We start from the raw sequence: 57,671 nt of genomic DNA on the forward strand, positions 1-57,671 counted from the left end.
ACAATTAATCGAGTCTGCTGGCGGTCGGGCGGTTGCGGTGCAAGCTGATGTTGGTACTGAGGCGGGCATTCAAGCAATTTATGACACCGCAATCCAACATTTTGGTGAGATTCATGTTTGGGTTAATAATGCAGGATTTGAAATACAAGAAGCGACACATTTGGTAAGTTATGATGACTGGCAGCGGGTATTACATGTTGACATGGATGGTGTATTTCTAGGGTCAAAAATTGCAATTAATCATTTTTTGACGCACAAAATTCAAGGTAACATTATTAATATTTCGTCGATACATGATACGATTCCGTGGCCAACATACGCGTCTTATGCCACAGCGAAAGCAGGGGTGTTGATGTTTACCAAGACAACTGCTTTGGAGTATGCTGAACGTGGTATCCGAATTAATGCGATTTCGCCGGGTGCACTTGATACGCCAATCAATGCAGAGCGCTTTAAAAATCCTGCCGTCAAGCAAGAAACGACTAATATGATTCCGATGAAAAAAATTGGTGACCCGATTGACGTGGCTAACGCGGCCATGTGGTTAATTTCCAAAGAGGCAAGTTATATTACAGGAACGACACTTTACATTGATGGCGGGATTACCTTATATAATGAATTTCAAGGTGGTAAGGGTTAAAAAAAAGCCTTGTGATTGCTCACAAGACTGTACTCGTATCATTAACATGCTGCGCATCTCTTAAACCACGCAGGTTTTGATAGAATGAAGCATTGACTGCTAAGAAATAAGGTGTGGTAAAGATAGCCAAAATGCCACCAGTTAGGGCTGTCAAAATTGACCAACCGATCAAACTTAAACTAAGCAAGAAACGGTGTCCCTTATAACCATTCATCATCTCAGCTGATGCTTTTAAATATTGACGTGCTGTACGAATATCACGGTTGTTTTTGATATCATCACGGTAAATTAAGATTGCCTGTGAATAGCTAAATGACTTGATAATACCCGGAATAAAGAATAACAATGCCCAAAGCATTGAATAGATGGCACGAATATAGGCAATTTTATAAACTGTCCCATTGATTAGTGTTAAGCCACCAATGAAAGGCTTGACGGGTTTCTCGTCTTCTTCAGACCAAGTAAGGAAACCAACGGTCGAGCTCTCTGCAAACATTTCAATTAAGGCAATGAACAATGCTAAAATTGCAAAGACAATGATTAGGCTGATTAAAACAGCGACAATAATTGTGATAATGGTACCAGCATCAAATGCTACACTTTTACCAATACTGCCACTAGTTGATGTGACAGTATTGGCATTGCGTAACTGGTCTCTTGCAGTGGAAGCACTACTGCCAAATTCTAAAATAAATGGAATAAGTGCTAGCAAAAACGCTGCCCCAAAACTTTGCGTCACGCGCGACCAAGCTGCGTGTTTAATTTCTCGAATTGAATTCATATCAGTTCTCCCTCTGACGTAATATATTCAATTATAACATAGTCGAAAATAGTCACAAAAATACCACCAGCTAATTAAAGATTAAAAATTACTATTTAGAATGAAATTCTGGTATAATAAAAATATTCATTACGTTGATAAAGGCAATATTAGGCGTGTATCAGAAAGTTAGCGGTTGCTGTGAGCTAATCCGAAAATATTGTTGAGTTACACAACGTTTAGACAATGACGTCAGCCGCGATAAGGCAATATTAAGTGGTGAGTCCGATGACTTACAATTTAGGTGGTACCACGGTGAAAATCGTCCTATTCTATTAAGATTAGGGCGATTTTTGCTGTTAAAAATGATTTTAAAATAAGGAGATACTGATGAATTTTATTGAAGACTTGAAATGGCGTGGCGCCCTCAACCAAGTAACGGACGAAGCCGGTTTGTTAGAAGCAATGAGCAATGACAAGATTGGTGCTTATGTCGGAACTGACCCGACGGCACCATCACTACACTTGGGACATTTGATTCCATTTATGGTGCTAAAGCGTTTCCAAAATGCTGGTGGTAAAGCAGTTATCATCATTGGTGGTGGGACAGGTGCTATTGGTGATCCACGTCCGACAACTGAACGTAAATTGTTGTCACCAGAGCAACTCGCTGCTAATGAACAAGGCATTACAGCGCAAGTGACGAAGTTATTTGGTGCTGGTGACACACAAATTGTTAACAATAACGACTGGTTGGGTAAGCTGACACTGACGGACTTTTTGCGTGATTATGGTAAGTTATTCTCAATTAATGTCATGTTAAAAAAAGATGTCGTTGCTTCACGTTTGGAAACGGGTATTTCATTTACTGAATTTACCTACCAAATTTTGCAAGGGATTGATTTTCATGAATTGTGGCGTCGACACAACGTTCAATTACAAATTGGTGGTTCAGATCAGTGGGGCAATATCACGTCCGGGATTGATTTGATTCATGCAATTGAAGGTAACGAAGCAAAGGCGTTTGGTTTGACAATTCCTTTGATGACGGACGCCACTGGTAAGAAGTTTGGTAAGTCTGAAGGCAATGCCATTTGGTTAGATGCTGAAAAAACGTCACCTTATACGTTCTACCAGTTCTGGTACAACCAAAGTGACGCTGATGTTGTGAAATACCTCAAATACTTTACTTTCTTATCGGTTGATGAGATTAATGAACTTGAAAAAGCGTCACAAGAAAATCCGGGTGCGCGTGAAGCACAACGTCGCTTGGCGCAAGAAGTGACAAAATTTGTTCATGGACAAGCTGCTGTTGAAGAGGCAGAACGTTTGTCAGCAGCTTTGTTTAGTGGTGATGTTGCTGACTTGTCAGCTGATGAAATTGCGGATGCCTTTGGCGGTGTACCAAGTTTTGAGATTGAACAAGCTCCTAAAAATATCGTTGATTTTTTGGTTGATGGGCAGATTGAAAGCTCCAAACGTCAAGCCCGTGAAGATGTAACCAATGGTGCCATCAGAATTAATGGGGAACAGATCAAAGACCTTGAGGCAGTGATTGACCCTGCAAGTCATTATGACGGTCAATTTGTGTTAGTGCGTCGTGGTAAGAAAAAGTATTTCTTGGGTAAAGTACAATAACTTTTAGCATGGCCAACTTAACGGTCGTGCTTTTTTGAAAGGATAATTTCATGAAAATTTTAATGTATAACGCCGTAGCGGATGAGTTGCCATACGTTAAGAAGTGGTCTGAAAAAACGGGGCACGAAGTTGTCACAATCGACCAACCACTAAACGAAGAGACCGTTGATCGTGCTAGTGGTTTTGATGCAGTCTCAACACAACAAACGACATCAGTTAACCCACCAGTTTATGAGCGATTATCACAACTTAATATTAAACAAATCGCCTTGCGCCAAGTGGGTTATGATGTTTTTGATTTGCCCGCCGCCTTTGCCAATCATGTGCGCTTATCAAATGTTGCGGCCTACTCGCCACGTGCCATCGCTGAGTATACGTTAACGCAGTTATTTAATCTGATTCGTCATAATAAAAAATTCGATCGTGCTATGGCACAAGGGGATTACACTTGGGCAGCCGGTGGACAGGCGCGGGAAATTCATGACCTAACAGTAACAATTATTGGTGTGGGTCGCATTGGTACTGCTTTGGCAGAAATGTTGCACGCACTTGGCGCGCAAGTATTGGGAGTAGATCCCGTTTACCGCGCTCAAAATGAACCATTTGTAACGTATACGACATTAGATGAGGCGTTGCGTCGTGCCGATGTGATTAGCTTTCATACGCCATTAAATGATGAGACACGTGGATTGGCAGATCATGCATTTTTTGAAAAAGTACAGCCGGGTACCATCATGTTGAATTTTGCACGTGGTGAAATTGTTGATATGACAGCTTTGGAATCAGCACTAGCCAGCGGTCAATTAGCGGGCGCTGCCTTTGATGTGGCACCAAATGAAAATGACTTCATGGATCAAAAGCAAACAGTTGATGAATTACCAGAAAATATCCAACGGTTAGTAGCTTATGATAACTTTTTGTTGTCACCACATATCGCTTTTTACACGAATACGGCGATTAAAAATATGGTTGAAATGGCACTAAATGATGCAGTCATCATGGTGAATGGCGGTTTCACCGAAAATGAAATTTTGAGATGAGTTGTGTAAGCCAAAAAAGAGCGCAACTAGCATTATCGTTGATATTATGGGGTTTTCAAGCACAAACGCAACCTGTTGTTGCGCACGTTTGCATTGCTAGTTGCTGATTTGATGGCTTTAATTGCTAGTATTGGCCAGTGATTTGAATGATAATGACAGTATCAAATCAAGAGGAGAGCAGATACATGGAATTACAATTTCCAAATCAATTAAAAAGGTTCAGGACAGACAAAGGTTTGTCACAAGAAGATGTAGCCAAACAACTTTATATCTCGCGACAAGCAGTTTCACGTTGGGAATCAGGCGATGCGACACCTGATTTGCCGAATTTGATTAAATTAGCTGAAATATTCGATTGCTCACTCGATACATTGGTGTTGGGTATTACACCACAGACTGACAGTATTGAGGATAAAATTGATCATAGTGAATTTACTTTTGACCCACGGCGAGGGGAATATATTCGCAGGAGACGAGACGGAATGAATTTTTGGGAATTTATGTCGTCTTATTGGTGGGCATTGATTCCTATCATCGCTGTTTTGGGTGGTGTTTTACCAGATATTATTGACTCGATTAAATCTCTGTTTAATTGAATATTATAACTCTGAACTGCAACAACTAAAAAAGAGTAATTATTGGCTATCAATAATCACTCTTTTTTCTCGACGCTTAAAGTTTAATGTCGTTTTGTAAAAATGGTAGCTTAGCGCGTAGGAATGGGGTTACCCAGCGGTCCAAACCAATTTTTCCTGAGTTGTAACCACCAATTAACAGCAAAGCCCCAATGAAAATAAAGGTTGGGTTCACTGATACAACACCGGCGCCAAGGTATGAAAAATTCATAACGAGACCGAAGAAGGCAGCTGCTAAGGTTAGCGTACCAAACACCAATCCTAAGCCAACTAGCAATTCACCCCAAGCGACTAAAAATGAAAAGGCAGCTGTTGATTGACCATGATTGGTCGCAACGTTTAAGAACCAATCATACCAAGGAAAGGCAGTTGTTTTATCTGGGGTTAACACAGGGTTCTTAATGGCACCCATAATCAAACCAGATGCATCGAAACCACCTTTGGCTGTGATTTTTCCCCAGCCATCAAGTGTCCATTGATAGCCTAAGTAAACACGTAAAACCGTCAAAATTCCCATTGCAATTTTGGAATTGCGTAGCCATTGAATCATAATATTTTCTCCTAATATCTACAATTTCTATCCGTAATACCTATTACAATTAGTAAGTATACAGAGTGTCTTGTGAAATGTCAAACAATTTTTTTCAGCTTTAAAATTTCGTGATTATGGCGTAAAAATGTTTTAAATTGGCGCTATTTTGTTAGTCAAATGTGACTGAATCATGATTGAATTTTTCACAAAGTAGTCACAATAAGGTTAACTTTTTTCGATACACTTGAAGTAATGAACGTGAATGGGGATAGAATATATGGTAAAAAATCACGTAACCAATTTAGATGAAACTTTGATGGACGATCAAGCCCGTGGCAGTGCTGCTGAGGTTTTGGCAGATATGACAGAATCAGGACGCAGTTTAACTAAAGCAGCAACTGACGCTAAAAAGCAAATCGCTACGCGAGAGGGCTGGACTTGTACAGTGTTGCAGCCTGCTGAATTGCGACAATTTGCTGGTGGCCTATTACGTGGCATTGATGATTTTGCTATGCGACGTCAAGTTGCTGAAAATCCTGAATATTTAACACTTTATCATCAATTAATCACAGAGGTAAGTGCGCTTGGAGATAAAAATTCGGTTGATCAAGTTTCATCTCATTTAAAACAGTTGCGAACTTTGGTTGAACAGTTATCACTTTCTCAAAATGTGACGGCTACTCAGTTGCGTCGTGTCGCGGCTGATATTTTAGCTGCATTTGAACCGGCCAAGGGTGATCCATTGCTCGCAGCACAATATAATGCTTTAAGGGCTGGGTATACAACACCAAGAACACTTACTATGGATGAATGGCGTCAGTTGATTAAACAGTTTCATGATGTGCTGCCACAGTTTAAACAGGAAATGCGCGGTTATTTATTTGACGTTTTAGCTGAATTACACGAGCAAGTGGTTTATTATGATGCTGAAAGTTTGCCTGAAGTTGTGGAATTTTTCCAAGAAATCGATATGATGATCCATACAGCAGCTAGACCGTCAGACTTTATTGGTGTAATGGCGCGTTTTGATGATGTGGAAGGTGTCATCGCGACGATGATTACTCAAGATGCCTCTTTAGAGCGCATAAGAGAATTTACACATAATATTTTAGAATCACTAGACGCAGCAATGGCTGCGGGAATTGCATTGACAAGCGCTGGACAAGAAACACTAGCGATATGCAAAAATGACTTTGAACAAGAAGATTTGGATCGCGCGCAATACTGTAATCTCGTCAAGAGATTACAGAGTATTCGTTTGTCTTGATGCGTTAAAATAAAATTTTAGGTTGACAGTAAATGTAAAAGATGTTTTACTATAAGTGTAAAACATGTTTTACATTTTTGTTTTGTAGGGGACTAAGATGAAAAATTATATCAAAGATTTTAGATCGACCAATAAAATATCTCAGGCAGAGCTAGCAACCTTGACTGGCGTGACAAGGCAAACAATTAATGCCATCGAAAATAATAAGTACGATCCGTCACTCAAGCTTGCTTTTGATTTGGCTAATATTTTGCATACGTCGGTTGATGAATTGTTTGTTAATAATGTGGAGGAATAATAATATGAGTGATAGTAAGAAAATAGTCCGTTTTACGTTCTGGATGAACAAAATATGGCAAATAGGGTTTGTTTTGTTTTCTATTTTGATGATTAATAATATGCGCCAAATAGCCATGGTGACAATATTAGTGTCAGTTTTAGCATCCTTTTTTGAGATGATTTATGTCTCAAGAAAATATAATGTTCAAGTGTTCAACCAAAAAGATGAATTGTATTTTGCCAAGGATGAGCGAGATCGGGACATTGCACTTAAAGTGCATAGTGCGCTCATTAATACTTTTATTTTGCTAGTTATAGCATTATGGCTACTATTAAGCATCTTATGGGGTATGAATAGTTTGTCAATGTCACTATTGTTTTATGTTTTGAATGGCTGGGTGGCTTGCGCATTTATCATTCCGGATATTCAATACTATATATTGTGGCATAAATATGATCAGCAATAGCTTAGCCTAGCAGGAAAAAGCAACTAATTGATAACGAGCGTTTCGCCACTTCGCTATCAATTAGTTGCTTTTTATCGTTAAAAGTTATTTATTAGTGCTTTTATGATTAACCCACAGTAGCAAACCAGCACAAATAAAAGACCACCATGGGTTGCCCTTATTCCAAAGTAGGCAAATGATGCCGAATAAAAATGACATAATAGGCAGTATTAATGTATAAATAGAACCCATGTCACCAGCAATATATTTTTGCCATTTGTACTTTAGTCCCAGAGTGCTGTTCCTATCAAACTCTCCAATATTATCTAGTGTCATTGCGATAGCAATAAACACGAATAGAAATGGTATATAAAATATGCCTAAATGGACGATATCTAATACATTAGCAATAAACAACAAGAGTAAGATGAAAAAACAAAGCTGTAATTTCCAGTATATTTTTTTCATATTCACCGTTACATACTTTTTTTCTAAATCTTCGCGCATACCAGTATCTTACTTGAGTAAAGTATCTAAAGAAATCTGATAGTAATTGTTTAATTGAATTAAGCTAGAAATATCCGGATAAGTTTTTTCATTTTCCCAACTAGAAATAGTTTGCCTAGTGATATAAAGTTCATTAGCGACATCTCCTTGTGTTAAATTCATATCTGATCGTGCTTTTTTTAGCCGTTCACCAAACCGCATAACTCATCCTCCTATGTTTAGATATAGTCTGAATGTAAACTGTCAATAAGGCAAGCAATGATTCATTGCTTACCTTATTTCTGTTGTATGATACGCACTAATTTCTAGTCACTCTGGTGCTTAATTCTTGTAATGCGCGTACATCGTCTAAAGATAATTCTGACTTAGGAATATAAATTGCGCGCCGTTTCAGCATTAGCACGTATGGCACTTCCAACATTAGGTGAATGACAAAATAATTGTCAAACTCTAAAACGTACAGAAATTGCCATGATTGATTGACAGGAACGTTATCTTTGGGCCATTGAAAGCCGTTTTGGTGATAATCAGCAAATAAAAAAGTACCTTTTTTCAATAATCTGTATTGCCTTAATCGGAAAAGCGCTAAGCAAATCACAACGCCGTATAGCATCATTGATAACATTATTAAGCTGAATTTTAGTTGCCCATTGATTAACCAAAACATCATTAAAGTGGTGACTAGCACTGTTTCCATTAAAAAAATTAAGGCAATTTGATGCCATTTTTTCTTTAAAAAGGTGGCGTATGTTGGATTTACTCGTGGTAATTCCGAAATAAATTGCAAATACAAGCTTTCCAATTTGTCAGTCATTGAAGCGTCAACCAAAAAAATGGTGACTTTATCTTTGATAGAAGTTATTGGTAAGGATGTATAGAGGTTATCAATCATAAATGGTCTTGCTCCAATTAATCGTATTTATCAAATAGGTGTGAATAGTGTGCAAACTGATTATTAGCCGTTATTGTTGGCTTCAATTTTTTAGCACCAATGCGGGTCTTTGTGTTTGACTGTATATTTTCCGGTGTCGAGGTTAAAATCTTCATAGATTTTCGTGAGTATGCCCGAGCCGTAGCTTCGTTAATCGGGTGTTACTTAACACGACAAAAAATGGCAATCCAAATTGATGGTTTGTCATCATGCCATATTATTCAAGATTTTTTTCAACGGCAGAATAATATTGTTAGTTTTTATTAGAGACCACCAGTGGGGAGCCATGGGAAAAATAGAGTCATTAAAAAGTTCATACGATATACCTCTCTTCATGTGCTTTTTGCAAATAAACTGTATAAGTGTATGATATGCTTTAAGTAATAACGCACAACATTTTATGCAAAATCGGATAAAATTTATTGTGAGGGTGGGGATGAGTATGAATCAAGGACAATTGCTGAAAAAAATTAGAGTTTCTAGAAGATTGAGTCAACAGCAGTTGGCCCAAAATATTACATCACAAGCAGCATTATCGCGAATGGAGAAATCTGGCAATATTGATGCCAATGTTTTATTACGTTTTTTGGATAAACTTGATATTCATCCGACGGAATTTTTTATGTTGGCCAATCCTGATGGTTGGATTGATTCTCAGGACTATCAAAAAAAGTTGTATGCAGCTTATTATAATGAACAAAATAGTCAAACCCTAATCAATCAAGAGTTGCTTTTATATGACAAGACGAAAATTAAAAAGCACCAAATCAACGCATTACGCGTTCAAGCGGTCTATGCTAAAATTAATAATTTGCCGTTAGAAAATCGCGAAGAAATAACGTATGAGATTCAGAATTATTTATTTGGGTTTGAAACGTGGTTTTTAAATGACATTTTGATGTATCTTGATGTTTTGTTTTTGTTTGATGATACTTTTATTCGGAGCTACCATAACAGAATGATCCGCTCGTTAGATAAACTGCCTTTTAGCGCTGTGCAAAAGCATTATTTGCAAATAGCGTACGCCCATAATGCCACGGTTCTAGCATTTGACAGAAATAATATGCAGGATGCGCAATTGTACTTGCAAGCCTTTGAAAAATTTGTCTCCCTAGACACTAGAACCTTGACCGACACAATCTACTACTTAACCTACTCAAAACTTTTTAGTTTAAAACAAGGATTTGATCAACAAATATACGATGATATGCTTGATGATTTAGCGGTATTTAAACGATTTGGATATACGAAAGAATATCATGATATTCTTTATTTTATAGAAAGTATACTCAAGCCAAATAAGCCATAGGGAAGTAGATGATTAGTATTAAGGTGTCAGAATGAGAGAGGCGTAATTATGAAAAATTACAAAAAGAGATATATTATCATTGCTGGATTAATAATTGGCATATTAATTTTTATGGCATTGAAATCTTGGCAAGATACCATCAGTAGTCAGAAAATGGATCAAGAGATGAGCCAAAAGGTATCTCGTGAAAATGCGGCAATTCCTGGACCAAAAGGAACTAAGCGACCAAAAAATGTTCCAGAAACATCTGGTAAAAGTTTTGCTGCTTCTACGTCCGTTACAGCGTCTGAATTGGAAAATGATGCTAGCCGAAATGCTAGTCCAGTGTATTTAATGCAGGAAGATGGCGTTTGGATATTTCGAAACTTTGAGACTGGAAAAGATCATGTTTTGACTAAAGAGGAAATTCAAAAGTATGTAACTGATCAATGAATGATTGTTAATAAGATATTTTCCAATTGAAACTGTCACTCCTAAGAAAGTAATTATTGGATTATTTTTTGTTAAAAGAATCAATCGCTTTACTTTGGTCATGCACATTCTGATAAGTTCGCTTCTTTTAATGTGTGTTTTGCTTTTTACCTTGAAAAATACTATAAAGTTTTTCGCTTATAACTTAATACCATAGCAATGAATATGAGTGCAAGTGACCAGGAGAGTACACATCTATAAAGATTACTAACCACAGGATAGTTATAACATTGGTTAGTAATACATAAATAATATAAGACATAACAGGTATATCCTTTGCTGGAATTATTTCTCTTTTTTTATTACTAGTTGACTGTGATCGATATTTAAATATAAAAAAATTCACAAAAGTGTTATATTTAATTATATAAGGTGCATATTGTGTAGTTAGGCGGTTTAACGCTAAAGGAGAACACAAATGAAAGATCTAAAAACAGTAATGAAAAATCCACCTATTTTGTCAATTCCTGATAATCTGGTGTTGGTTTATGATCACTTTATTGAGTTGTGGGCGATGCAACTCAATGGGCAGTTTTACCCTGATAATGGTACGTTTTCAAAGATTTTTAATCGATTCATGAGTGCAACTATCACGACCGATAAAATAATAGTGAATGAAAAAAATAAAGAAAAGTTGTCAATTGATATAGCAGATGTGTCACAAGCTACTGTTTTAATTAAGAAGGTTAATTATCAAAATTTTATGGCTGGTGGCGCTAATGAAGGACCGATGTATTTAACCTTGCTGATCATTGAAGACAAAAGTGGTCATAATTATTATTTCAATTTTATGAGTGCATTAGGTGCTTGGCAACTTGTCACGAATCCACCGAAAAACCTAAAAGTGGTGGATCCTCTAAACATTAAACGACTACCGTCATTTAAAAACGAGTATGAGATTGTTGCTGCAATCAATGATCTAGGATTTGCAAAATTTATTGCAGGAACAGGATATGAGTTTTTGGATTTGAAACCTTCAGAGGTGATAAAACAAAAGGATTAAGTACTTTGCATATAAAAAACTCGTGATATTAATATCACGAGTTTTTTATGAGAACGATATTATAGTCAACGATGTACTGACTAATTTGATAATAAAACTGCTCCACCTGGATTCGAACCAGGGACCTGCGCATTAACAGTGCGTTATTCTACCGCTGAACTATGGAGCAATTAGTTGAATAATCAACTATTAAAGTATATCAAGATTAAAAATATTTGTCAACGTTTATTATTTTGAAAGAGAATTTTTAATAATATCCAAACCGATTAACAATTGTTCAGTTGGAATGGTCAAGGGAGGTAGGAGCCGAAGTGTGTTGTGACCGGCACTGAGGGCCAAAACATGTTGTTGCTGTAAATCAGATACAACTTTTGCGACAGGTACATTTAATGAGATTCCTGCCATCATGCCCAAGCCACGGACATCATTTACAGTCTCTAATTGAGAAAAAGTAGCCAAATTCTTCCATAAAATGGCAATTTTATCAGAAATAGTCGGTAAAATTGTGTCGAGCTCATCAAGTGTGGCACTGGCAGCAGCCATGACCAAAGGGTTACCACCAAAAGTTGATCCGTGTGTGCCATAGCTTAAGGCAGGAGCGAACTGGTTTTTGGCAAGCATCGCACCCACTGGTAGTCCGTTAGCTAAAGCTTTAGCACTTGTCACAATATCTGGTGTAAACCCAAATTGTTCATACGCAAATTTAGTTCCAGTGCGCCCAATACCTGTTTGAACCTCATCCACAATGATCAACGTGTGGTGTTCGTGTGCCAGAGCAACAAGGTCATTGACAAAATTTGAATCGGCAGGAACAACGCCACCTTCACCTTGCACTAGTTCTAACATAATGGCAGCCACATCATCATTTAACAACGCCTTAACGCTTTCAATTTGATTGAATTCAGCGTACAAAAAACCGTCCAACATGGGTAAACCTTGATGAATGCTGTCTTGACCAGTTGCTGACATGGCTGCATAAGTCCGACCATGAAACGAATTATTAAACGATATAATGTTTGGGCGCTTGGTGACCAAACGGGCTAATTTGATGGCTGCTTCATTGGCTTCAGCACCAGAATTTGCAAAATAAACAGTATACTCTGAACCGCCGAGTTTATTGGCGACAGTTTCTTGTAGTGGATTATCATAAAGATTAGGTAAATGCCAAAAAAGATCTGCTTGCGTTTTTAAAGCATTAACAACAGTTGGGTTATTAGCACCAACATTATAGACACCAATACCGCTGGATAGGTCAATATAGTCGGCGCCAGTTTGATCAGTCCAAGTTGCATTGGACATTTTGGCAAATGTAATCGGTGCGCGTTTGTAATTTGGGAAAAGGGTCATTGAGATGCCTCACATTGAAATGGTTGTGCCATGACTGGCGATTGTATTAGTTATATGAACCGCGTTAACTCCGTTTTTAACGGCAGAAAAAGCGCTGTTGACTTTTGGTAACATGCCACCATGAATGACAGATTCAGTCTGTAATTCAATAGCACGTTGTGGTGTGAGTTGCTGCAAAATGTTGCCGTGGACTTCAATGCCAGACACATCAGTTAACAAATAAAGTTCATCAGACTTTAAAAACTTTGCAACCGTAGTTGCGGCGCTATCAGCATTGACATTGAGCCACTGGCCTTGATTAGTGATGGCTAGTGGTGCAATGATTGGAATTAAGTTTTGCTGCCAAAGCGATTGAATTAGTTGGGTATTAACTTGATCAATTTGTCCTACCAGACCAAAAACTTCCTGATTGATATAATGACCAGTCAAAAGTTGATTGCTCTCGGCATTGAGACCAATGGCGCTCAAACCATGATGACGGAATGCTTCAACTAAATCTGGCTGAACTTGTCCTAATAATGCCATCTTCGTGATAGCGAGTCCAGTTGGTGTTGTTTGACGAATACCATCAATTTTGACAACAGGTTCGTTAAGTTGGGTCATCAGGGTTGAAATACTGTCGCCGCCACCATGAACGATTGTGATGTTGTAATTATTTTTTTGCCAATGCTTAATCGTTTCAAAAAAAGCAGGTGTGAGTTGGCTGGCAGCGTTACCGCCGATCTTAATCAGAATATTTTTCATAGTTTTTTTCGTCCATGTGTGATGACTTGGTGGGTTAGGTGGTGTATAAGGCGTTTATTTTGACGTAACCGTATGTGAGGTCACTGCCCCAAGCTTGACCTGTGGCAGTGCCGTCATGTAAATCAATGGCAATATCAATGTCGTGTTGTGCTAATTGCTCGCTCATTTGTTGCGCGTCAAAGTCAATAGGAGCGCCGGCCGACATTACGGTGATGTCATTTAAAGCAATGTCGATGCTATCGGGATTGATGTTAACACCGCTAGCACCAATTGCTGCGATGATACGTCCCCAGTTAGGATCTTGACCAAACATAGCTGTTTTGACGAGGGACGAGCCAACGATTTTTTTGGCAACCATGCGTGCGCCAAGACCATCCTGTGCGTGGTTGACGGTGACTGTTAGCAGTTTGGTTGCACCTTCGCCGTCGTTAGCAATGGCAATCGCCAGTGCCGTAGTGACAGTGTTAAGCATAATCTTGAACTGGGAAAAATCATCATTTTCTGTTGTGATAGGTGGATTTTGAGCGCCGCCATTAGCCATCACAAGGACTGTATCATTAGTTGATGTATCACCATCAATGGTAATTTGGTTAAAACTAGTTTCGACGTCAGCTGATAACGCAGTTTGTAGAAGAGAAGGCGTAATACTGACATCTGTTGTGATAAATCCAAGCATTGTTGCCATATTGGGGTGGATCATGCCAGAGCCTTTGGCTACACCGCTCATAGTCACTTGATGCCCTGCAATTTCTGATTGAATTGTGATGGTTTTTTTGACCGTATCAGTGGTTTTAATTGCTTCGGCAAAGCTATCTGCATCACCGTCAATATTGAGTTTTGCAATGCCGGCGGTGACAGTGTCGATAGGCAGTGGCTGACCAATCACGCCCGTTGACGAAACAGCTACTAATTCTGGTGAAATATTGAGTTGCGTAGCAGTAACGGCTTGCATCGTTTTGGCGTGAGTCAAGCCAATGGCGCCAGTTACGGCATTAGCGTTGCCAGAATTAACAACGATGGCTTGTATTTGACCGTTTTGGATCACGGTTTTGTCAAGCTGAACCGGTGCGGCTTGCACTTGATTGGTTGTGAAAACACCAGCCACACTAGCAGGTACATCACTATAGATCCAACCAAGATCCTTTGATTTATGTTTGAGTCCAACATGCTGACCGTCAGCATGAAAACCTTTTGGTGTGGCAATATTGCCATCAGTGATGGTGTGAATTTGTGAGAGAAGTTTTGTCATAGGTAGTCCTTAAGCATATTGTGCAATGAGATTTAGACCGGTTGATTCGGGAAAACCGAAAAAGTGATTAGCATTTTGAATTGCTTGACCGGCAGCGCCTTTAATCATGTTGTCAATGACGCTAACAATAGTGAGAAATTGTGTCTCTGGGTTGTAAGTTAACCCGATATCCGCGAAATTAGTGCCAACAACTTGCTTGATATTTGGTAATTCATTGCTAGGCATGACACGTACAAACGTTTTGTCAGCGTACGTTTTTTGAAATAGTTCTTGTAGTTGCTGCGGTGTTCGAGGTTCTTTTAATTTGACATAAGCACTGACGAAAATACCGCGATTAATTGGCAATAATGATGTTGTGAACTGGATATGAGCAATATCTGGCTGCCAAATATGTAACTGCTGGGTGATTTCGGGAATGTGTTGATGTGAATTTGGTTTATACATTGTGAAATTATCGCTGACATTGACAAAATGGCTGGCAGTGGTTAGTGATTTGCCAGCCCCAGACAAACCACTTTTGGCATCAATCACGATACTATTTTGATCGAGTAAATGATGTTGAGCTAGTGGCGCTAGTGCTAGCAGTGTCGCTGTTGCATAACAACCCGGGTTGGCAATGTAGCTTGGCGTTTCGTCATCATAAAAATCAGCTAAACTGTACTGACTTTTTGCTAACAATGCTGGTTCTGCAGGCGTTTTGTGATACCATTTTTGATAATCATCAGCAGTGAGACGGAAATCACCAGACAAATCAATCACTGGAAAGTTAGCAAGAATAAAGGGCTCCGCGAGATCCTTACTGATACCACTGGATGTCGCAAAAAAAACAATGTCGGTTTTTTGCATAATATGCAAGGCGTCAAACGCTTCAGGTGACAAATTATACATTCCAGAAAAATGTGGGAATTGTTCACTGATGTCATGACCATCCGGTTGTGTGTTGGTAATGTTAACAACGTCAATAAATGGATGAGAATAAAGAAGACGCAGCAATTCAAGTCCGGCGTATCCTGTAACGCCGACAATTGTCGCTTTGATTTTTTGTATTGTCACTGCAAATCTCCTATCTCATTTAATGATTAAATATTAAATTAAAATGAATTTTAATTCAATAAATATGCATAAAGGAGATGAATAAGCGCTGAATTATTGCATAAAAAAACACTTCCGAAGAAGTGTTAAGCGCGAGCGGGTAAATCAAGAATTGCAGTTGCAAGCACGTGGTTTTGACTTTTGTTACGCAGTTCATTCAGAAAGAATCCGTCTTGTAAATCTAATTTGGTGTCTAAGGCAAACACAGTTAGCGTATATTGGTGTGTTTTGTCGGGTGGCATTGGGCCAATATAAGCTTGGTTGATATCAGGATTAGCTGTTTCACCCATTTTTTGGACATTGTGCCAAGTAGAATTTGTACCAAAAGTAGCTGTCCCGGTTGCACGCAAATTTTCTGGAATATTGGCAACGGGTAAGTTAGCAGCTAACCAGTGAATCCAAGGGAAACCAGTCACAGGTACGGCGTCGTAATCAATTAAACTCACTGATAATGATACGGTGCCCGTGGGAATGTCGCTAATATTGACTGGAAAGTTAACAGTAGGCATGCCGTTGGTACGATAATTATCTGGGGCATATTTAGCATAAATATCGGGTAATAATTGATTCTCTAATGTAACGTTAAGTTTCATTTTGTTTCTCCAATCAAATTTTTTTTGGCTTGTGCGAGACGGGTGCGAACTTGAATTGGCATGTCAGCGTTATATGCGCGGACGGTTGCAATCGCTTTAATAATGGCATCAGTCTGCTCATCTATGTCAGTGATTTTGGTAATTTGACGTTGTGTTTCAACTTCAAAGCGGTCGATAAAATCCAGTTGAAGTTGGGTTTTGTCTGCGCGCAACGTTTCGGCTGATGCTGATTTACCTTCGGACTCAAGCGCCTTGATGGCTGCTTGGTAACCCTCAAAAAATTCATTGGCATCGCTAGTATTGCGCCATGTTTTAGGCGCTTGTGGTTCGGGTTCAGATGTTGTATCAAGCTTTTTCTCAGTGGGCTTTTTTTTGAAAATATCGAATAAAGACATTATATGTCCTTTCTCCTGAAAATGCAGGGAACATGCTTATCTAAGATGGGAATGGTTGTTTTTGTCATGAGACTGGAATAGCGAACAAACGTTTTATTTGATACAATAAAACTAGTTTTTGAATCGGGGAAAATCATGGCAGCACGGAAAACAATTTTTAATGACAAACAACGCATCTTACGCTTATATTCATCACTCATTAGTCATCGTGAGCTTTCAATAGAAGAAATCGAAGACATGTTTTTTGTTGGACGCAAGACAGTTCAACGCGACATTTCTGAAATACGTACTTTTTTGCATGACTTACAAATTGGTGAACCAGTTAAATCTGAAATTATTTTTGATCGTAATTCTAAAAAGTATCGTTTAACCGAAATGGATAATTTGTTTGCCGTGTTTGATAAGATCAATCAGCTAGATGAGGGCATTTAATTAAGTTGATTGGTAATTTGGTCGAAGTCATCAACCATATCTTTAGGACCGACTACTGATACAATGTCTTTTTCTTGAAGGGTGTAGCTTGCCTCCGGGGCGACAATGACTTCGTTAGCATGCCTGACGGCAATCACATTCAGACCAAATTTTTTGCGGATGTTGAGGTCTTTGATCGAACGACCGTAAAAAGCAGGATTGACAATTTGTATTTCTGCCATTGAATAGTCATCAGATAACTCTATAAAGTTTAACATGTTGGGCGCTAATAGTTTGCGTGCCACTCGTTCGCCCATCTCGCGTTCCGGTTGCACAACGACATCAGCGCCTATTTTTGTGAGCACACGCAAATGGGTATGATTTTCCGCTTTAGCAATAACATTTTTGGCGCCTAAATCTTTGGCGTTGATGGTAGCTAGAATGCTGGCTTGCATGTTATGACCAATGGCAATGATAACGTGATCAAAGCTTGCAATGTCAAGCTTTCGTAAGACATCATCTTCTTGTGCATCTGCGACAACTACCTGTGTGGCAATATCACGATAATCGTTGACATTTTCTTCATTAATATCAATACCCATCACATCCTGACCGTTAGCGATCAGTGTTTGTAAGAGGGCACCGCCGAATCGACCAAGTCCAATAATAGCGTAAGTTTGTTTCATAATTTACCTCAAATTTTTTATCCGATAATGACTGATTCTTCGGGATAGCGATACGGTGCGGCTTCGTCATGAACATTCAAAATTGAGAACATAACGGTATAAATGCCAACACGACCAATGAACATTGCTAACATGATAACCAATTGCCCAAAAGTCGTCAAATGTGGCGTGAGACCGAGTGTCAAGCCAGCAGTGGCAAAGGCACTGACTACCTCAAAAATAACGTATTCCAGACCGTGGTTGGCAGCATGACTCTGTGTGAGCATCAACATAAACGACAGAATACCAAGAAAAACAAGCGACACACAAACTAATAACAAAGCGCGCATGATATTTTCTTGAGTCAAGCGCCGATGAGCAAATGTGACATCTTTTTTGCCACGTAAAGCAGCATGCGTTTGTAAAATTAAGACACCCAACGTTGTTGTCTTAATACCACCGGCGGTCGAGCCCGGCGTACCACCAATATACATTAACATCATGGTCAATAGAATAGTGGCGGACCCAAGACCACCGACATCAAACTGTGTAAATCCGGCAGTACGATATGAAATAGACATAAATAGCGTATCAAAAACGCGCATGACGGGTGACAAGCCACTGGCAAACGCTAAGTTGCGTTCAGTTAATTCGAACAAAAGCCAACCACCAATGATTAAAGCGCCGGTCATGACCAAAGCTAACTTTGAATGAAGTGTTAGGCGATGTGTTTTTTGATACAATAACACGTCACGCCAAACCAAAAATCCTAACGAACCAGCAATGACTAATGCAGCAATAATCGCTAGCACAAAGGGTTGGTTGACATATTCGGCAGTGTTTTTTGGCAAAATGGAAAAACCCGAATTACCAAAAGCAGAAATGGCATGGAAGATCGCATAAAAAGCACCACGTCCCCAACCAAAATCATGAATAAAAAAGGGTGCTAATAAAATAGTGCCAATGAATTGAATCGCAATCGAAAGTTTAATCACATAGCCAAAGACGGCACGTGTGTCATATAAACTTTGTAAATTATAGACTTCTTGCACCATCATTTTACTGCGCAAGTCCATCTGTCGACGAGTGGCCGTAAACAGTAATACTGAAAAAGACATAAATCCCAGCGCACCAATTTCGATTAAAATCATGATAATGGTTTGCCCGAACGTAGTCCAATGGGTTGCTGTATCAACAACGGTGAGACCAGTAACGGATGCAGCAGACGTGGCGGTGAATAAGGCATCCATAAATGTATGATCACGACCACCAACGTAACTAATTGGTAGCATCAATAATAATGCCCCGATTGTAATCACCGTTAAAAAACCTAACGATAGTCGTTGTGGCATTGAAATACGCGACCAAAAAAAGCGTCGCTGTGAATAATCATGGAATTTCCGCATTTCCGCAGCGGAGGGCAGGTCGATTTTTCTAGACATGCTCTTATTATAACGCATCTAATAAGGTTGATGAGGGTTTATTAGTTGGTATGGGGGAATATGCTGAGTCATTTTATTGCCATTTTTACTATTGAAAAGCGTTTAGCAATAGGTAAAAATAATGAAATATATGTGTTTATAGAACATGGTATAATATTCTTTAAGGAATTTCCGCGAACAGCATTTGTCCGCGGAATTTTTACAAATGAATAGAAAGAAGTGGATGATATATGACCGAATCAACACCAGTCATTGAAATGCGACACATCGTCAAAAAGTTTGGCGATTTTGCTGCCAATGATGACATCAATTTACAAGTCCAACAAGGTGAAATTCACGCGTTACTTGGTGAGAACGGTGCCGGCAAATCGACATTAATGAATATTTTAACAGGGTTGTTGCAACCAACAAGTGGTGACATTCTAATCAATGGACAACCAGTAGTGGTAGATTCACCCTCAAAGTCAGATTCGTTAGGCATTGGTATGGTTCACCAACATTTTATGTTGATAGATGCTTTTACAGTGACGGAGAACATTGTTTTAGGATCGGAAATTACAAAAGGACTCTCATTAGATACCAAAACGGCGGCTAAAAAAATCCAAAGTTTGTCAGACCAATATGGTTTGGCAGTTAATCCAATGGCTAAAATCTCAGACATATCTGTGGGACAACAACAGCGTGTTGAGATTTTAAAGACCTTATATCGCGGTGCTGATATTTTGATTTTTGATGAGCCTACGGCGGTTTTGACACCACAAGAAATTGATGAATTGATTGCAATTATGCACAATTTAGCCAAAGAAGGCAAGTCAATTATTTTAATCACTCACAAATTGGACGAAATTCGAGCTGCCGCTGACCGCGTAACTGTTATCCGTGCTGGTAAGTCTATCAAGACATTCCCAGTTGCGGGTGTTTCATCACAACAATTAGCTGATTTGATGGTCGGACGTGAAGTGAGTTTCAAAACGGAAAAAGAACCTGCGCAACCAAAACAAACTGTGTTGGCGATTGATAATATTGAAGTAGATGATGCACGTGGCGTTGCCGCTGTAAAAGATTTCAGTCTTGAAGTTAAAGCTGGTGAAATTGTTGGTTTGGCGGGTATTGATGGTAACGGTCAAACTGAATTAATTCAAGGGATTACAGGGTTAACCAAGGTTAAGTCCGGCCATGTCACATTGAATGGTAAGGACGTGACGAACAAAAAACCACGTCAAATCACGGAATCTGGCGTTGGACATATACCGGAAGACCGTTTACGTTTTGGCATGGAAGTTGACATGACCTTGTCAGAAAACCTGTCATTACAAACTTACTATAAGCAACCAATTTCCAAATCTGGTGTCTTACAGCCAGCAGAAATGGATAAGTTGGCTAACAAATTAGTCAAAGAGTTTGATGTTCGCGCAGCAAGTATTCATGTTACAGCAGGTTCAATGTCGGGTGGTAATCAGCAAAAAGCTGTTGTCGCGCGAGAATTAGATCGTGACAACGACTTGATTATCGCAGCTCAGCCGACGCGTGGTTTGGACGTTGGCGCAATTGAATATATTCATCGGCGATTGATTGATCAACGTACCGCTGGAAAAGCGGTGCTGGTAGTGAGTTTTGAATTAGATGAAATATTAAATTTGTCAGACCGGATTGCTGTCATTAATGCTGGTAAAATTGTTGGTATTGTAGACGCCAAGGAGACAAATAAGCAAGAATTAGGTTTGTTGATGACTGGCATGAGTTTGGAAGCAGCGCGTGAAGCGTTGAAAGAAGAGGTGACAGTCTAATGGTGGTGCAAAAAAATAATTTTTCAGTTGCACTGTTTTCTGTATTGTTTGGGTTGATTGTCGGCGCTATCATTATGTTAGTGTTCGGGTATAACCCTATTTCAGGTTATATTGCGCTAATTAGTTCGGCATTCGGGTCAATGCAAGACATTGGTGGTGTCCTGACGCAAATGACACCGTTGATATTGACTGCCTTGGGATTCACGGTTGCATCAACGGCGGGATTCTTCAATATTGGCTTATCTGGGCAGGCATTAGCCGGTTGGGTAGGCGCTGTATGGTATGCGCTAAGTTTCCCTGATATGCCAGCATTTGTGATGATTCCCAGTGCGTTAATTTTAGGTACTGCTTTGGGTGCCGTTGCTGGATTAATTCCGGGTTGGTTACGTGCACAGTTTGGTGCTAGTGAAGTGATTGTCACCATCATGATGAACTATATTTTGCTCTTTTTGGGTAACAATATTTTGCAAAATACGATGGCAAAAAGCATCAAAGAATCTGCTGAAACGACGAAACAAGTCGGGCATAATGCCTCACTTCAATTAAAATGGCTGACAGATTTGACACAAGGTTCAAGCGTTTCGACGGGCATCTTTATCGCGTTAATTATGATAGTGGTAGTTTGGTTTGTCATGAAAAAGACAACATTAGGCTTTGAAATTACCGCTGTTGGCTTGAACCCCGACGCCGCTAAATATGCTGGTGTTTCGGCAAAAAGAACAGCAGTTGTTGCGATGGCAATTTCTGGTGGTTTAGCTGGTTTAGCTGGTACAATCGAGGGACTTGGCAACTATCTCAACTTCTTCACACAAAATAGCTCACCATCTATCGGATTTGATGGCATGGCCGTTGCATTGTTGGGTGGTGGTTCATATTTGGGCATCTTGGGTGCTGCTGCGCTATTCTCAGTGCTTAAAATTGGCGGTCTAGGTATGCCAATGAGTTCAGGTGTGCCATTTGAATTAGTAGATATTGTGATTGCCTCAATCATTTTCTTCGTTGGCGCAAACTACTTAATCCGTCTGATTCAAAAGCGCATTAAAGCTATGGATGAAAAAGCAGCAGCTCAAGACGCTGCTAAAAAGTCGGCCAAAGTTGCTAGCAAACAAGCGAAAGGTGGTGAATAAACATGTCATTAGTAGCGATTCTTACATTAGTTGTATCAAGTACATTGGTTTATTCAGCACCGCTGATATTTACATCAATTGGTGGCACATTTTCGGAACGGAGTGGTGTGGTTAACGTTGGTTTGGAAGGCATCATGGGTATGGGTGCCTTTGCATCCGTTGTGTTCAATCTTACGTTTGCAAATACTTTTGGCACGTTGACCCCTTGGTTTGGTCTGGTTGCTGGTGCGATTGTTGGATTAGCCTTTTCACTCTTACATGCAGTGGCGACGGTCACTTTGCGAGCTGATCACATTATTTCTGGTACTGTTATTAATTTAATGGCGCCAGCGTTGGGAGTCTTTTTGATTAAAGTAATCTATGGCAAAGGACAAACCGAACCTATTTCACAAGACTTTGGTTATGCTAACGTACCTGTTTTAGATAAAATTCCGTTCATTGGGCCAATCTTTTTTGAGAAAACATCAGCCCCAGCATGGTTAGCAATCATCGTGGCTGTTCTATCATGGTATATCATTTTCAAAACAAAATTTGGCTTGCGCTTGCGTTCAGTTGGTGAAAATCCACAAGCAGCGGATACGCTAGGTCTAAATGTTGCCCGCTTGCGATATTCTGGTGTGATGATTTCTGGTGTTTTAGGTGGTGTTGGTGGGGCAGTAGTTGCTCAGTCAATTTCACTTAATTACAGTGTCGGCACTATTGTCGGGCAAGGATTCGTGGCTATGGCAGCCATGATATTTGGCCGCTGGAATCCATTAGGTGCCATGGGCGCTTCATTGTTTTTCGGATTATCACAGTCACTTGCAGTTGTGGGTGCACAATTGCCGGGCTTGAAGAACGTTCCGTCAATTTGGTTACAAATTGCGCCATACGTACTGACAATTGTCGTGCTTGTCTTCTTCTTTGGTAAGACACGAGCGCCAAAAGCAGACGGCGTTAATTATATTAAAGCAGCTTAATACACTTCAAAACATGTCAAAATGGCATGTTTTTTTGATGCAAAAAACCCTTCGTGAGAAGGGTTTATGATTTAAGAATAATCTGCTGTTTTGGTTTGAATAGCTTTAGCGCTGGCTGCCAACTTGTCTTGTTCTTCGGGAGTTAGTGGCAAATCGAAGTTAGCGACAACACCGCCGCGACCAATAATCGCTGGGGATGAAATATAGCCATCAAAATCCTCGTTATAGTGAGAAACAATCGCTTCTTTTCGTGCATCAGACAAAATAATTTGTAGCAATGAGACGGCGGCGTGGGCAATGGCAAAATTCGTATAGCCTTTACCAGAATGAACAGTGAAGCCACCGATACGAGCGTCATTTTCTAATTTATCCAAATCAAGTGATTTTTCTGCTGCCCATGTACGGGCATTTTGACCCATAACATTAACTGTTGACCAAGCGGCAAACTGGGAGGCACCGTGTTCACCTAGCACATAGCCGTTGACACTACGCGGGTCGACACCTAGCGCTTCGCCAAAGACGCGCTTGAGTCGCGCTGTGTCAAGGTAAGTCCCTGTCCCAATAACTTGTGCACTTGGCAAGCCGGTAGCTTGCTGGTAGATACCAGTAATGACATCAACAGGATTACTAATGGCTAACAATACACCATTAAAACCGACTGCTTTCAAGTCAGCACCAACCTGCTTGGCCATTGGCAAGTTTGCCTTGAGTTCACCAAAGCGATCACCATCTGGTTTGATGAGATGAATGTGACCAAGTGCGCTGATGACAACATCTGCCTCTGCTAAATCAGGGTAATCACCAACATGCACATCAATGTGTTTATCCAAAAGACTTGCTGCGTCGCTGAAGTCTAATGCTTCAGATGCCACTTTCTCTGGTTTCTTGTCAATCAGCACTAGTTCATCAGCTAAACCTTGTGACACAATCAAATGTGCGACGGTTGCGCCCACATGACCGATACCAACTATTCCTACTTTACGCATAAAAACCCCACCTATTCATTAAATATTAATTAAATTATACACTTAATAAGTTAGAATTTCCTTGCTAATATCACATTTTAAGCATTAAGCAATAAAATACTTTAGAATTTGTTCTTCAGTAAGCATGTCTTTATCTTCACCACGAACATCAAGGACAATTTGACCAGCATTTAAAATAATGAGGCGATTACCATATTGTAAGGCATCTGCTAGATTATGAGTAATCATCAAAGCAGTTAAATGATTCTCCGTGACCTGCTGATTGGTGGCTAACATCAGTTGTTCTGATGTTTTTGGATCGAGCGCTGCCGTGTGTTCATCTAGTAAAAGTAGCTCTGGTTTGACGCGTGTTGCCATTAAGAAGCTTAAAGCTTGTCGCTGACCACCAGATAAATCACCGGTGGCTGTTTGTAGCCGTGTATCTAAGTTATTACCCATGGTTTTGGTAATAGTGGCGTACTCATTGAGCTTTTCTTTTGTCAGACCTCGACTGCGCAAACGACGCTTAGCGCCTCGTTTTTCAGCGAGCAATAAATTCTCGGCGACAGTCATTCGAGGCGCTGTCCCCATCTTCGGATCTTGAAAAACACGAGCGATATAGTTGGTGCGTGTTACGGCAGATTCGTTGGCAATGTTGTGATTATGGTGCAAAATTTGACCCGTACTAATCGGTAAATTACCAGCAATCGCGTTGAAAAGGGTTGATTTTCCAGCGCCGTTGGTGCCCAAAACAGTAATGAAGTCACCGTCAAAAATATCAAGGTTAAGCGATTTGAGAATTTCGGTGTTGTCACCGACAGTCACAACGACATTTTTAAGTGAAAAAACAGGTTCAGTCATGAGGGGCAACTCCTTTTTTAATCATAGTGTCTAATTTCAGTGCGTGGCGAATTTGTGGTAACATCATAGCCAGTGCCAATACAAAGGCAGAAATTAAGTTCAAATCGTTAGTGCTAAAGCCAAGTTGCAAGACTGCAAGCAAGACCAAACGATATAAAATCGAACCAACAATCACGGCAACAAGTCGTTCATTTAAGGTTAGTTCGCCAAAGACAACTTCGCCAATAATGATTGAGGCTAGGGCAATAACAATAATACCAATGCCCATGTTAATGTCAGCGTAGCCATTATTTTGAGCAATGACAGCCCCGCCAAAAGCGATTAAACCATTTGATAACATCAGTCCCATGATGGTCATCCGATCAGTTTTGATACCAATTGATTGCGCCATATTAGGGTTATCGCCAGTGGCAATGAAAGCTTGACCGAGTTCAGTTTGGAGGAAGAAAATCAGTGCGACGGTGATAATTGCAATGATGACAAAGCCAACCAAAACGGAATCAAAATATTTAGGCAGGTGCCGCAAGAAAGCGGCCGAAAAGAGTGACTTTTGGTTGAGCAATGAAATATTAGCTGATCCCATAATGCGTAAATTGATGGATAACGAGGTTGTCATAACCAAGATACCGGCTAACAAGATAGGAATTTTTCCTTTTGTGTAAAGTAGACCAGTAATTAAACCGGCAATTGCGCCAACAATAAAGGCACTAATAGTTGCCAAATAGGGATTTACGCCGTGGGCAATCATAGCTACAGCAGTAGCTGCGCCCAATGGAAAGGAGCCTTCAACAGTCATATCAGGAAAATTTAAGATACGAAATGTGAGAAAAAGCGCGACCCCTAATACGGCCCAAAGTAGTCCTTGACCAATGCTTGAAACGATAATACTCATTTGATTACTTCTCCTTTACTTTCAGCATCTTTGACGAGAGATTGCGGTAGTGTGATTCCTAATAATTTAGCTTGCTTTTCATTGACAACGGGTACCCCCTTAGTGATGGTTTTGACAGGGTATGTGGCAGGATTTTTGCCTTTCAAGACTTTAGCAGCCATGATACCGGCTTGGTAGCCGATGTCATATTGGCTTACTGAGATAGTAGCTAAACCACCGTCTTTAACCATTGTATCGACTGCGGGGATGACTGGAATCTTTTCTTGGTTTGTCACATTAATTAGGGTTTTCATGGCTGAAGCCACACCGTTATCTTGTGGGGCGTAGACAACATCGACTTGACCTGCCATGGTTTCAGCAATTTGTTGCATATCGTTGGTTGTGGCAATCGTATACATTTTAACGTCATAACCCTGGCTCTTAGCTAAAGTTGCCATTTTTTTGGCATTATATTCGCCACCGTGATCAGAAGTTGTGTAGATAATGCCAAGCTTTTTGGCAGCTGGGACAACTTCTTTAATCACATCTAAATGCTGTTGAAGAGGTGAATCACCTGACGTACCAGTGATATTTTTACCTGGGCGTTGTGTTGATTTTACTAAGCCTCCTCCGACAGGGTCAGTGATGCCGGCCAAAATAACAGGTGTTTGTCCGTCAGCTGTTTTAGCTAATGATAGGGCAGCAGGAGACGCAATACCAACGGTTAAATCAGCATTTTCGTTGGCAAATTTCTGTGACATGGTCTTCAAATTAGACTGATCTGCTTGCGCATTTTGATAATCAATTTTGATTTTGCCTTTGGTGTAACCTTCATGAGCCAAACCAGCGACGACACCTTTGTGGATTTGATCCAGTGCTGGATGGGTTACTAGTTGTAGAATGCCGACCGTTGGTATGTACTGCTTTTTGGCGGTTTGAGGCTTGGATGTTTGGAAAAATGCGACACCCAAAAATGCGACAATGATGATGATGACTGCTGCTAAACGCTTGTTCATAATATAATCTCCATAACTGTTCTCTTCATAAAAAATGACCTTGGGAAGCCACACAAAGCTTTCCAAGGTCAAAAGAAAAGTCTGCATGGCGTGTTGATTGCCATACAGACTCAAAGTAATGCAAAAGTCGTCGGTATGGACAAAACTGATTGTCTCAGCTTGTCCGTTACCGAAAAGCTGATTTACCGACGCCACCAAGCGTTACTAAATTGTGCTGAAACTTTTTGCATGATTTATCTCCGAGTTGTTTATGAAATAAGGATACTAAGAATTTGATGAGTTGTCAAGCATATTGTTAAGATAATTATTAAATCTGTTGTGTGATAATACAAACAGTGGTGGCACATCTAGTTAAAGACTGTGTATAAACTAACAAAATCTTATATTTTATTCACAGTACGACGCAACAAGGGGCTAGATTTGCCTGTCAAAATGCCGGCCACTTCTTTGGCAAATTCAGCTCTGGCAACCGGTCGGAATTTATTGAAGTAGGCGATACTTTTCAAATGGGTCAAGGCCACACCTGGCCAATATGAACTTTGTCGCGCGGGATCAAAAATAATACCCGGATAAACTGCAAAAGCGCGACCAGGTAGTACTTTTGCCATTTCGCGCTCCACAGCTAGTTTGGCTTTTAAGTAAGGTCGCATAAAGAATGGTCCAGCGTTTGCTGATATGAAAAGAAACTTCGGTTTGACTTCCTGAGCTAATAAATGAATCAGTTGATGAGCTGGTTCATAACTGCTGTTTTGGTAGGTTTGATTTTTTAATGGGTTGGGTAACAGAATACCAACAGCATCAATTACCCAATCCGCATCACTCACAATAGGACGTAATTGTTCGCTTTCACTGAGATCAATTGCGTGATACTGTGTCCGATCGCCTGGTTTACCATTGAATGGATGGCGTGAAATGCTGTGCACCTCAAATAATTCGGATGACAAATATTTAATTAAACCCTGACCAACGAAACCAGTACCACCTACAATGACAATCTTTTGTTTCTTTTCAATCATTGGCTGACCTCACTATTATTTAAGCATATTGTTGCGATTGTCCCAAATATATGAAATCGCTAAAATCAATAATCCTAAGTTAGAAGCTAAAATAGCAAATGTAGATTGCTTCATAATCCAACTAATCAATGAGACAAACATCAAAACTAATGCTAGTATTACAACGTACACGGTGCTTTTTTTCATGATAATCTCCTTAAATATATTACAATTACTATTTTAACACGAGTCCCTTGATAATCATGAAATGAGGAACTGGTCGCAAAAAAGTAACAGTTCTATATGAAGAGATGTTAATCGCTTGTAAATAGGCCGTACTGGTGTAATATAGATGAAGAACATTTGTCGGAAGGGATAGACAGATATCTGGCTTATCAAAAGTCGATTTGTTAAAATAGAGGGTATGCAAAAACAGAGTGGCTTCTTAACTGAATTGATAGTAGTTGGTATTGGCGGTGCCATTGGTGGTAGCGCACGATATCTGTTGGGATTAGTGCCAATCATTGGTGCTATGCCGGTGATGACAATGCTGATTAATTGGGTAGGAACGTTTTTGCTTGCATCACTTGGCGCGTATCTTGCGAATCGTGAGAGCCGATTGCAACCGTGGCAAACTTTTATTGGCACAGGGGTAATCGGTGGTTTCACAACTTTTAGTACGATGATTTTGCAAGTTAACCAGCAGGCTTTAACGAGCATGACAAATGCCATTATCTATGTTGTCTTAACATTGGGTGGTGGCTTGATTATGCTCAAAATTGGTCAAAAGTTTGGTCGTAAAGTGAGTGAGGTGCGCTCATGACATTACTAATTGTTGCGATTGGTGCAGGATTAGGGACAATGTTGCGATACTTAACGGTCACATTTTGGTCGACTAAGCCACAGTACCTCACAGCTATTTTTGCGGTTAATATGGTTGGTGCTTTTTTTATGGGCATACTAATGGCAACAGGCGCTACTAATGCCTTGCATCATTTTTGGTCAACCGGTGTACTAGGCGGATTGACGACATTTAGTACGATGATGACCCAAAGCGAACAACATGCTACCGTGCAACAGCTACTGTATTTATCAATACAGCTGGTTGGCGGGTTGGTCATATTTGGTTTGGGATTTGCGTTAGCCACTTTTTTGTAATTATGGAGAGAACACATGAGTAAAATAGCAGTTATTATTGATTCCTCATCAGCGATGCCAGTGGTAACGCGGAATCGTTATCACATTTTTCAGGTCAATGATCCAATCATTTTTGGTGATGAAGTCTACAAAGAAAGTGTTGATATTCATGACCTTGGTGAGCTGGTTAAGATGATGAAAGATAAGAAGCAAATTGCTTCGACTTCTCAACCAGCACCCGGCGATTGGGAAGAGGCTTTGAATTTAGCTAAGGCCTCAGGTTACGATCAGGCTTTGTTGGTCACATTATCATCAGGTATTTCAGGCACTTATCAAACAGCTGCAGCAGTCGCTGATAGTTATGAAGGCATGTCTGATGTGCGCGCATGGGATTCTAAAATTGCCGTCATGGGTGCTGGCATGCAGGCGTTAATGGCTGCTGCTATGGCTGAAAAAGGAAAAACGCTAGATGAAATCATGGTAGCGCTTGAGAAATTGCGCGAGTCGATTGTGGTTCGTTTTGTGGTTAATGACATTTCACATTTGCAACGGACAGGGCGTTTGTCACGTGGTGCGGCCTTAGTGGGCGGTTTGCTCAATATTAAGCCGATATTATCAATGGACGTGCAAGATGAAGGTAAGATTGGTGCTGTTGGTAAGGCCAGAAAAATGAGTGGGGCGTTGAAAGAAATTAAAGAAACGCTACGTCAATCATTAGCCGAAGTCGATTATCCCGTGCGTGCCATTGTAGTCGACGGAAACGACGCCAAATTAGGTGATAAGTGGCTCAAAGATTTGCAGGCTGAGTATCCTACTGTCAAATTTGAACGTGGGGTGTTAGGTGCGTTTATTGGTGTTCACACAGGTGACGGCGCTATGGGCGTTCTCTGGGCACATGATTGGGAAGATTTAATTTAGACGACAAAATACGAAGCATTGTCATATCGATGACAATGCTTTTTGAGTCTTTTAGTATCGTAAACGAAAGCGGTGCGTTACACTAAAAGGAGAGGAAATCACGATGGTAATAAAAAAGTGGCAACATGTCGCCCTATTAGTTGGAACGGTTGTTGTTGTGGAAGCAATTGGTGGGTTATCGGCTTTGTTGGCTGGTGACATTAAACAAATTTATAATCAGTTAGTACAGCCACCACTGTCGCCGCCAGATTTTGTTTTTGGGATTGTTTGGCCCATTTTATACCTGTTGATTGGTGTGGCTGCCTATTTATTATTAGTTAGTCAGCATCATGCAGCAGCCAAAAAGACTAATTTGTTGTTATTTGCGTTACAACTTTTTGTTAATTTTATTTGGAGTATTGTGTTTTTTGGTGGTAACCTTTACTGGATTGGCGTGCCGATTATTCTTGTATTGGATGCTTTGGTAATTGCTTGTATTGTCAACTTCAGGCGCAATCAATTGTGGGCGAGTTATTTGATGTATCCTTACTTGGCGTGGATTTTGTTTGCGACTTACCTCACGATTGCCGTGGCTATCTTAAATTAAAAGTGACAGTTTCGTCAACTGTTAATCAACCGAGTCGTTCTAAAAATGGCTCGGTTTTGTTGTATAATTAAATCACATAACTATTTACGGGGGCTACTAATGCAACGTTCAAAACGTTACCTAATTGTTTATGAGGTATTAAACGCTGTAACACACGGTTTAGGTTTTATTTTAGCCGTGATTGCTGGCATCGCATTGCTATTTCATGTCTTGCAACGACCAGTATCTGCTTTTGAGTTGACAGCGATAATTTTATATATCGCCACAGTTGGCTTGTTTTTGCTAGCATCAACTTTGTTTCATTCGTTGGTATTCACGCGTGCGGCCAAAGTATTCCAATTTTTCGACCATGCGGGTATTTATCTGGTGATTTTAGGCAGTTATACACCGTACACCTGGCTACTGATTAAAGGCTGGGTCGGCTGGAGTATCTGGGGTGCCATTTTGGCAATGACGATTGCTGGTTTTGTCTATGACTTATTCTTTGTGGGACGTTGGCCATGGGTCTCGGTGACCATTTACCTTGTGATGGGATGGCTGATTATTTTGGCAATGCCGATCTTATGGGGTGTGTTGTCGCACACAGCCTTCTGGTTACTTTTGGCTGGCGGCTTAACCTATTCTGCAGGCACGATTTTTTATCTGATTCCTAAGATTCCTATGGGGCATGTCTACTGGCACCTATTCGTACTCGGTGGCGCTGGCTTGATGTATGCCAGTATCTTTATTTCACTCTAAAAATTTAAACAAAATCAATGTGATATTATTGTTTTTGAGCTATAATATAGCTGTTAAATAATTGCAGGAGAAATTAAAATATGGCATTGACACAATCACACGTTAAGCAATGGGTAATTGATCAGCACTTGGATACTTGGGGGCCAGTCAACGTTACCTGGCATGATGATTTGAAGCGTACGGTGATTATCGTCGCTGACGGGACGAAAAATCAAGTTCGTCAAGAGATTGAGAAAATTGTTGCTGGTAATATTGAAAAAGGCATCATTTCAAAAGAAGACGCAAATGACTTTCTTGATTCCTTACATGTTAATGATTATGCTGTTGAAGATTGAGCCGAAAGGCTTTTTTTTGACATCTAATCACAAAAAAAGCTATCAGAAATAATTCTGATAGCTGATATAGTGGTCAGCCAGGGGCTCGAACCCTGGACCCACGGATTAAGAGTCCGTTGCTCTACCAACTGAGCTAGCTGACCATATTTTCTGTTTCACAACAATAAATATAATACCACGTGATTTATGAAAAAGCAAGCAGCAAATATGATAAAATGGAACTATTCTCAATATGGAAGGAAAAGCGTTGACTGTTGATAAACAGTTTTGAACGCGTTTAGACACATGCTAGATCTGATTAAATCAATCATTATTGGTATTGTTGAAGGCCTGACAGAATTTTTGCCAGTGTCATCAACAGGGCACATTATTTTGGCGGAAACACTGATGAAAATCCCCGGCGGCGCTGTGTGGACGAAGTCTTTCACCCCATTTTTCGATTATGCCATTCAATTGGGTGCCATTTTTGCCGTGATTCAGCTTTATTTCAACAAACTGAATCCGTTTTCACCTCAAAAAACAGACCGTGAAAAGTTTCAAACATGGCGTTTGTGGATTCGTGTGGCAGTTGGTGTCTTGCCCGCTGTGGTCTTTGGTTTATTGCTGAATGACTTTATGGATGCACACTTGCTGAACTTCTGGGTTGTTTCAGCGATGTTGATTATTTATGGTGTGATCTTCATTGTGATTGAAAATCGTCAAAAAGGTATTGCACCTTTAATTACAGACGTTAATCAAATTACGTTTAAGCTAGCCCTCTACATTGGTTTGTTCCAAGTTTTGTCATTAGTACCCGGAACATCTCGTTCAGGTGCCACGATTCTTGGGGCGATTATTCTTGGTGCTTCACGCTTCGTCGCGGCGGAATTTTCATTTTTCCTATCAATTCCGGTGATGTTTGGTGTCACGCTATTGAAAATGTTCAAATTCTTCCATGAAGGTGGCTCATTCACGGGTATGCAAGGCTTGGTTATGCTATTTGGCTTTGTGGTTTCTTGGATTGTGGCGTTGTTTGCGATTAAGTTCATGATGAATTACATCAAAAATAACGACTTCAAGGCCTTTGGTTACTACCGTATTATCGTTGGTGTGATCTTCTTGTTGCTTGGTGTGACAGGTGTGATTACAACAATGCATTAAAATATTAAAGATCCCTGACACTAGTGTAGTCAGGGATTTTTTTGTGATGACTTCGAAAGCTACTGTATTAATAGTAGCTTTTTTTGTTGATTTGGACGACCTTATTGTGCAAATTCACACAAAAGACTTAATTGCTTGAATATGTCGAAAAATATTCACATTTATGCACAAATTCTCCGAATATAGGACGCTGGTTATTCTTGATTATTCCGTATGATTATAGGTGTTAGCATGACATACATAAAAATTATTATGTTTGATCAGCGATAAAACAGACTTAAGGAGGACATGATGAAAAAATTTACAAAAAAGTTTTTCGCTGGTTGGCAAATACTTGTTTTGTTGATACCGATGCTTTGGCAGTTCGGATTTAGTATTTCGACAATCCATGCTGAAGGCGCTACCGAACGGACGAATCACATTGAGATTACGCCGACTGGTCGTACGACACCGACAGCAAGCGGAACAACTGATAAAGCCAAGTTTAGTTTCTCGTCACCGTTACTGGATAACGGACAAATGACGCGAATACTAAACGCCAATAATTTGACAGCTAATGATGGTAAAACAACATCATTATTAGTCAGAGAAAAGTTTGATAGGAATACTGCCAACATCGTTACAGGTAACGGTAGTACCTTCCAAACAGCCCGTCTCGGATACCATAATCAGTATCAGGCTGCAGCAAGCAACAAAAACCAATCGTCATATATGGTAGAAATACCATCAACTTATACGGCGGATCAGGTTAAAAACATCTCGTTCACCGTTGCTTATGACAACGTTGGTCAATATAGTAAAGACACGGATAACGATGGGTATGGCGACAAAATGGTAACATTAGGCGCTAAAATGACGGTCTCTAATATTACAGGGACGGTTAAAGACCAATTCGGTGCCACAAACTATACACCAAAGTTCATCGATGTGCCTAATAACTTGTATTCAGGTCTGACATATCGTGGGATTAAACAGTTAGATATCGAAATTCAATATTATGCGGTTGATGCCGACGGTAATCTGACAAATGAGATTGAGGTTGTTAATACTAACAATGCTAATCCGCACATGACGTTTGCTTCGATGAACAACTTCGGGGCAACGGGTACGGGACGTCAATTCAGTTGGACCGAAGCAACAACAAATATTCAACATTCAACCTATGCTGAAATGGTAGCTCAAGTTGACACATCAAGTGCAACACGTAAGCTGTATAAGACGGATTCAGAATTTGGTCCTAAAACGTCAAGTGAATATGGGGAAGCTGGTTACCCATCTCTGATGACAGGAATTGCAAGAAGCACTGACACGACAGTGAATGGTGATCAATGTACAGCTATTCCAAAAGAAGAAGAAGGTGCCTGGTTATACTCAACTGGACATGGAAATTACTCTGCAAGTGCCGTAAGTGCTAATCGTCATACAAATGGCAACTTCGTTGATAGTCTGGACTCTGTTGACGCCTATACGGGCGCTGTGTCATTCAACATCGCCGGTACGCGACACAAGTTCAGCTTGCGTTCAGGAACGGGTTGGACATGGCAGTCAATCACAGCTGAAAGTATCTCACCTTTGGCATTGAATAAACCAAGAAAAACAGTGACGGCTAAGGAAACCCCTGACTTGAATCAGCCAACAGACAAGGGTGCCCTTAACGCACAATCACTAGATGAAAAGCTAACACCAAGCAATGGTTATTATTATCATAACTATTACATTTATCAACAAACGTATGCGACATCTTCAGTGCCTAATGTGCCTAGGCCAAATCAATTGGTCGTCGATGATACCTTGCCAAGTGGTGTGACACTAGATTATTCGATAACTGATAGTAACCTAGATGGTGCCACAATGAGTAATCATTTAAAGGATATTGAGGTATTTAATGAAAATGGCGAACCCATCAAAAATGAGTTCACTGGAGCGTACACTGCCGAAGGAGCTTCATATCATAATTATAAGAGAAAAATTTATGGTGATATGTATATTGTCACCATTGAAAAAACAAACACCGGCCGTCAACACATCAAAATCGAAATGACGGCGGCGGGTATCGCGGCATTATCATTTACAGGTAAGGAAATTGCTTTTAAGTTGAACGTTAAAACGGATGCCGAAAAGGCGATTAACTCGGGTGAACGCGAATACTTCTACAACACAGCCGAAGTCACATCTGGTAGTTGTAAAGCAACTAACGAGGTTCATACATATGAAGATCCTAAGTTAGGTGGATTTATTATCCATAAGGTTAATGAAAAAAATTCCCCTGTACTTGGTGCTGAATTTGAATTGTATCGCAAAGATGATATTGATAGAGAAAATCCCATAGAGCACAGCGCACCTGCCAGTGGATATATGTTCGATTTCACCAATTTACCAATTGGTGATTATATATTGGTCGAAACAAAAGCGCCAGATTATCATTACATTACAACCTCTGAATATGAAATTAATGTGCGATTTGACCGTGCAACGCAAAAAATGATAGTTAGTGAAAAAACAGGAACGTTAACGTTTGGTGAGACCAATGCAGCAAAGGTTATTAACCGCTCTTATGATTATCAATTTGATATCCATAAGGTAGACCAAGCTAACCAACCATTAGCTGGTGCTGAATTTAGTTATCGTGAAGTTAACGATTCAACATGGCGAAAGTTGACAATTTCAGCTGATGGAACGACATTCAACTTAACAGGATTGGAAGTTGGCAAAGCATATGAAATTCGTGAAGACAAGGCACCAACAGGTTACGAAAAAATTGATAACTTCCGTATTTATGTTAGTGAAGATGGCGTTTATCACTACAGTGGATCCGTTGTAGGTGAAAAGTATGACACCACTGTTGATGACACAAACCACAAGGTCACATCATCAACGAGCGTCGTCAATGAAAGAGTGAATGCTAAGGTTAAGATTATCAAGAAAGATAGTAATGATACACCATTAGCAGGCGCAGGATTTGAATATCGTCAAAAAGATGCTGCAACTTGGCAAAGTATGACGGTTGATCCTGAAGACGCGTCAATTCACACAACAGCCGACGATTTGGTATTGAACACAATTTACGAGATTAGAGAATCAGCTGCACCAAGTGGCTATACTCTAATCAAAGACCACATTTATTTCAAGTTTGTTGTCAAAAGTGGCAAAATCATTCTGGAACGTGTTAACGCTGCAGGTGTTGCCACTGGCGAAGAAATTGATACAACAGACGTCGCAGGTGTAGCACTGGCAGAATTATCTGTTCGTGATAACTTGAAGGCAATTATGCCTTTGACCGGTGGTAATGGCTTCATGACACAATTGTTGCTAGGGTCAGTCTTGATCCTAGGCGCAGGATTTGCAGCTTACTTCACAAGAAAGTACAAGAATTCATAAAAAGTACACAATTGGTCACAAAAAGGGTTTGAATTAACCGAAATCTACACACAATCGCTTGATATTATAAGAATGTACAGAAGAAAGAAGAAACGGATAGAGGAAAAAACATGAAAGCAAAAAATCTGATTTTAACTAGCGTCTTGTTGGCGCCAATGATCTTAACCAGTGGTAGTGCACTTGCATCTGCAACGAAGCCTTCATCAACTGATGTTGTGATCAATAAAGTTCAAAGTGCAACCGATGGCGAGGATGCCCAAAACATCTTCCAAAATGATGGTTCTGCAATGGACCTAGAAACAGGTTGGACAATTGCCAACGCAAAGTTCACTGTTTACCATTTGACGGATGACGCGATTGATGGGTTTGACACAGGAGATCGACCAAAAATTGGTTCAGATTATAGTACTTATCTTGAAGTCGTTAACTCAGGTGCAAGTGCCCATCCAGATGTTAACCCCTACACGATTCGCGTTAAGGCTGGACAAGAAGCTGCCTTCAAGACATTCCTAGCAAGTAAGGGTGGCGTATCAAGGATTGTTAACAATCAAGAAACAACTGGCGGTCAGTTAAGGTTAGATAATTTGGCTGAAGGGCATTATGTTGCTTTTGAAACAGGGTACTCTGCTTCAACTAAGACACACGCCGTGCCAATGGTTATCAGTGTACCATTGTTGAATCCTAACGCGACAGGAACTGGAGACACTTGGTTCGATAATACTGACAACGAATACAACATCTATGCAAAAAACTATACAGATGTTGGTGAGTTGAAGGTGAAGAAGGTTGGCGAAGACAAGAAGACAATTGCCGGTGCCGTTGTTGGATTGGTTAATTCTTCAGTTTACGCAACACAAAGTAAGACTGACGTACAAAATGCGCTGTCACAATTGGTGCGTGATTTAGCAAAAGACAAAGTTAATACAGTGGCTGGTGTGAAGGAATACATACCAACATGGATTACAAAGATGACAACTGATGGCTTCTTTACAGCCGCACAAGCTACTGCAGCAACATCAATTCTGGGTCAAGTGGACTTCCGTTTGACAACAGCTGATGGCGTAACTTATAGTGATTTGACACCAGGTGATACTTATGGTGTAACCGAATTGACAGCACCAAACAACTACATGGTTAATGGTCAATTGCAAGAAGTGACATTGAGCAATGCAGATAGTACCGCTACATCAGATACTAAGGCTGGATATGGCGCAGCGGATAACACAGTTTATTACCGTAACTCAACGTTCAAGCTGGTCAACTATGAAACACCAGATGTTGATAAGACAATTGATACGAATCAAGATGGTGTCTTTGAAGACAATGACACAAAGTCGGGTGTATCACGTGGTGAAGATTTCCAGTGGAAGATTGAATCAGATATTGATGACAACATTAATACTTATACAAAGTATGACATCGTCGATACATTACCATACCAAACTAACTGGATCAGCGCTTCAATTGCCTTGAAGAGTGGTTCAACAACAACACAATTGGCAACATTGGAACACTTTGGTGCTGACGGTGGTGAAGCAAACAAAATTACTGACACGATGGGCTTGACTGGACATGGACTAGTTTATGATACAGACCCAACGAGTGCTAAAAAGTATGATGTGCCTAACAAAGATGCTGGTAAAACGACTGATACATCAGACGCTATTCAACAAGCACGTGTTAGCTTAGCAGCCGTAACGGGATCAGGATTTACAGCTGATGATTTCCGTATCTACGGTGTGAGCTCAACTTATACATTTGCTGATAACAACCGTGTGGTTAACGAAGCATCTAAAAATGATGGTAAGTTGGTCATCGAATTGACAGAGTCGGGTCGTCAAAAAGTCGCTAACAAGTTGAACATTACTGATACTAATGCAAAGTTGGTGGTAACACTTGATATGCGTGCTAACGCAGCTGCACAAACGGGTGACATTGAAAATACGGTTGATTTGAATGTAGACAACGGTTATACAACTAGCACGGATACTGACAAGTCAAAGACATTTGATGCAGGTTGGGAACTGGTGAAGACAGACAGTGGTGACTTGACTAAGCCGCTTGCAGGTGCTGGATTCAAACTTGGTATGAAGGTAACGCAAGGTACTAATGGTAACATCAATGCTGTTTGGAAGTTATTGTATGAAAATAAGAATAATGTTTGGGGTTCAGAAGATACTTCTAACCAATTCTCAACATTTGCTGCTTTCAAAGATTGGGTAGATTCAAAGGGTGCTGGCAATGCTTGGGTATACTTCATGCACGTTGATGAAGATGGTAATCCAATGGATCACATGATGTCAATGTCAGACGACCCAATGGGTGATATCATCTGGAGTATCGACGCTAATAACGCAACAACACACATGACAGGTGATGATGGTTACTTGCAGTACTGTGGACTTGCTGGTGGTGACTATAAGTTAGTCGAGTCACATGCACCAAGCGGCTATAAGCTAATGGACGATGTTGAATTCTCATTGGGGGCAGATGGGACAACTAATTCTAACTATATCAATGGTCAGCCATCGGGTGTTGTCAATGGTGTAGCAGACGCCGACGATATTAACGTTGCCAACTACAAGAAGTCAACATTCCCTGTAACTGGTGGTATTGGTATGTTGGGTGCATTGATGATGGGCGCAATGTTGATGGTTGCATCTCGTATCAAGAAGCGCAATCGTGACGAAAAGACGTCAACATTAATCAGAAAGTAACAACTATGCGCACCACACATATTGTAATAATCTAATTTAATTAACAATACCAAAAGGATGTTTCACGTGAAACATCCTTTTTTGCCATCACACTTTCGTCACACATGAACACAATTTAGTCAAACCTTGCCCTGAAAAGTCGTCATATCAATTCGTTACAATGAAATTAAGCAGAAAGATAGGACGAGTAAAATGCGAAAAAGATGGTTCTCAACATTAGTATTTTTAATTGGTTTGGCAATTTTTGCATCACCATTTGTGTCTCAGGCGTATAATGCGATGCACCAGACGGGTATTGCTAGAAGTGTTGATAGACGAGCAGAAAATTTAGATACAAGAATGGTTAATACACTAACTGAAAAGGCAGAAAAACGTAATAATAGCAACAAAACTGGTGTTACCGAAAAATCTTTGAAATCACTGAACAAGCCAGCAGAAGCTGTATCAGATATGATAACAATTCCTGATTCACAAGCACTGGGTACAATATCAATTCCTAAAATTGATGTTTATTTACCCATCTATGATGGTGTTAGTGAAAAAGAACTGCAAAAAGGAGCAGGGTTGCTACCTGGATCTTCAATTCCACTTGGTGGGCATGGGGAACACGCCGTGATCACTGGACACTCTGGTTTGCCAAATAAAATTATGTTTACTAATATTGGTAAGCTCAAAAAAGGCGATTTATTCTTTATTCAAGTTTTGGGAAAAGAATTTACCTATGAAGTGGACAAAAAAAAGGTTGTCACCCCAGAAAATGTCGAAGATTTGGCGTTACATCATCCAGATAATTTCGTCACGTTAGTCACTTGTACGCCCTATGGTGTTAACTCACATCGTTTATTAGTGAGAGGACATTTGACTGATAAAAGACCAACACCGACGGTTATATGGGAGCAGTGGTGGTTAATGCTACTGCTGGCAAGTGGCTTAATTGCCATTGTGGCTCTGTTGCTGTGGTTGATACGTCGCACCATTAAGCGGAGAAAGGCTAAATGAAATTAAGATATTGTCTGATACTATTTGTAATAGTGATTGGGATTATTGCTGCAATTTTCAATAAAACAAGCGAAGAACAACGGCAGCTTGTTAATCGTATTGAAAAAAGAAATGCAAAAACTGATGCTGCAATTACGGACGAAGATACAAATAAAATATTGTTGGCAGGTGCGGTGATTACCATTCCTAAAATCAATGTTGAATATCCAATTTTTAATGATACTAGTGATGAGTCACTGGCAAAGGGAGCAGGCTTTTTGGAAGACTTTGATCGTCCCGATGCTGGGGAGGGTGGATTAACAGTAATTGCTGCTCATCGTCTGTGGTGCACACATCTTGGTTTTTTGCGACTGAATGAGTTAGGAAAAGGTGATACTTTTCAAGTGCTATATCAAGGGATGACCTACCATTATCGGATTTTCAAAAAAATATCTATTCCAGTATCACAGTTAGAAACAATTCATGATTTGGCGTCGGCAACTAAATCGCGTGCTGCGCTTTATACATGTCATCCGTTTCCAACGACTAAAGAACGATTACTAGTCGTGGGTGATTTGGTGGCTGTCGATTAAAAAGCTAGCCGGCGGCTTGTTTTTCGGGTAAAATAGAAGTACTATGGAAAACTTTCAAGAACAACTTAAAAACCGGCGGACTTTTGCGATTATTTCGCACCCCGATGCTGGTAAAACAACTCTGACTGAGCAGCTACTGTTGCACGGTGGGGTGATTCGTGAAGCTGGGACGGTTAAAGGTCGCGGCTCAAACAAGCTGGCTTCATCGGACTGGATGGCAATTGAACAGCAACGTGGCATCTCAGTGACCTCATCAGTGTTGCAATTTGATTATGAAGGTAAGCGAATCAACATTTTGGACACACCGGGGCACGAGGATTTTTCTGAAGATACCTATCGAACGCTGATGGCGGTTGACTCAGTTGTCATGGTTGTCGATGCAGCCAAGGGAATTGAGCCACAAACGAAAAAGCTCTTTGAAATTGTGTCGCAACGCGGTATTCCTGTGTTCACTTTCTTCAACAAAATTGATCGTGACGCACGACCAGCGCTCGATTTGGTTGATGAATTAGAGTCTATTTTAGGCATTCAAGCTTATCCCATGAACTGGCCAGTTGGGTCAGGACAAATTTTGCAAGGTATTTATGATTTGCAAAAAGATGACTCAGTACCTTTCAAAAATGCCAGTGATCACCCAGAAGTTGTCAGTGAAGCAATGGACGAAATTGAGTTATTACGTGATGCGGGTAACGAATTTGACGCTGACAAAATTGCTCATGGTAAATTGACCCCAGTATTCTTTGGATCGGCCTTGGTGAATTTTGGTGTGACCGAATTTCTGCGTGAATATTTGACTTATGCGCCAGCGCCAGCGGCTGTGACAACGGTTGACGATCAGGTTATCACCCCGGATAGTCCACAATTTACTGGTTTTGTTTTCAAAATTCAAGCCAACATGGATCCACGTCATCGTGATCGCATTGCTTTTGTTCGTATTGTCAGTGGTGAATTTGATCGTGGTATGGATGTCACTTTGCAGCGAAATAGCAAGAAATTAAAGCTGTCTAACGTCACACAGTTCATGGCTGAAGAACGTGAAAATGTGCAAACAGCAGTGCCTGGCGATATTATTGGTGTCTATGATACCGGAAACTTCCAGATTGGTGACACAATTTATGCTGGCAAAAAGAGTGTGCAGTTCCCTGATTTGCCAACATTTACCCCCGAATTATTTAACCGTGTGATTGCCAAAGATGTGATGAAGCAAAAGTCTTACCATAAAGGCATTGAACAGTTGGTACAGGAAGGTACAATCCAACTTTACAAGTCTTGGAACGGTGGCGATTATATCATCGGTGCGGTCGGGCAACTGCAATTCGAAGTTTTCCAGTTCCGTATGGAAAATGAATACAACGTTGAAATTCAGTTCGAACCAATTGGTTCAAAAGTGGCACGTTGGATTAAGCCGGAAGAACTTGATGAAAAAATGGGTTCATCGCGTAATTTACTTGTGAAAGACCGTTATGACGCACCAGTTTTCTTATTTGAAAACAAGTTTGCACTTAATTGGTTCCATGATAAATATCCGGATGTGACACTAGAAGAAAAAATGTAATGAGTGAAAAACCACAAAATCCTTATCGGTTTTGTGGTTTTTACTTGCCTTTTTTCGTGTTCTAATTGTGAACACATACGATAATATGTTACATTTTAGGACAATAATGTGTTATTATTACATGTGAAATAGTTAACGAAAGCAAGGGGAGAATGTATCATGGCTTTTCACATTGATGAAAATCATTATAATGAAGCACTAAGGTTTTTTATTAGGGAAAAAGGGGTGCCCGTAAAAATCATTTTGGCACATGCTGATATTTCTCGTAGTCGTTTTTATGGTTATCTGAACGGATCGGGTGATCTGGCGATGAGTCGATTACTTTCGATTCTAGAAGTAATTCATGTGTCACTTGATGAATTTATGTTATATGCGCGGTCGTTAAAGGAAACTCAAATCGATATTAGCAAAGAACCATCAACATCAAGTGTTGATGAGGCAACAGTTGAAAGTGCATTACAAACATATAAGCAAACCAAGGATGTGGCAGCCATTGCAACAGCTGTTAGACAAGTCAAAACACACGCTTCGGAAGAAATCGCGGGAAAGTTAATCAAAAAACTGTTACCAACAGTTCGTAATATTTTGTGCAAACGCCATTATTTTTCGATCATAGATGCAAATTTGTTATTGGACGTGATGGACAGTCTTCGCTACGAGGATCTGCAAACGATTTTGCCATTTATTCGCAAAACGATTATGCAACAACAAGGGAGTCAACAAGCTGGTTTAGAAATGGAAATTACGCGTCAGCAAGCGTTACTCACTGTCATCTATCAATACACATTGCGGGCGTTTCACGAGCAAGCAAGTGCTGATACAAAGCGCGACTTTGAACTTGTTGACAGCTTGGAACCCGCTATTAGTGATTGGTACACCAACGTTATTCGTAAGTTGATGGCAGTAGTGCGAACGCTTGCTGTGGCTGATAATGAATATGAAGCGCGCGTAGAATATAATAATATTTTGGCAGCCGTTTATGCGATTCAACCGCAGTCCGTTTGGAATAATTATGAGCGACTGATGCACAACAACTTTAATGATTTCAAGACTTACACTATGCCATGACCTCATTAATTTGGGATTGGCATTCAGTTTTGGTCGTGAGTTATGTTAAAATGTAGTAACACCTACATTGGAGAATAATAATGGCATATTACACACAACAACTTTTTAATGGCCAAAGAGATCGCATTTTGCGTGTCGTTGACGCTGCGGATGAAACGCAAGCAACAGCAGGCTTTATCCATGTTTTTGACGAACGTCGTCCGTTTGATTTTGAATACGCAACGGAACTAACTAATGGCGAAATGACGCAAGAGGAATTTGATGAGCAGGGTGGTGCTGGTAATACGTTTAGTGCCAATTTTATGCCCATTGCTAAAAATGAAGACGAAGAAATACCGGCAGAAGTGTTTGAAGAGTGGGCTGGTTTAGTTGGACGAGAGTACGCATTGATTCCTAACTTGCACATCAATATGTACCAACAATCACTCAAGGCAGAAATTGAAGATATCGATAAGGATACGTTTGAAGAGCGTTTGATGGAGTTAATCACACGCGTGTTGGGTTCATCTGTTGTGGGCTTTGAAGAAAAGTCATTGACACTTTATCCAAGCTTCTTAATTCAAGAACAACCTGAACAGGCTGAACCACAAGGCCCTTCAACGCAAATCATTTTACCGGAATAAGACGCTGCCTAGAGGTGGCGTTTTTTTACGAACAATTACCAAACTTTAATACCAACGTTCGGTTCATTTGGTGTTACAATGTTCGTTGTCGATAAGACAAAATAAAATCGGGGTAGATTGATGCGCGTTAAGTGCAGCGGAAACGGAATGTGGGTCGCTGACGAAACACGCTTGTGTGCGGTGCATCAATCACATTCACCAATATAATCATATAGGTGAACACTCCACTCGGAGGTTCTTTATTATGGAAAGTACATCGCGTACATGGGCGCTGTCAAAATTAGACACGCGCCAATTTGTTGTTTTGGCATTTTTAATGGCTATTGACATGGCATTAAATAAATTCACTGTGGGAACGAATGTGCTACAAGTTAGTTTTTCGTTTGTGGCAATGTCTTTGATTGCCAAGTGGTATGGTCCGCTGTGGTCGATGCTGATTGCTGCCGTATTAGACGTGGTTAATATCACGATTGTTAATCCCGGTGTCTTCTTCATTGGGTTTACGTTGACAGCGGTTGTTTCAACATTGATTTATGCACTAGCTTATTATCGTCAAGATCACACAAGTCTATGGCGAATTATTGTTGCCGTTGGCTTGGTGTTACTCATCACTAACATTGTGATGAACACGGCTTGGTTAGTCATCATGTATCACACAGCGCATGATTGGCCATCATTGGTGGCGTTTACGATACCAAGAATTATCAAAAACTTGATTATGTACCCAATTCAGGTTGCAATCACTTATTTTTTCTTAAATAATCAAGTCGTACGACGCACAACAAAAACAATTTTTAGTTAAACAGCTTCGGCTGTTTTTTTTGAAAGCAGGTTATGATGACAAACGAATTTCCTCAAGTATTAACAATCGCCGGTTCTGATTCTGATGGCTCGGCTGGTATGCAAGCTGATTTACATACCTTTTTTATTCGTAAGACGTATGGAATGAGCGTCTTAGTAGCAGCCGTTGCGGGTAATTCTTACGGTATTCATGCGGCAGAAACGCTACCACTGGCATTTATTGATCAACAGTTTGAGGCTTTGGCTGATGATTTTAAAATCAAAGCTAGTAAGACGGGAATGCTGTCTGATGCAGCTTTAATTGGTACGGTAGTTAAGTCATATCAAACTTACGATTTTGGGCCATTGGTCGTTGATCCCGTTATTACTACGAAACATGGGGCACAATTATTAGAAAATGAAGCGTTCAAAGCTCTGAAACAACAGCTGTTACCATTGGCAACTGTTGCCACGCCTAATTTTTTTGAGGCACAATTGTTAACAGGACGAACAATTCAAAGCGAAACTGACCAAGCAGCGGCAGCACGAGATATTCAGGCACTAGGTGTTCAGAATGTCATTGTGAAAGGTTGGCATTATCAAGATGACCAACAAGAAGTTGCCGATTACGTGTTACTAGCTGATGGATCAGAATTTTGGCTGCGCCATCCTTATTTTGATACGACACATATTAACGGCACGGGCGATACGTTAAGTGCCACAATTGCAGCTGAAATTGCCAAAGGACAGTCAGTCGCTAATGCCATTCGCACAGCGCATGATGTCACAACAGCAGCTATTGCTAGCGAAATAGCGGTTGGCCATCAATTTGGTCCAATTAATCACTGGGCAGCTCAGTCAGTTAATTAAATTATTATAAAAGTGTATCTATATTTAGGCTAATTCGACATAGAATTAGCTTTTTTATTTTTGATTGGCAAAACATGACTTACTTAAAAACCGCATAATAACGAGCGCGTTTTATAAATTAGCCCAGTTAAACGACTTACCAAAAATTACATTAGGTCAGTTCTATATTTTTTTTGTAAAGTACAAAAACAAAATAATTTTACAATGAAATAGGGTGCTAATCTACTAGTGGTATCTGCTTGTTTGAAATAACACAAATTCAAACTTTAGAGAGAATGTATTGATATCGCCTATTATGTTATTGACACAACATAATATTGAAAGCCAATTAGGGAGGAACACATACCGAAATGACGTTTTAAAATGAAAGTTTGCTCGACTACACTGTGCGATCAATAATCGAACAACAGAGAATAGTCATGCTTGTAAGAATATGAGGTGTTTAATTTTGGTTATTCCAAAATTAAGCTAATAAAATAAAAGAGAGAATAGATTATGTCAATTAAAAAGAATGTAATGGTAGCAGCCGCTGCGATTTGCTTATTAACACCAAGTGCTACCGTGTCTGCACAAGCGATAACCGATACAATGAATCCTAAGGTGCAAGCACCTAAAGCCGTAGACATTGATTTGAATGCAAGTAATTTTCCTGATAGTAATTTTCGAAGTCAACTAGTCAGTTACGATATTGACGGAAACGGCAAACTATCTGCTGCTGAGGTAGCAAATATTACATCATTATCTTTAACTAATGTTTTAGATATTACTGGTGTTAAATTACTCACATCTTTGTCTGATCTGACCGTCGCAGCTTCTCCTATTAATAAAATTGATGTGAGAGGCATGACGAGTTTAACCAATATTAATTATTATGGAAATCCTAATCTTAAGACTTTAGATTTGAGAGATTGTCCAAATTTGGTGTATGCCAACCATTCTGTTAACAACGAGACAGTACTGATTAGTGCCGGCATGACTAAATATGTCGCTTGTTCTGCTATTCCTGAACATACAGGTCATATTATCATTGATTTACGAGGCATTGCGACGATTAATCCAGATGGGTCAAAGAGTATTGACCTTAAAACTGTGATATCCCCTACTTTGATTGCTGTTTTTGAAGAACACAGTCAACCTGGTTATGATCCTGCTACGAATATACTGACTATTCCAAAAGAGGATAACAGTTCAGATTATACAGCTGGTATTGATGGTAATAATGCCGATACGAGCTGGACATTTTACACTGATTACGATCATCCAACAGTAGTAGGTGGTGATATTACCGCTAAATACGTTGATGAAGCGGGCAATGAAATTTCCGCCGATGTTGTCAAATCAGGAAATGTTGGTGATTCATACACGACCGATCAAAAAAGTATTAACGGTTACACATTTAAAGAGGTTCAAGGTAATGTCAGCGGCACATTTACTGATCAAGCTCAGACTGTTACCTATGTTTATACAAAAAATCCTGTTAAAGCGGGGAATGTAACTGCTAAATACGTTGATGAAGCCGGCAATGAAATTTCTGCTGATGTTGTCAAATCGGGAAACGTTGGTGATGCGTATACCACGGATAAGAAAACTATTTCAGGCTACACATTTAAAGAAGTTCAAGGAAATTCAGTCGGTAATTTCACGGATAAAGCGCAAATTGTGACTTATGTATATAGCAAAGAACAATTAGTGCCAGTGAAGCCAAGTCAACAAACACCATCAACTATTGATAACCACCCTATCAAGCCAAATGATAAACAGGTGCAAAAATCAATACAACCAACTAAAACGGCATTGCCAAAGACAGCTAAGAATCAGAAAAACAGTAGTTTAATGATGACTAGCCTCATTTTAGCTGGCGCGACCCTAATTGTTGTAGCTATTAAAAAAAGACTAAGAAATTAATATGATTTGAGATAGATGTGACGCATAATGTTTGGTTGCGAGTACAAAATGTACAATGGCATATTGAACGTGTTTTAAAGTGTATCTATATTTAGGCTAATTCGACATAGAATTAGCTTTTTTTTAGTGTTAGAAAGACGATTCAGTCTGTTAAACAGGATTAGTTCACTATATTTTTTAAAATACAAAAAACTATGAATTTTAAAGCATGTATTTTCTATTAAAATTATAATCGCAAGTTATAAAGGGTCATAGAGAAAGAAGGATAACAAAATGACTGGTTTACAAAAAGTTTCATCGTTGGTTTTGGCAAGCACATTTGCCGTGTCGGCGCTCTCACCTATTATTGTTTCTGCTGATACAGTAGATACTTTGAACGGGGATGCGCACTTGGTTGTGAATAGTAATGGTGGTGCTGATCCAACGCCACGACCAGACAATCATGGTCAAATTTTGATGACCGGTGTGCCATCGTTTGATTTTGGTACACATAATGTCGGAAAGCTGAATGATGACGCCACTTTTACTATTAATGCAAAGGCAGCAACTGGTACGACAGCCGGCACGAAACTAGCTGATCCGGCAAAAGATACTGCAACGACTCTGAATGTGAATGATTTACGTCCAGATGCCAATGCGTGGTCTATCACTGCTGAAGTGGGGGATTTGAGTTCAGCTAACAAAGGCACGGTTGGGCTAGATTCATTTAAGATGACAGTAGCTGATAACGCAGATAGTCATGTTACTGGAGCAACATCTGTTGATATCCACGGCGCAGCAGCCAAAGTTGCCTCTCATGATACTACGGAAAAATCTGTTTATGATGAGACATCAGGAGCGACATCTGCATCAATGACGTTACCAGCAGATATTGTGACTGGGGACTATCACGCCAATATTACTTACACATTATCAGATGCAGAATAAGTTGTGATTTAAAAATTCACTCATTTCTTAACAGTTAATCCACTTATATGCATGAATTTTAATAGATTAAATCAGCTGTTGATTTAATCTAGTACATAGAAATGATAGAAAGAAGCTTTTCAGATGTTGAATAAATCTGATGTTAAAGTGTTGCCAAACATTTTGGGACAGTTGCTCTTATTAACGATCGTTATTTTCGGTTGTTTTGCATTAAATAAACAAGTATATGCAACGATTGTGCAACAGCCTTTAGAAGCAGCGCAAAAAAGAAATATCAATCAAACTGTTGGTTATACTATTACCAATGAACCGTCTAGCTTACAAATTTCGGATAAGAAGGTTTCGTATTATTATTTAGCCACACGCCAAAAACAAGAATTTACTGTATATATTGATATTTTGAATGGTGCGCATAAAAATACTTTTGATATTAGTGTTAATACAGGTGTTACGAATCGTAATTTGTCAGTTGATTATGGCACACCACTTAGCCAGAGTACAGGTGTCGCTGTAGTAGCACCATTCGAATTTGAAAAAATTGTTGGTGTCGACACAACTAAGTATGGTGTAGAAAAAAATTCTCGAACAACGTTAACAGTACCAGCTGACACACGGGCAAGAATTCCTGTGACCATTCATATGCCAAGAAAACACTATAACGGCATTATGTCAGGTGGTATATCGGTTTTGAAAGAAAATCAGCAGGTTAATGCAAAGTCAACATTACAAAACCAGTATGCTTATGTGAAAGGATTAGTATTACAACAAGGCACTGCTGATATTCAACCCCAACTAGACTATGGTTCGTTGAAAACAATTGCTAAAGATTACCAGCCAAAAACAATTGTGACAATAAATAATTCAACTTTAGTGAACATTGAACATGTTAGTATGTCGGGTACAATTACAAACAAGTTGAATCAAGTTATTAGTAAAGTTAATGTTCAAGATGGTGAGATATCACCCGCTGCAAAGATACCGGTTGAATTTGTTTGGTCGAAAAAGAATTTCAAGAATGGCCACTACAAAATGCATCTTCAATTAAATGATCAAAATAACCATCGCTGGGTATTCACTCGTGATTTTACTGTTACAAACCGCCAAGATGTTTTAAAAGCAGCTCAGTATCACGCGCCAATCAATCGCTTGTTAGTTTTGTTAGTTAGCGTGATCGTACTTTTGATTGCCATTTGTGTTTGGCTATTAGTTAAAAACCATCAAAAAAAAGACTGATATTGTTGGGAGGAGGAAAGTAGTATGAAAAATTATTGGCAGAAACTGGCACAATGTTTTACAGGTCTGATAGTGCCACTATTAATCGGTGATAAAGCAAGTGCTGATGATACTTTAACAGGAACAGTTTCAATCAATATTCATAACGATATTAATTCATCAGTTCCTAAATTTTCTACTAATCCACATTTTGTCGAACATAGTAGTACACACGCTATATCAAACTTACCAAGTACATCAGCTGTGCTTCGAATAGAAATCGGTTTTACGATAATTACGTTTGTAATTTTACTGCTGGTTTTTTTGATGCTAATAAAACGGAAGAGGGCAGCTAATGGTCAGTAAAGGTTTCTTCAGAAATATTATTGCTATACTAATTGCTATGGTTGCGTTATTGATTGGCTTTCCATTAGGTCATGCAGACACTCAGTCATTTATTGATCAAGATGGTAGCATCACAGGCGTACGTCATGCAACATATTATAAAGTAACAACATGGCAAGAGATGTTTAGTGCATACCGGTCTGCGCCTGATAACCAAATGGTTTATTTGTCAGTTGAAAAGGATATTGCGGGGTCACCTGATTTTGCAGGCGGCAACGGTCGTATGATTGCTGGAAAAGGTGTTGATATACTAGGAAACGGTCATAAAATATTTGTCGATAATGATACTAACTATACTTCCGGTACAGCTAGATCAGGTGGGGGACAAGGTTTTTTCTCCAGTGATGCTAGCGTGACGAGCAATACTGAAATGACGGTTGAAAATGCCACGATTATTAACAATCATGCCGATGGTATTTTCGCAATCACGGGTAATGCCACAGCGACAACTATCTATAAGAACATTCACACTGTAAATGGTGCATTGACTAACGGTGCTGGCCCTATTCGAAATGAAAATGGCACTATTAAATTTATGGGGAATAATGTGTTTAATATCCTGCAGGGGCAAAGTATGGTAGACCTTGGATCTGGCTCAAAAATTGATATGAGTCAGACTAAAGCCAATAATTCGGGTGCTGACAATAATGGTGAATGGATTCAAGGTGGTCAAAATGTTGAAGTAGTTGATGGCAATACAACAGTTAACCAGTCATGGGGCATGGATCAGCCTTTTTATACGTATTACACGAAGAATGGTTCTAACTTTTCTGTTGATGCTAACGCAAAGCTGAACTGGAATCTTAATGAAACCTATACAATGTGGTACGACGATGGCAATGCTAATGGTCCACTTAATTGGAATTTAGGAGAAGGCAGCCAATTTATCGTTAATGGTACAAAAAATACTGCTATCCACAATAACAATTGGTTCATGTGGATGAATACCTTAAATGCCCTAAATATCAACATGGCAAGCCACGCTTTGCTTGATATTACGTCAGGCGGTGGTTCAATTAATTTGGATGGCTTCCAAAGTGGCAAAACTATGATTAATATGGCTAAAGATAGTAGTCTGAACTTGTATAACCTCAACACTAGCACATCGTTATTCAGTGGCGTTCCTGTCAGTGGATCAGAAATCAATTTGAATGACCCCACTGATGTAACGATGAAAACAGCTGGTGGATCAGTCTTTCAAAGCGGTTGCAATATTCCAATTAATATCAAAGGTAATGGGCTACGGTTACACGCTTCCACTAATACAGCAGCCGAACAGGACAATGACCTATACAAGCGATTGACTACAGGTAGTACCAACGGTAATTTTACAAGTGCACAAATGTCGCCAACAGCGTATAGTGCCGATGACCTTAAATTTTTACAGAAAGCGATATATATACAATGGGCTCAACCGAATGGCAACCATTTGATTGATGGTAATCTGAATCGAACTTTTGTATTCAATGTTCAAGATTGTCCTCAAAGTGGTCTAGGAGGATTAGCTAGTGAAGGTGGATATTTTGTTGGGTCTAGTGATAACGACATGCATTTTAAATTTTGTGCTGATGAAGGAACGAGTCCAAATGTTAAAATTCAAGTATCACTAGCAAACAATCTTTTGCCCCACCAAACTGCTTATTATTGGCGAAGTGCAGGAGAAAATGATGTTACTACTCTGTCAACAACACCCGACACGATTTTGTCAGTGACTAGTGATGATCATTTACCAGAAGGTGTCACAATGAAAGATGCTGGAGAAGAATATGATGTGACATTTAAGAAGGATGAGGCTTTACTGCTCAAAGCAGGAAATGGCATACCGACTCAACATTTAGGCGGTGCTCAAGCCAGTTTTACTTATTCAATGGTTGATGCGCAATAATGACAGCGTTTTGTATCTACTGTTCAGAAATGTCTTTTTGTAAGTGATACACTAGATAGGTGCTTTATCTGTCATAAATACGGTGATATAGCAAGACGGGACTGGAGAAACTATTATTTCAGTCCTATTTATTTTGACAAGGGTGGTCCGATTAAAACATGAACAAATTTGATTTTTTGTATGAAAAAGATCAATTAACAAAACTGATAATTCTCGATATACTAATTACTAAATCGAAAATAGCACCTACTGGTCAAATTACGATGTCGATTCATGATCTGCAATGCAATCTGAAAATATCATTTGCGATAATTTTAACGTTAACGACAATTAAAAAAAGAATATTAGCATTAGCAGATGATGTTACAACGCTGCATTATGACAACTGGATTGTTGTAGATAGGGATGGCGAGTGGATAAAACTCAATGTCAAGATGGCTGATCATTATATTTGTTTAAAGCAATTTTATTTAAAGACAAGCACTAAATTCAGATTGTTAGACCGAATTATTCAACATGAAGATGATCATTTAATCGATTTTTGCGAAGCGTTGCATTTGTCGCGAACAAAAATCAATGACATGAAATCTCATTTAAATCAAGGTATCACGCAACTAAATCAAGGTATAAGGATAAAAAATTATAAATTAGTTGGTGAAGAAAAAGCTATTAGAGATTTTTTGTTTGCGTTATATTTTTTGTGCTTCAATGGTGCCTACGTACCTGTTAGTGAGCGTGTGATTAACCAAGCAAATCAGAATGTAGTAAGAATAAATAGCACTTTACAAGAACCTTTGTCTCAAGTTCATGTTGTGGCTTTTCGTTGTTATTATGCAGTCAGTGTCTTGCGTCTGAATTTGCATCATGTGATTAAGGATGATTTGCAGCTGTTTGTGCCACAAGTCTATAAGTGCTCACAATGGATAGGCCCTAGTATCAATAGTTTGTTTACCCAAGATCCCTTTATACCAAGACTTACCGGTGCTGATTTGGTAAATGAAATCGAATGGTATATGCTGTTCATTATGGCGTGCGACAACAATACTAAAAAAATCGGCAAGACAGTATTTTTAAGTTCCTATTATTGTGAGCTATTCCAAGCAATTTCAGCTACTATTAATCGGCAATTTGTACTGACGTTTGGAAACAACTATACAAAACAACAAGACGTGACAACAAAATTAAGCGACAAATTTTTCACAATCGTTTTGCGCTATGTAGTTCGTCATAGCATTGGGTCTACCAATGTTAGTGATCATTCTTTCGATCACATCAACAAGTCTATTGATCGGCACCCAATTTGTGCAATATTTCTCTTGAATTGTTTGGCGGATTTAGCTCAGACAATTTATCCGGCGCATTTGCATGAACGGGAAAATTTTTTAAAAGCGACTTTTTCACAATTGTTATATAAGACGTTAACAATTATACCCATTTCCCAATTTATTCAACCGATTAACGTCTATATTGATTTTTCTCAAGGGTTCATGGACAATACTCACGCTGCTCGTTTATTAGAGGAAATAGGGGAGTACTTAAACATATATTTCGTGAAGGACTGGCAAAATGAACCAATAGACGTCTACATATCAGACATGCCAGACGTTGACTGTTTTTCATCAAAAAATGGTGTTTCAGTCACAGTGAATCAATATTTTTCAGATGTCGACTTAACTCGTATTCGTCAATTGCTCATTACAGTACTAGGTAATAAATTTTGGCAGCAAAAGGTTGGTTTGCCACAATAAAAACGTGTGAGTTGATAAATTGCAACTCACACGTTTTTTAAGCTTCACCTGTGATATCACCGTGAACAAGCCGTTTGAAAATATGTCGATCGGCCCAAGCAATGTTACGACCTTGGAAAAGAAAAGAGACAATCGTGCCTAGTCCTAAAGCCACAAGCTGGTGACTGAACGGGAAACAGAATGCTGAAATACCAATGGCAACAGCAAAGTTACTCATTTGCGCTTTACTAGCATTGCCGTGAAAATAATCAAACCGTAAAATGTTGGTCAAGTCATCAAGGGGATGTAGAATCCAATTGACACGCTGATAAATGGAAATCGCAACCCCAATCGTCCACACCGCAAAAATATCGATTGGTAGTAACCACCACCAAGCAAGATGGCGAATGCCTAAGGCAACAAATAGGTTAGCAAAAACACCAACCAATAAACTAAACGACATGCCAAACACAATATTGCCAATTAAACGGGGCCAATTAAAGTGCATGGCGAGCCACATATTCAAAAAAGCGACACTCGTAGCAAAAAAAGCAAGAAATAAACTGATCGGCGCACCAGTTAGATTGGCTAAATTAGCTGCGCCAGCCGTCCAAGGGGCTGATCCCATTGCAGTTGCGACACTCAAGCCATTCCCAAAAGAATTGATAATTAGAGATACAACGAAAAAACTAATTTTTTGTTTGTATCCTAACTGGTAAAATTGTCCGTCAATATAATACATGTCATCTTGTCCTCAAGCTAATATATTATCTTATTATAGCATTGTCACCGTAAAGTGCTTGGCACGTTTATCGTACGAATTCATGATTTTATCATATTTAGGACGCAATATTTACACTTTCTTCATAGAATAGTTATATAATAAGCCGTAGGCGTAATATTAAAAAAATATGCCGATACTGTGATTAAGTACACAATGTTACCAATGTGTTTGTAAGCGCTTGCAAATGTACAATTATCAAGTGTTTAACAAATAAAAATTAAAAGTGTTGCTTTTTCTTGACACTTATTATATACTTAGATTGTTAAGAAATGAGCAAACAAAAAGGAGCACAAAATTATGGCAGAAGCAACTGCAAAGAAGCCCGCTAAAAAGGTTTTGACACCTGAAGAAAAAGCTGAATTAACAGCTCAAGCTGAAAAAATGACAGCCGAATTGGTTGAAAAGTCACAAAAAGCTTTGGCTGAATTTTCAACATTTTCACAAGAACAGGTTGATAAAATTGTTGCCGCAATGGCATTAGCTGGTTCTGAAAATTCACTATTGTTGGCCCATGAAGCCCACGATGAAACTGGTCGAGGTGTTGTTGAAGATAAAGATACCAAGAACCGTTTTGCCTCTGAATCCGTTTATAACGCGATTAAGTTTGACAAGACAGTTGGCGTTATCAATGAAGATAAAATTCAAGGAAAGGTTGAATTAGCAGCACCACTTGGTGTATTAGCTGGTATCGTACCAACAACTAATCCAACGTCCACAACGATTTTTAAGTCAATGTTGACAGCTAAGACGCGTAATACGATTATCTTCGCATTCCACCCACAAGCACAAAAGTCATCAGTTCACGCTGCACAAATCGTTTATGAAGCAGCTGTGAAAGCTGGTGCACCCAAGAACTTTATCCAATGGATTGAAAAGCCTTCAATCTACGCTACAACTGCTTTAATTCAAAATCATGGCATCGCTTCAATCTTGGCTACTGGTGGTCCATCAATGGTTAACGCCGCTTTGAAGTCAGGAAACCCATCAATGGGTGTTGGTGCTGGTAACGGTGCTATCTACTTGGATGCAACCGTAGATACTGACCGCGCTGTGTCAGACTTACTTTTGTCAAAGCGTTTTGATAATGGTATGATCTGTGCCACTGAAAACTCAGCGGTTATCCAAGCGCCAATTTACGACGAAGTCTTGGCTAAATTACAAGAACAAGGTGCTTACCTTGTGCCAAAGAAAGACTATAAGAAGATTGCTGATTACGTCTTCAAGCCAAACGCCGAAGGTTTCGGTGTAGCCGGACCAGTTGCTGGTATGTCAGGTCGTTGGATTGCTGAACAAGCTGGTGTTAAGATTCCTGAAGGCAAAGATGTTTTGTTGTTCGAGTTGGATCAAAAGAACATTGGTGAAGCGCTGTCATCAGAAAAGTTGTCACCATTATTGTCAATTTATAAAGTTGAAAAGCGTGAAGAAGCCATTGAAACAGTTCAATCATTGTTGAACTATCAAGGTGCTGGTCACAACGCCGCAATCCAAATTGGTTCACAAGATGACCCATTCATCAAAGAGTATGCTGATGCAATTGGTGCATCACGTATCTTAGTTAACCAACCAGATTCAATTGGTGGTGTTGGTGATATCTATACAGATGCTATGCGTCCATCATTGACGCTTGGTACCGGATCATGGGGGAAGAATTCATTGTCTCACAACTTGTCAACATACGACTTGCTTAACATCAAAACTGTTGCACGTCGTCGTAACCGTCCACAGTGGATCCGTTTGCCTAAGGAAGTTTATTATGAAGCAAACGCGATTACTTATTTGCAAGAATTACCATCAGTTAAGCGCGCCTTCATCGTGGCTGATCCTGGTATGGTGCAATTTGGCTTCGTTGGTAAGGTTTTGAGCCAACTTGAATTGCGTCAAGAACAAGTCGAAACTAACATCTACGGTTCAGTTAAGCCTGATCCAACCTTGTCACAAGCAGTTGAAATTGCACGTCAAATGGCTGATTTTAAGCCTGACACAGTCATTTTGCTTGGTGGCGGTTCAGCATTGGATGCTGGTAAGATTGGTCGTTTCTTGTACGAATATTCAACACGTCATGAAGGTATCTTGGAAGATAATGATGCTATCAAAGACTTGTTTACAGAACTACAACAAAAGTTCATGGATATCCGTAAGCGTATTGTTAAGTTCTACCATGCACGTTTGACGCAAATGGTTGCAATTCCAACCACATCAGGTACTGGTTCAGAAGTGACACCATTCGCGGTTATCACTGATGATGAAACACACGTTAAGTACCCATTGGCCGACTATGAGTTAACACCTGAAGTTGCCATTGTTGATCCAGAATTCGTGATGACTGTACCAAAGCGCACAGTTGCATTCTCTGGTTTGGATGCTTTGTCACATGCCTTGGAATCATACGTTTCAGTAATGGCCTCAGAATTTACACGTCCTTGGGCGTTGCAAGCTATTAAGTTGATTTTTGATAACTTGGCTGACTCTTATCACTATGATCCAAAGAACCCAACTAAAGAAGGTCAAAACGCACGTACAAAGATGCACTATGCTTCAACTTTGGCAGGTATGTCATTTGCTAACGCCTTCTTGGGTATCAACCATGCCTTGGCCCACAAGACTGGTGGTGAATTCGAATTGCCACACGGTTTGGCCATTGCGATTGCAATGCCACACGTGATTAAGTTCAATGCCGTAACTGGTAATGTTAAGCGTACACCATACCCACGCTACGAAACTTATACAGCACAAAAGGACTATGCTGACATCGCACGTTACCTTGGTTTGAAGGGTAACACAGATGTTGAATTGGTTGATTCATTGATTGCAGCTGTTAAGGATTTGGCTGCGTCAGTTGAAGTTAACCAAACATTGTCAGGCAACGGCGTTGACAAGAAGCACTTTGACGATGCTTTGGATAGCTTGATTGATTTGGTTTACAATGACCAAACAACACCAGGTAACCCACGCCAACCTAGTTTGGCAGAAATTAAGCAATTGTTGAAAGATCAGTTTTAATTAATGTTAATGAAAAACACACGCAACGTGAGTTGTGTGTGTTTTATTGTGTGATCACATAAATCAATAATGCAATTATCACGATGACAACCAAAATTATAGTGCCTTTAATTGATAATAAGCTCAATCCACGCTCTGGGTGGTTGGTGACATCGTTTAAAGTATCATCTAAATTACTGCGACCAAAACTGTCTTTTTTCATGTCGTTCTCCAAAGGGTAAGTTGACGGGATATGTTTCTTTTATTGCTAGATATTGTAATGCAAATTGATGAGGAATACCAGCTGTAATTAAAAAACACAAAGGATAAAATTATCCTTTGTGTGTCAAACTTAGCATTAAATATTTTCAAGATGACCTTTTTTATCTTTAGCGATTAAGTAGTAAACGGTTGCGGCAATTGACCACGCCCAAACGATATGTCCCCAGAATTC

59 protein-coding genes, 2 tRNA genes and 1 riboswitch (2 of these 62 cut by a window edge) are annotated in these 57,671 nt (G+C 39.7%); of the genes, 37 read left to right on the top strand and 24 right to left on the bottom strand.

The genetic code is table 11. The features are described 5' to 3' along the window. Window positions 1-640, top strand: partial view of an SDR family oxidoreductase gene (locus IAE53_RS05790; RefSeq protein ID WP_148424012.1) — the 3' portion only. The gene continues 188 nt to the left of window position 1, outside the view; the window shows 640 of its 828 coding nt (coding positions 189-828); its start codon lies off the left edge, out of view; the stop codon is at window positions 638-640. Window positions 641-659: 19 nt separating this feature from the next. On the opposite strand, the gene IAE53_RS05795 is transcribed toward IAE53_RS05790, so the two are convergent. Further along, window positions 660-1,421, bottom strand: a complete 762-nt coding sequence (locus IAE53_RS05795; protein ID WP_188353322.1) for a DUF975 family protein — start codon at window positions 1,419-1,421, stop codon at window positions 660-662. 369 nt (window positions 1,422-1,790) lie between these two features. On the opposite strand from IAE53_RS05795, the gene tyrS reads away from it, so the two are divergent. From tyrS to IAE53_RS05810, 3 genes are all read left to right on the top strand, one after another. After that, window positions 1,791-3,038, top strand: a complete 1,248-nt coding sequence (tyrS, locus tag IAE53_RS05800; RefSeq protein ID WP_188353321.1) for a tyrosine--tRNA ligase — start codon at window positions 1,791-1,793, stop codon at window positions 3,036-3,038. 50 nt (window positions 3,039-3,088) lie between these two features. Next, on the top strand, window positions 3,089-4,078 hold the full coding sequence (locus IAE53_RS05805) for a D-2-hydroxyacid dehydrogenase (RefSeq protein ID WP_148424015.1): 990 nt from the start codon (window positions 3,089-3,091) through the stop codon (window positions 4,076-4,078). A 185-nt stretch (window positions 4,079-4,263) separates the two neighbouring features. Continuing rightward, on the top strand, window positions 4,264-4,674 hold the full coding sequence (locus tag IAE53_RS05810) for a helix-turn-helix transcriptional regulator (protein WP_010292557.1): 411 nt from the start codon (window positions 4,264-4,266) through the stop codon (window positions 4,672-4,674). Between the two features lie 76 nt (window positions 4,675-4,750). On the opposite strand, the gene IAE53_RS05815 is transcribed toward IAE53_RS05810, so the two are convergent. Next, window positions 4,751-5,263: a DoxX family protein gene (locus IAE53_RS05815; RefSeq protein ID WP_148424016.1), complete on the bottom strand. Its 513-nt coding sequence runs from the start codon at window positions 5,261-5,263 to the stop codon at window positions 4,751-4,753. 259 nt (window positions 5,264-5,522) lie between these two features. Here IAE53_RS05815 and IAE53_RS05820 point away from each other — a divergent pair, with 259 nt between their 5' ends. From IAE53_RS05820 to IAE53_RS05830, 3 genes are all read left to right on the top strand, one after another. After that, a complete protein-coding gene (locus IAE53_RS05820) occupies window positions 5,523-6,512 on the top strand; it encodes a hypothetical protein (protein ID WP_148424017.1) in 990 nt (329 codons plus the stop codon). A gap of 97 nt (window positions 6,513-6,609) precedes the next feature. After that, on the top strand, window positions 6,610-6,810 hold the full coding sequence (locus IAE53_RS05825) for a helix-turn-helix transcriptional regulator (RefSeq protein WP_004910360.1): 201 nt from the start codon (window positions 6,610-6,612) through the stop codon (window positions 6,808-6,810). 4 nt (window positions 6,811-6,814) lie between these two features. Beyond that, complete coding sequence (locus IAE53_RS05830; RefSeq protein WP_148424018.1) at window positions 6,815-7,258, top strand: hypothetical protein; 444 nt, start codon at window positions 6,815-6,817, stop codon at window positions 7,256-7,258. Between the two features lie 84 nt (window positions 7,259-7,342). On the opposite strand, the gene IAE53_RS05835 is transcribed toward IAE53_RS05830, so the two are convergent. From IAE53_RS05835 to IAE53_RS05840, 3 genes are all read right to left on the bottom strand, one after another. Next, the gene (locus IAE53_RS05835) at window positions 7,343-7,744 is read right to left on the bottom strand and encodes a hypothetical protein (protein ID WP_233610683.1); all 402 of its coding nucleotides are present in this window, start codon (window positions 7,742-7,744) and stop codon (window positions 7,343-7,345) included. 9 nt (window positions 7,745-7,753) lie between these two features. Beyond that, window positions 7,754-7,945 (bottom strand): helix-turn-helix domain-containing protein, encoded by a 192-nt coding sequence (locus tag IAE53_RS11405; protein ID WP_233610682.1) that lies wholly within the window; start codon window positions 7,943-7,945, stop codon window positions 7,754-7,756. A gap of 97 nt (window positions 7,946-8,042) precedes the next feature. Continuing rightward, window positions 8,043-8,636 carry a hypothetical protein gene (locus IAE53_RS05840; RefSeq protein ID WP_148424019.1) on the bottom strand — a complete coding sequence of 198 codons (594 nt, stop codon included), beginning with the start codon at window positions 8,634-8,636 and terminating at the stop codon, window positions 8,043-8,045. A gap of 481 nt (window positions 8,637-9,117) precedes the next feature. Here IAE53_RS05840 and IAE53_RS05845 point away from each other — a divergent pair, with 481 nt between their 5' ends. From IAE53_RS05845 to IAE53_RS05855, 3 genes are all read left to right on the top strand, one after another. After that, a complete protein-coding gene (locus IAE53_RS05845) occupies window positions 9,118-9,984 on the top strand; it encodes a helix-turn-helix domain-containing protein (protein WP_148424020.1) in 867 nt (288 codons plus the stop codon). 48 nt (window positions 9,985-10,032) lie between these two features. Then, complete coding sequence (locus IAE53_RS05850; RefSeq protein ID WP_148424021.1) at window positions 10,033-10,416, top strand: hypothetical protein; 384 nt, start codon at window positions 10,033-10,035, stop codon at window positions 10,414-10,416. Between the two features lie 457 nt (window positions 10,417-10,873). Next, on the top strand, window positions 10,874-11,458 hold the full coding sequence (locus IAE53_RS05855; protein WP_188353320.1) for a hypothetical protein: 585 nt from the start codon (window positions 10,874-10,876) through the stop codon (window positions 11,456-11,458). Between the two features lie 97 nt (window positions 11,459-11,555). On the opposite strand, the gene IAE53_RS05860 is transcribed toward IAE53_RS05855, so the two are convergent. The 7 genes from IAE53_RS05860 to IAE53_RS05890 all read right to left on the bottom strand — a co-directional run bounded on the left by IAE53_RS05860 (window position 11,556) and on the right by IAE53_RS05890 (window position 16,878). Then, a tRNA-Asn gene (locus tag IAE53_RS05860) sits at window positions 11,556-11,627 on the bottom strand. Between the two features lie 59 nt (window positions 11,628-11,686). Further along, window positions 11,687-12,805 (bottom strand): aminotransferase class III-fold pyridoxal phosphate-dependent enzyme, encoded by a 1,119-nt coding sequence (locus IAE53_RS05865; protein ID WP_200136088.1) that lies wholly within the window; start codon window positions 12,803-12,805, stop codon window positions 11,687-11,689. 9 nt (window positions 12,806-12,814) lie between these two features. Then, on the bottom strand, window positions 12,815-13,549 hold the full coding sequence (argB, locus tag IAE53_RS05870; protein ID WP_010292589.1) for an acetylglutamate kinase: 735 nt from the start codon (window positions 13,547-13,549) through the stop codon (window positions 12,815-12,817). A gap of 34 nt (window positions 13,550-13,583) precedes the next feature. Beyond that, window positions 13,584-14,798, bottom strand: a complete 1,215-nt coding sequence (gene argJ / locus IAE53_RS05875; RefSeq protein ID WP_200136087.1) for a bifunctional glutamate N-acetyltransferase/amino-acid acetyltransferase ArgJ — start codon at window positions 14,796-14,798, stop codon at window positions 13,584-13,586. 9 nt (window positions 14,799-14,807) lie between these two features. Next, window positions 14,808-15,851, bottom strand: coding sequence for an N-acetyl-gamma-glutamyl-phosphate reductase (argC, locus tag IAE53_RS05880; RefSeq protein ID WP_200136086.1), 1,044 nt, complete (start codon window positions 15,849-15,851; stop codon window positions 14,808-14,810). Window positions 15,852-15,976: 125 nt separating this feature from the next. Then, a complete protein-coding gene (locus tag IAE53_RS05885; RefSeq protein ID WP_139967720.1) occupies window positions 15,977-16,483 on the bottom strand; it encodes a YbhB/YbcL family Raf kinase inhibitor-like protein in 507 nt (168 codons plus the stop codon). Continuing rightward, window positions 16,480-16,878, bottom strand: a complete 399-nt coding sequence (locus IAE53_RS05890; RefSeq protein ID WP_148424025.1) for a GTP-binding protein — start codon at window positions 16,876-16,878, stop codon at window positions 16,480-16,482. Before IAE53_RS05890 ends, IAE53_RS05885 begins: the two co-directional genes overlap by 4 nt. Before the next feature lie 135 nt (window positions 16,879-17,013). Between IAE53_RS05890 and IAE53_RS05895 the strand changes: the two genes are divergently transcribed. Continuing rightward, window positions 17,014-17,310 (top strand): HTH domain-containing protein, encoded by a 297-nt coding sequence (locus IAE53_RS05895; RefSeq protein WP_004911862.1) that lies wholly within the window; start codon window positions 17,014-17,016, stop codon window positions 17,308-17,310. On the opposite strand, the gene IAE53_RS05900 is transcribed toward IAE53_RS05895, so the two are convergent. Next, window positions 17,307-17,975 (bottom strand): TrkA family potassium uptake protein, encoded by a 669-nt coding sequence (locus IAE53_RS05900; RefSeq protein ID WP_010292599.1) that lies wholly within the window; start codon window positions 17,973-17,975, stop codon window positions 17,307-17,309. The genes IAE53_RS05895 and IAE53_RS05900 overlap by 4 nt on opposite strands. 17 nt (window positions 17,976-17,992) lie before the next feature. Continuing rightward, window positions 17,993-19,396 (bottom strand): TrkH family potassium uptake protein, encoded by a 1,404-nt coding sequence (locus IAE53_RS05905; RefSeq protein WP_139967718.1) that lies wholly within the window; start codon window positions 19,394-19,396, stop codon window positions 17,993-17,995. Window positions 19,397-19,626: 230 nt separating this feature from the next. On the opposite strand from IAE53_RS05905, the gene IAE53_RS05910 reads away from it, so the two are divergent. From IAE53_RS05910 to IAE53_RS05920, 3 genes are read left to right on the top strand one after another with little or no spacing between them, the layout of a single operon-like run. Next, window positions 19,627-21,183: an ABC transporter ATP-binding protein gene (locus IAE53_RS05910; protein WP_148424028.1), complete on the top strand. Its 1,557-nt coding sequence runs from the start codon at window positions 19,627-19,629 to the stop codon at window positions 21,181-21,183. Then, window positions 21,183-22,310, top strand: a complete 1,128-nt coding sequence (locus IAE53_RS05915; protein ID WP_139967716.1) for an ABC transporter permease — start codon at window positions 21,183-21,185, stop codon at window positions 22,308-22,310. Before IAE53_RS05910 ends, IAE53_RS05915 begins: the two co-directional genes overlap by 1 nt. Window positions 22,311-22,312: 2 nt before the next feature. Next, complete coding sequence (locus IAE53_RS05920) at window positions 22,313-23,269, top strand: ABC transporter permease (RefSeq protein WP_148424029.1); 957 nt, start codon at window positions 22,313-22,315, stop codon at window positions 23,267-23,269. A 71-nt stretch (window positions 23,270-23,340) separates the two neighbouring features. Here IAE53_RS05920 and IAE53_RS05925 read toward each other — a convergent pair whose 3' ends face one another. The 6 genes from IAE53_RS05925 to IAE53_RS05950 all read right to left on the bottom strand — a co-directional run bounded on the left by IAE53_RS05925 (window position 23,341) and on the right by IAE53_RS05950 (window position 28,184). Next, window positions 23,341-24,255: an L-lactate dehydrogenase gene (locus IAE53_RS05925; RefSeq protein ID WP_188353315.1), complete on the bottom strand. Its 915-nt coding sequence runs from the start codon at window positions 24,253-24,255 to the stop codon at window positions 23,341-23,343. Window positions 24,256-24,339: 84 nt separating this feature from the next. Continuing rightward, window positions 24,340-25,095, bottom strand: coding sequence for an ABC transporter ATP-binding protein (locus IAE53_RS05930; RefSeq protein ID WP_148424031.1), 756 nt, complete (start codon window positions 25,093-25,095; stop codon window positions 24,340-24,342). Further along, window positions 25,088-25,987 carry an ABC transporter permease gene (locus IAE53_RS05935; RefSeq protein WP_200136085.1) on the bottom strand — a complete coding sequence of 300 codons (900 nt, stop codon included), beginning with the start codon at window positions 25,985-25,987 and terminating at the stop codon, window positions 25,088-25,090. Before IAE53_RS05935 ends, IAE53_RS05930 begins: the two co-directional genes overlap by 8 nt. Continuing rightward, a complete protein-coding gene (gene trpX / locus IAE53_RS05940; protein WP_139967711.1) occupies window positions 25,984-26,982 on the bottom strand; it encodes a tryptophan ABC transporter substrate-binding protein in 999 nt (332 codons plus the stop codon). Before trpX ends, IAE53_RS05935 begins: the two co-directional genes overlap by 4 nt. A gap of 380 nt (window positions 26,983-27,362) precedes the next feature. Beyond that, window positions 27,363-27,998 (bottom strand): NAD(P)-dependent oxidoreductase, encoded by a 636-nt coding sequence (locus IAE53_RS05945; protein WP_200136084.1) that lies wholly within the window; start codon window positions 27,996-27,998, stop codon window positions 27,363-27,365. 15 nt (window positions 27,999-28,013) lie between these two features. Further along, complete coding sequence (locus tag IAE53_RS05950) at window positions 28,014-28,184, bottom strand: hypothetical protein (protein ID WP_010276193.1); 171 nt, start codon at window positions 28,182-28,184, stop codon at window positions 28,014-28,016. Window positions 28,185-28,401: 217 nt separating this feature from the next. On the opposite strand from IAE53_RS05950, the gene IAE53_RS05955 reads away from it, so the two are divergent. The 6 genes from IAE53_RS05955 (at window position 28,402) to IAE53_RS05980 (ending at window position 31,691) form a co-directional block, all read left to right on the top strand. Continuing rightward, window positions 28,402-28,800 (top strand): CrcB family protein, encoded by a 399-nt coding sequence (locus tag IAE53_RS05955; RefSeq protein ID WP_200136083.1) that lies wholly within the window; start codon window positions 28,402-28,404, stop codon window positions 28,798-28,800. Further along, a complete protein-coding gene (locus IAE53_RS05960) occupies window positions 28,797-29,135 on the top strand; it encodes a CrcB family protein (RefSeq protein WP_200136082.1) in 339 nt (112 codons plus the stop codon). The genes IAE53_RS05955 and IAE53_RS05960 overlap by 4 nt, the downstream gene beginning before the upstream one ends. A 15-nt stretch (window positions 29,136-29,150) precedes the next feature. Further along, window positions 29,151-30,032 carry a DegV family protein gene (locus tag IAE53_RS05965; RefSeq protein WP_004911894.1) on the top strand — a complete coding sequence of 294 codons (882 nt, stop codon included), beginning with the start codon at window positions 29,151-29,153 and terminating at the stop codon, window positions 30,030-30,032. A gap of 103 nt (window positions 30,033-30,135) precedes the next feature. Further along, entirely contained in the window at window positions 30,136-30,618 is a 483-nt protein-coding gene (locus IAE53_RS05970) for a TspO/MBR family protein (protein ID WP_200136081.1), read from the top strand. 99 nt (window positions 30,619-30,717) lie between these two features. Further along, window positions 30,718-31,356 carry a hemolysin III family protein gene (locus tag IAE53_RS05975; RefSeq protein ID WP_139967705.1) on the top strand — a complete coding sequence of 213 codons (639 nt, stop codon included), beginning with the start codon at window positions 30,718-30,720 and terminating at the stop codon, window positions 31,354-31,356. Window positions 31,357-31,436: 80 nt separating this feature from the next. Further along, a complete protein-coding gene (locus IAE53_RS05980) occupies window positions 31,437-31,691 on the top strand; it encodes a hypothetical protein (RefSeq protein WP_148424037.1) in 255 nt (84 codons plus the stop codon). A gap of 70 nt (window positions 31,692-31,761) precedes the next feature. Here IAE53_RS05980 and IAE53_RS05985 read toward each other — a convergent pair. Next, window positions 31,762-31,834: transfer RNA gene (locus IAE53_RS05985), tRNA-Lys, on the bottom strand. A gap of 142 nt (window positions 31,835-31,976) precedes the next feature. Between IAE53_RS05985 and IAE53_RS05990 the strand changes: the two genes are divergently transcribed. The 16 genes from IAE53_RS05990 (at window position 31,977) to IAE53_RS06065 (ending at window position 53,475) form a co-directional block, all read left to right on the top strand. After that, the gene (locus IAE53_RS05990; protein WP_139967700.1) at window positions 31,977-32,831 is read left to right on the top strand and encodes an undecaprenyl-diphosphate phosphatase; all 855 of its coding nucleotides are present in this window, start codon (window positions 31,977-31,979) and stop codon (window positions 32,829-32,831) included. Between the two features lie 288 nt (window positions 32,832-33,119). Beyond that, window positions 33,120-36,209, top strand: coding sequence for a SpaA isopeptide-forming pilin-related protein (locus IAE53_RS05995; protein WP_148424038.1), 3,090 nt, complete (start codon window positions 33,120-33,122; stop codon window positions 36,207-36,209). A gap of 110 nt (window positions 36,210-36,319) precedes the next feature. After that, the gene (locus IAE53_RS06000; protein ID WP_148424039.1) at window positions 36,320-38,926 is read left to right on the top strand and encodes a SpaA isopeptide-forming pilin-related protein; all 2,607 of its coding nucleotides are present in this window, start codon (window positions 36,320-36,322) and stop codon (window positions 38,924-38,926) included. Between the two features lie 192 nt (window positions 38,927-39,118). Then, entirely contained in the window at window positions 39,119-39,925 is an 807-nt protein-coding gene (locus tag IAE53_RS06005) for a class C sortase (protein ID WP_148424040.1), read from the top strand. Further along, on the top strand, window positions 39,922-40,497 hold the full coding sequence (locus tag IAE53_RS06010) for a sortase (protein WP_188353313.1): 576 nt from the start codon (window positions 39,922-39,924) through the stop codon (window positions 40,495-40,497). Before IAE53_RS06005 ends, IAE53_RS06010 begins: the two co-directional genes overlap by 4 nt. 43 nt (window positions 40,498-40,540) lie before the next feature. After that, complete coding sequence (locus IAE53_RS06015; RefSeq protein ID WP_148424042.1) at window positions 40,541-42,052, top strand: peptide chain release factor 3; 1,512 nt, start codon at window positions 40,541-40,543, stop codon at window positions 42,050-42,052. Window positions 42,053-42,211: 159 nt separating this feature from the next. Continuing rightward, the gene (locus IAE53_RS06020) at window positions 42,212-43,120 is read left to right on the top strand and encodes a hypothetical protein (RefSeq protein WP_148424043.1); all 909 of its coding nucleotides are present in this window, start codon (window positions 42,212-42,214) and stop codon (window positions 43,118-43,120) included. A gap of 80 nt (window positions 43,121-43,200) precedes the next feature. Further along, window positions 43,201-43,743 carry a hypothetical protein gene (locus tag IAE53_RS06025; protein ID WP_148424044.1) on the top strand — a complete coding sequence of 181 codons (543 nt, stop codon included), beginning with the start codon at window positions 43,201-43,203 and terminating at the stop codon, window positions 43,741-43,743. A 106-nt stretch (window positions 43,744-43,849) separates the two neighbouring features. After that, window positions 43,850-43,946: riboswitch (THF riboswitch) on the top strand. A 41-nt stretch (window positions 43,947-43,987) separates the two neighbouring features. Further along, the gene (locus tag IAE53_RS06030; protein WP_148424045.1) at window positions 43,988-44,545 is read left to right on the top strand and encodes a folate family ECF transporter S component; all 558 of its coding nucleotides are present in this window, start codon (window positions 43,988-43,990) and stop codon (window positions 44,543-44,545) included. Window positions 44,546-44,580: 35 nt separating this feature from the next. After that, window positions 44,581-45,393 (top strand): bifunctional hydroxymethylpyrimidine kinase/phosphomethylpyrimidine kinase, encoded by an 813-nt coding sequence (thiD, locus tag IAE53_RS06035; protein WP_148424046.1) that lies wholly within the window; start codon window positions 44,581-44,583, stop codon window positions 45,391-45,393. A 495-nt stretch (window positions 45,394-45,888) separates the two neighbouring features. Beyond that, on the top strand, window positions 45,889-47,298 hold the full coding sequence (locus IAE53_RS06040) for a MucBP domain-containing protein (protein WP_148424047.1): 1,410 nt from the start codon (window positions 45,889-45,891) through the stop codon (window positions 47,296-47,298). A gap of 273 nt (window positions 47,299-47,571) precedes the next feature. Next, a complete protein-coding gene (locus IAE53_RS06045) occupies window positions 47,572-48,225 on the top strand; it encodes a WxL domain-containing protein (RefSeq protein ID WP_188353310.1) in 654 nt (217 codons plus the stop codon). 123 nt (window positions 48,226-48,348) lie between these two features. Continuing rightward, a complete protein-coding gene (locus IAE53_RS06050) occupies window positions 48,349-49,458 on the top strand; it encodes a WxL protein host-binding domain-containing protein (protein WP_188353309.1) in 1,110 nt (369 codons plus the stop codon). Window positions 49,459-49,482: 24 nt separating this feature from the next. After that, complete coding sequence (locus IAE53_RS06055) at window positions 49,483-49,803, top strand: hypothetical protein (RefSeq protein ID WP_148424050.1); 321 nt, start codon at window positions 49,483-49,485, stop codon at window positions 49,801-49,803. Next, window positions 49,793-51,727: a hypothetical protein gene (locus IAE53_RS06060; protein ID WP_200136080.1), complete on the top strand. Its 1,935-nt coding sequence runs from the start codon at window positions 49,793-49,795 to the stop codon at window positions 51,725-51,727. Before IAE53_RS06055 ends, IAE53_RS06060 begins: the two co-directional genes overlap by 11 nt. Window positions 51,728-51,885: 158 nt before the next feature. Then, window positions 51,886-53,475 carry a helix-turn-helix domain-containing protein gene (locus IAE53_RS06065; RefSeq protein ID WP_200136079.1) on the top strand — a complete coding sequence of 530 codons (1,590 nt, stop codon included), beginning with the start codon at window positions 51,886-51,888 and terminating at the stop codon, window positions 53,473-53,475. Window positions 53,476-53,512: 37 nt separating this feature from the next. On the opposite strand, the gene IAE53_RS06070 is transcribed toward IAE53_RS06065, so the two are convergent. Next, a complete protein-coding gene (locus IAE53_RS06070) occupies window positions 53,513-54,196 on the bottom strand; it encodes a hypothetical protein (RefSeq protein WP_148424052.1) in 684 nt (227 codons plus the stop codon). A gap of 339 nt (window positions 54,197-54,535) precedes the next feature. Here IAE53_RS06070 and adhE point away from each other — a divergent pair, with 339 nt between their 5' ends. Next, the gene (gene adhE, locus IAE53_RS06075) at window positions 54,536-57,238 is read left to right on the top strand and encodes a bifunctional acetaldehyde-CoA/alcohol dehydrogenase (protein WP_188352233.1); all 2,703 of its coding nucleotides are present in this window, start codon (window positions 54,536-54,538) and stop codon (window positions 57,236-57,238) included. A 43-nt stretch (window positions 57,239-57,281) separates the two neighbouring features. Here adhE and IAE53_RS06080 read toward each other — a convergent pair whose 3' ends face one another. After that, the gene (locus IAE53_RS06080; RefSeq protein ID WP_167497542.1) at window positions 57,282-57,440 is read right to left on the bottom strand and encodes a hypothetical protein; all 159 of its coding nucleotides are present in this window, start codon (window positions 57,438-57,440) and stop codon (window positions 57,282-57,284) included. Between the two features lie 135 nt (window positions 57,441-57,575). Then, window positions 57,576-57,671, bottom strand: the final stretch of a protein-coding gene (locus IAE53_RS06085) for a DUF1440 domain-containing protein (RefSeq protein WP_139967687.1). 444 nt of this gene lie beyond the right edge of the window; the window shows 96 of its 540 coding nt (coding positions 445-540); the start codon falls outside the window, past its right edge; its stop codon occupies window positions 57,576-57,578.

Source organism: Leuconostoc sp. S50 (genome assembly GCF_016624925.1).
Lineage (GTDB): Bacteria > Bacillota > Bacilli > Lactobacillales > Lactobacillaceae > Leuconostoc > Leuconostoc pseudomesenteroides.

What these genes read in the sequence shown, in the direction of transcription:
- adhE (WP_188352233.1), top strand. Translation starts at nt 54,536, where the DNA reads ATGGCAGAAGCAACTGCAAAGAAGCCCGCTAAAAAGGTTTTGACACCT.
- IAE53_RS05890 (WP_148424025.1), bottom strand. Translation starts at nt 16,878, where the DNA reads ATGTCTTTATTCGATATTTTCAAAAAAAAGCCCACTGAGAAAAAGCTT.
- IAE53_RS05915 (WP_139967716.1), top strand. Translation starts at nt 21,183, where the DNA reads ATGGTGGTGCAAAAAAATAATTTTTCAGTTGCACTGTTTTCTGTATTG.
- IAE53_RS05815 (WP_148424016.1), bottom strand. Translation starts at nt 5,263, where the DNA reads ATGATTCAATGGCTACGCAATTCCAAAATTGCAATGGGAATTTTGACG.
- IAE53_RS06070 (WP_148424052.1), bottom strand. Translation starts at nt 54,196, where the DNA reads ATGTATTATATTGACGGACAATTTTACCAGTTAGGATACAAACAAAAA.
- IAE53_RS11405 (WP_233610682.1), bottom strand. Translation starts at nt 7,945, where the DNA reads ATGCGGTTTGGTGAACGGCTAAAAAAAGCACGATCAGATATGAATTTA.
- IAE53_RS05955 (WP_200136083.1), top strand. Translation starts at nt 28,402, where the DNA reads ATGCAAAAACAGAGTGGCTTCTTAACTGAATTGATAGTAGTTGGTATT.
- argB (WP_010292589.1), bottom strand. Translation starts at nt 13,549, where the DNA reads ATGAAAAATATTCTGATTAAGATCGGCGGTAACGCTGCCAGCCAACTC.
- IAE53_RS05845 (WP_148424020.1), top strand. Translation starts at nt 9,118, where the DNA reads ATGAATCAAGGACAATTGCTGAAAAAAATTAGAGTTTCTAGAAGATTG.
- IAE53_RS06015 (WP_148424042.1), top strand. Translation starts at nt 40,541, where the DNA reads ATGGAAAACTTTCAAGAACAACTTAAAAACCGGCGGACTTTTGCGATT.
- IAE53_RS05920 (WP_148424029.1), top strand. Translation starts at nt 22,313, where the DNA reads ATGTCATTAGTAGCGATTCTTACATTAGTTGTATCAAGTACATTGGTT.
- IAE53_RS05965 (WP_004911894.1), top strand. Translation starts at nt 29,151, where the DNA reads ATGAGTAAAATAGCAGTTATTATTGATTCCTCATCAGCGATGCCAGTG.
- IAE53_RS05835 (WP_233610683.1), bottom strand. Translation starts at nt 7,744, where the DNA reads ATGCGCGAAGATTTAGAAAAAAAGTATGTAACGGTGAATATGAAAAAA.
- IAE53_RS05855 (WP_188353320.1), top strand. Translation starts at nt 10,874, where the DNA reads ATGAAAGATCTAAAAACAGTAATGAAAAATCCACCTATTTTGTCAATT.
- IAE53_RS05975 (WP_139967705.1), top strand. Translation starts at nt 30,718, where the DNA reads ATGCAACGTTCAAAACGTTACCTAATTGTTTATGAGGTATTAAACGCT.
- IAE53_RS06065 (WP_200136079.1), top strand. Translation starts at nt 51,886, where the DNA reads ATGAACAAATTTGATTTTTTGTATGAAAAAGATCAATTAACAAAACTG.
- IAE53_RS05865 (WP_200136088.1), bottom strand. Translation starts at nt 12,805, where the DNA reads ATGACCCTTTTCCCAAATTACAAACGCGCACCGATTACATTTGCCAAA.
- IAE53_RS06030 (WP_148424045.1), top strand. Translation starts at nt 43,988, where the DNA reads ATGGAAAGTACATCGCGTACATGGGCGCTGTCAAAATTAGACACGCGC.
- IAE53_RS05805 (WP_148424015.1), top strand. Translation starts at nt 3,089, where the DNA reads ATGAAAATTTTAATGTATAACGCCGTAGCGGATGAGTTGCCATACGTT.
- trpX (WP_139967711.1), bottom strand. Translation starts at nt 26,982, where the DNA reads ATGAACAAGCGTTTAGCAGCAGTCATCATCATCATTGTCGCATTTTTG.
- IAE53_RS05905 (WP_139967718.1), bottom strand. Translation starts at nt 19,396, where the DNA reads ATGTCTAGAAAAATCGACCTGCCCTCCGCTGCGGAAATGCGGAAATTC.
- IAE53_RS06060 (WP_200136080.1), top strand. Translation starts at nt 49,793, where the DNA reads ATGGTCAGTAAAGGTTTCTTCAGAAATATTATTGCTATACTAATTGCT.
- IAE53_RS06050 (WP_188353309.1), top strand. Translation starts at nt 48,349, where the DNA reads ATGTTGAATAAATCTGATGTTAAAGTGTTGCCAAACATTTTGGGACAG.
- IAE53_RS05795 (WP_188353322.1), bottom strand. Translation starts at nt 1,421, where the DNA reads ATGAATTCAATTCGAGAAATTAAACACGCAGCTTGGTCGCGCGTGACG.
- IAE53_RS05950 (WP_010276193.1), bottom strand. Translation starts at nt 28,184, where the DNA reads ATGAAAAAAAGCACCGTGTACGTTGTAATACTAGCATTAGTTTTGATG.
- IAE53_RS05885 (WP_139967720.1), bottom strand. Translation starts at nt 16,483, where the DNA reads ATGAAACTTAACGTTACATTAGAGAATCAATTATTACCCGATATTTAT.
- IAE53_RS05990 (WP_139967700.1), top strand. Translation starts at nt 31,977, where the DNA reads ATGCTAGATCTGATTAAATCAATCATTATTGGTATTGTTGAAGGCCTG.
- IAE53_RS05945 (WP_200136084.1), bottom strand. Translation starts at nt 27,998, where the DNA reads ATGATTGAAAAGAAACAAAAGATTGTCATTGTAGGTGGTACTGGTTTC.
- IAE53_RS05935 (WP_200136085.1), bottom strand. Translation starts at nt 25,987, where the DNA reads ATGAGTATTATCGTTTCAAGCATTGGTCAAGGACTACTTTGGGCCGTA.
- IAE53_RS05930 (WP_148424031.1), bottom strand. Translation starts at nt 25,095, where the DNA reads ATGACTGAACCTGTTTTTTCACTTAAAAATGTCGTTGTGACTGTCGGT.
- IAE53_RS05910 (WP_148424028.1), top strand. Translation starts at nt 19,627, where the DNA reads ATGACCGAATCAACACCAGTCATTGAAATGCGACACATCGTCAAAAAG.
- IAE53_RS06020 (WP_148424043.1), top strand. Translation starts at nt 42,212, where the DNA reads ATGGCTTTTCACATTGATGAAAATCATTATAATGAAGCACTAAGGTTT.
- IAE53_RS05900 (WP_010292599.1), bottom strand. Translation starts at nt 17,975, where the DNA reads ATGAAACAAACTTACGCTATTATTGGACTTGGTCGATTCGGCGGTGCC.
- IAE53_RS05850 (WP_148424021.1), top strand. Translation starts at nt 10,033, where the DNA reads ATGAAAAATTACAAAAAGAGATATATTATCATTGCTGGATTAATAATT.
- IAE53_RS06040 (WP_148424047.1), top strand. Translation starts at nt 45,889, where the DNA reads ATGTCAATTAAAAAGAATGTAATGGTAGCAGCCGCTGCGATTTGCTTA.
- IAE53_RS05810 (WP_010292557.1), top strand. Translation starts at nt 4,264, where the DNA reads ATGGAATTACAATTTCCAAATCAATTAAAAAGGTTCAGGACAGACAAA.
- IAE53_RS05995 (WP_148424038.1), top strand. Translation starts at nt 33,120, where the DNA reads ATGATGAAAAAATTTACAAAAAAGTTTTTCGCTGGTTGGCAAATACTT.
- IAE53_RS06005 (WP_148424040.1), top strand. Translation starts at nt 39,119, where the DNA reads ATGCGAAAAAGATGGTTCTCAACATTAGTATTTTTAATTGGTTTGGCA.
- IAE53_RS06045 (WP_188353310.1), top strand. Translation starts at nt 47,572, where the DNA reads ATGACTGGTTTACAAAAAGTTTCATCGTTGGTTTTGGCAAGCACATTT.
- thiD (WP_148424046.1), top strand. Translation starts at nt 44,581, where the DNA reads ATGACAAACGAATTTCCTCAAGTATTAACAATCGCCGGTTCTGATTCT.
- argJ (WP_200136087.1), bottom strand. Translation starts at nt 14,798, where the DNA reads ATGACAAAACTTCTCTCACAAATTCACACCATCACTGATGGCAATATT.
- IAE53_RS05825 (WP_004910360.1), top strand. Translation starts at nt 6,610, where the DNA reads ATGAAAAATTATATCAAAGATTTTAGATCGACCAATAAAATATCTCAG.
- IAE53_RS05895 (WP_004911862.1), top strand. Translation starts at nt 17,014, where the DNA reads ATGGCAGCACGGAAAACAATTTTTAATGACAAACAACGCATCTTACGC.
- IAE53_RS05820 (WP_148424017.1), top strand. Translation starts at nt 5,523, where the DNA reads ATGGTAAAAAATCACGTAACCAATTTAGATGAAACTTTGATGGACGAT.
- IAE53_RS05925 (WP_188353315.1), bottom strand. Translation starts at nt 24,255, where the DNA reads ATGCGTAAAGTAGGAATAGTTGGTATCGGTCATGTGGGCGCAACCGTC.
- IAE53_RS05960 (WP_200136082.1), top strand. Translation starts at nt 28,797, where the DNA reads ATGACATTACTAATTGTTGCGATTGGTGCAGGATTAGGGACAATGTTG.
- IAE53_RS05980 (WP_148424037.1), top strand. Translation starts at nt 31,437, where the DNA reads ATGGCATTGACACAATCACACGTTAAGCAATGGGTAATTGATCAGCAC.
- IAE53_RS05970 (WP_200136081.1), top strand. Translation starts at nt 30,136, where the DNA reads ATGGTAATAAAAAAGTGGCAACATGTCGCCCTATTAGTTGGAACGGTT.
- IAE53_RS06055 (WP_148424050.1), top strand. Translation starts at nt 49,483, where the DNA reads ATGAAAAATTATTGGCAGAAACTGGCACAATGTTTTACAGGTCTGATA.
- IAE53_RS06000 (WP_148424039.1), top strand. Translation starts at nt 36,320, where the DNA reads ATGAAAGCAAAAAATCTGATTTTAACTAGCGTCTTGTTGGCGCCAATG.
- IAE53_RS05840 (WP_148424019.1), bottom strand. Translation starts at nt 8,636, where the DNA reads ATGATTGATAACCTCTATACATCCTTACCAATAACTTCTATCAAAGAT.
- IAE53_RS05830 (WP_148424018.1), top strand. Translation starts at nt 6,815, where the DNA reads ATGAGTGATAGTAAGAAAATAGTCCGTTTTACGTTCTGGATGAACAAA.
- IAE53_RS06010 (WP_188353313.1), top strand. Translation starts at nt 39,922, where the DNA reads ATGAAATTAAGATATTGTCTGATACTATTTGTAATAGTGATTGGGATT.
- IAE53_RS06080 (WP_167497542.1), bottom strand. Translation starts at nt 57,440, where the DNA reads ATGAAAAAAGACAGTTTTGGTCGCAGTAATTTAGATGATACTTTAAAC.
- tyrS (WP_188353321.1), top strand. Translation starts at nt 1,791, where the DNA reads ATGAATTTTATTGAAGACTTGAAATGGCGTGGCGCCCTCAACCAAGTA.
- IAE53_RS06025 (WP_148424044.1), top strand. Translation starts at nt 43,201, where the DNA reads ATGGCATATTACACACAACAACTTTTTAATGGCCAAAGAGATCGCATT.